Here is a 57,671-nt window from a genome sequence, read left to right on the forward strand (position 1 = left end):
GCACGCCACGGCAGCACGCCACGGCAGCACGCCACGGCAGCACGCCACGGCAGCACGCCACGGCAGCACGCCACGGCAGCACGCCACGGCAGCACAAAAAACCAGCATAGCCTTCCGGCTGCTGGTTTTTTTGCCTTTCTCGGCGTTTGTAGGGAGAAGCTTCTTCCAAGAATCAGTGGATATCCTTCTTCTTGAATTGGCCGCCCTTCACATCGTGAATATTGCCGACGGCAATAAACGCGTTTTCGTCCCATTCTTCGACGATGGATTTCAGCTTCGCTTCTTCCAGACGCGTAATGACGGTGAAAATCACCTTCTTGTCGTCGCCGGTATAGGCGCCCTCCCCATGAAGGTAAGTCACGCCACGGCCCAGACGCTGAGTGAGCGCATCGCCGATTTCTTTATATTTTTCACTGATGATCCATACGGATTTCGACTGATCGAGACCCTCGATCGTCACATCAATCATTTTCATCGCAATGTAATAAGCAATCAGGGAATACATCGCATGATCCCAACCAAACACGAATCCGGCGCTGCCGAGAATGAACAGGTTGACGAACAAGACGATTTCACCGACGGAAAACGGTGACTTTTTGTTGATCAGAATAGCTACGATCTCCGTACCGTCAAGGGAACCTCCCGAACGGATAACGAGCCCGATCCCGACACCGAGGATAACCCCGCCGAAAACGGCCGCCAGCAGCGGATCAATGGTGAAAGCCGGTACCGGATGAAGAAAGGAAGTGCCGACTGACATGGCGATAACACCGAACAACGTCGAGAAGGCGAACGTTTTACCGATTTGTTTGTAACCCAGAAACAGAAAAGGAAGATTTAAAAGGGTCAAGAAAATACCGAGAGGGAGATGGAAGAAGTGGGACAGCATAATCGAAATACCGGTTATACCGCCGTCGATAATATTATTGGGAACGAGGAAAACTTCCAACCCGACTGAAAACAAAGCCGCACCCAACGAAATAAACACGATTCTTTGCAGAAGCTTTACCGCAGTAGCCGTACGTTTGCCTGTTTTTTCTCCTTGAAAAGTCGATTTTTCCACACTCAATGGCCGACACCCCTTTTATTTGTATTTATCTAAAGTTTGCCTTAACCCGAAAAAGGAGTCTGTTTGCGGCAGACTCCGGAAATGCGATCGGCAAACAAACATCGAATACATGTATTATACCATATTATTCGCCTAGGATCACTGAATTTACCGAAATACGGTCAAAAACGGGGATCGGTATTCTTGACAAGCCTTACGGAAGTCTATCCGAAGCTTTTTTTCATGTTTTCCTCCGCAATGGAAAACCCGGCAAGCGGCGCCTCTCTTCAAGCCCGCGGACGTCTGCAAATTCCCGCCGCAGGCGCCTATTTATCGGCCCTAAAGGCGCTTAAGCTTCGCTTAGTTTTCCCAAGGTTTCAGCTTTCATTCCAATCCGCACCGCCGTACTGCAGGATATGCTGCTGCATTTTTTTGCTTAAACTGCCGCGGACGAGCATATAGGAAACGTCCACCATATCCCTAATCTCCTGCGGATCCAGGCTTCCGTCCAGCAGCACGGTATTCCAGTGGCGCTTGTTCATATGATAGCCGGGCTTAACGGCATCGGGATACTGCATGCGCAGCAGCTCCGCTTCCTCCGGCGGGCATTTCAGCGTCACGGTCCCTTCGCCCCGGGCGGCACCTTCGGAAGGCAGCAGGGCGAACATTTTCCCTCCTACCCGCAGCACATCGGTTTCATTGTCGAAGGGACGGTCTACAGCCGCACCCGGCTTGGACAGAGCGTATTCCTTAACCTCTTTTGTATTCATATCTTTGGTGACCCCTTTCATCGCAAAAGTTTTATTTTAAACGGGATTCGCTTTGTAAGGTGCAATTTCCTTTCACGACAAAAAAAGAACACCCCACCGGTTCGCTTAGGCTGCTGCCTTCCGACTCCTTTGGGGTGTTCCTGTTCTTAACTCCAGCTAACTCCGGCAGCTTGCGATCTGCCGGATTAACTTCGGGCCTTTATGCTTGCGGCTGATGGCCGTTTACGAGCGCCACGACTTCCTCGGCCGTCGACAGCTCGATCGCGCGGGCGGCGAGCTGCCGCATCTCCGCCAGAGAGAGCTTCACAATCTGGCTGCGTGCAGGCAGAATGGAAGTGGCGCTCATGCTGAACTCGTCGAGACCGAGTCCGAGCAGAAGCGGAATAGCGGTCGTATCTCCCGCCATCTCTCCGCACATGCCGGCCCATTTGCCTTCGCGGTGAGCCGCGTCGATCACCATCTTAACGAGGCGCAGAATGGCCGGATTGTAAGGCTGATACAGATAAGAGACGCGCTCGTTCATCCGGTCGGCCGCCATCGTATATTGAATGAGGTCATTAGTGCCGATGCTGAAGAAATCCACTTCTTTGGCAAACTGGTCGGCCATGACAGCCGTCGACGGGATTTCCACCATAATACCGAGCTGAATCTCGTCGGAAGCCGGAGTTCCCTCCGCCGCCAGTTTCTCCTTCTCTTCGAGAAGAAGAGCCTTCGCCTGACGGAACTCGTCCAGCGTAGCGATCATCGGGAACATGATCCGCAGAGAACCGTGCACGCTGGCGCGCAGCAGGGCGCGAAGCTGGGTGCGGAAAATATCTTCGCGTTCCAGACACAAGCGGATGGCACGGAAGCCGAGGAACGGGTTCATCTCCTTCGGAAGCTGCAGATAAGGCAGCTCCTTGTCGCCGCCGATATCCAGCGTACGGACTACGACCGGCTTGCCCTCCATCTTCTCAAGGACTGCCTTGTAGGCCTTGTACTGCTCTTCCTCGGTCGGAAGCTGATCTCTTCCCATGTACAGGAACTCCGTCCGGTACAGGCCGACAGCTTCGCCGCCGTTCTCCAGCACGCCGGCCACGTCGGCGGGCGTGCCGATGTTCGCCGCAAGCTCGACATGATGACCGTCCGGGGTCACCGTCGGCTCGTTGCGCAGCTTGGCCCATTCCGCGCGCTGCTCGGCGTAGCGCTGCTGCTTCGCGCGGTATTCTTCGACCACTGCGGGCACCGGATTGATAAGGATATCGCCGTCCAATCCGTCCACGATCAGCAGGTCTCCGTCTTTGACAAGATCCAGCACGTTCTTCGTCCCGACGACAGCCGGGATTTCAAGCGAGCGCGCCATGATCGCGGAATGAGACGTGCGTCCGCCGATATTGGTCGTAAAGCCTTTCACGTAGGTGCGGTTAAGCTGAGCCGTATCCGACGGAGTCAGATCCTCCGCCACGACAACCGTCTCCTCGGAGATCGACGACGGGCTCACGAATTTAACGCCGAGAAGATGAGCGAGCACCCGCTTCGTCACATCGCGCATATCCGCCGCACGTTCCTTCAGATAATCGCTGTTCATGTTCTCGAACATTTCGACGAACGTCATCGCTACTTCGTTCATCGCAAATTCCGCGTTGACCTTCTCGTCGCGGATTTTCGCTTTCACCGGATCGACAAGCTCGGGATCACCGAGCACAAGCAGGTGAGATTCGAAAATCTCCGCTTTCTCTTCTCCCATCTCCCGAAACGTCTGTTCCTTGATAGCCTCAAGCTCGGCGCTGGATTTCTCCAGAGCATGCTCGAATTTGGCAACCTCGGCTTCCGTATCCTCCACGGTTTTGCGGATGACGGTCAAGTCGGGGTGTTCCAGACGGAACGCCCGGGCGATGGCAATTCCCGCCGAAGCGGCAATGCCACGGATATTAGCCATTAAGCTCGCCCAGCCCTTCTTTGGTCATGATTTCTTCCAAAGCGGCGATCGCTTCCGCTGCGTCTTCACCTTCCGCGGAGAAAGTAATGACGTCGTTTTCTTCCAGACCCAGGGAAAGCACGCCCAGGATGGATTTCATAGTTACTTTCTTGCCTTTGCTTTCGGCGAATACGTCGGCTTTGAATTTGTTGGATGTGTTCACAAGCGCTGTGGCCGGACGTGCGTGAATTCCTGTATCGCTGGTTACTTTAAATGTTTTTTGCATAGTTGGTCATCTCCACTCGTTAATTTAGTTGCTTCCTCTATCTTAACCGAAAAGGAGGGGGTTAGAAAAACAACGCTCTTCTCCCCCGTTTCTCTTTACTTGATCGTAATAATATTTTTATCGCCGGATTTAACGTCGCCCTGCTTATTCAGGCGAATTTCGGTGCCTTCCGGCAAGTTCGTGAAAATGACCGGCGAGATAATGGAAGGAGCGTGCTCTTTCACATAATCAAGGTCGACTTTCATGATCGGCTGGCCGGCTTCCACGATATCTCCTTCGGAGACAAGCACCTCAAAGCCTTGTCCTTTCAGTTTCACCGTGTTGACGCCGATGTGAACCAGCAGTTCTTTGCCCGCATCCGACTGAATGCCGATGGCATGCTTGCTCGGGAATACGTTGAAAATTTTGCCGTTTACCGGAGATACGATCGTTCCGTTTTTCGGCAGGATAGCAAATCCGTCCCCTGTCATTTTCTGCGAAAAGACTTCGTCCGGGACAAGCGTGATATCCATCAGTTCACCGTCTGCGGGAGCTACGATCGTTTCTTCCTTCATCAGCTCGCTGCCGCCCGTATCGGGAGATTCCACTACCGGCACGCTCGCCGTGGAAGGAATGCGGCCCGCCATAACGTCCTGGATCTGATTTTTCAACGAATCGGAACGGGTTCCGAAAATCGCTTGTACATTGTTGCCGACTTCGAGCACGCCGGAAGCGCCCAGTTTCTTCAGACGCTCTTTATCCACGGCGCCCTTGTCCTTCACCTGGACACGCAGACGCGTGATACATGCGTCAAGGTTGGAAATGTTCGGCGCGCCGCCAAGTGCTGCCAGAATGCTGCTCGGAAGGTCGCCCGTACCCGAGGCATTGCTTGCGCCGCTGACGGGAGCATCGTCCGTATCGGCTTCCGTTTGAACTTCTTCGCGTCCCGGCGTTCTCAAATTGAACTTGGTAATCGCGAAGCGGAACACCACATAGTAGATAACCGCGAAGACAAGGCCGACCAGAATCGCGAGCCACCACGGCGTACGGTTAGGCAGAACACCGAGCAGCAGGAAGTCGATCGAGCCGCCGGAGAATGTAAAGCCGAGCTTAACCTGCAGCAGCGTCATAATCGCGAAGGAAAGACCCGCCAGCAGGGCATGGAATACGTAGAGAAGCGGTGCAACGAACAGGAACGAGAACTCGATCGGCTCCGTAATCCCCGTAAGGAATGCCGTCAGAGCCGCGGAGCCCATAATACCGGCTACCAGCTTTTTGTTCTCGGGACGTGCTGTATGGTAAATGGCCAGACACGCGGCCGGCAGACCGAACATCATGAACGGGAAGTTACCGCTCATAAACGTACCCGCCGTAAGCGGCACGCCGTCTTTCAGCTGGGCGAAGAATATTTTCATATCCCCGCGTACCAGTACGCCCGACTTGTCGATGTACTCGCCGAACTCGTACCAGAACGGCGCATTCCAGATGTGATGCAGACCGAACGGAATGAGGGAACGGACGCCGACCCCGAACACGAAGGAAGCCAGAACCGGATTCGCATCAAGTACGGAACGGGAGAACGCGCTCAGTCCGTGTTGAACCGGAGGCCAGATAAAGATCAGGATAAAACCGGCCAGCAGCGCGGCAAGAGAGGTAATGATCGGAACGAACCGCTTGCCCGCAAAAAAGCCGAGGTACGACGGAAGTTCGATTTTATGATACCTCTTGTAGAGGAGCGCCGCTATGACCCCCATAATAATCCCTCCGAAAACGCCCGTTTGCAGGGTAGGTATACCGAGCACGCTCGCGTAAGAAGGATCTTTAAGCGTCAGCGAGAAAGGGGTTACACCCGCCAGAACGCCCATAGTCACGTTCATAATCAAGTAACCGATCGTGGCTGCGATACCGGCAACGCCGTCTCCGCCTGCCAGACCGATCGCTACCCCGATTGCGAAGAGCAATGCCAGGTTGGCGAAAATAATGTCGCCCGCACTCGACATAAGGTGAGCCGCAACCTGAAACCCGTTTCCGCTGAGGAAAGGCATAAGCTCGATGGTGTCCGGGTTTTGCATGGCCGAACCGAACGCCAGCAGGAGACCCGCGGCAGGAAGAATGGAAACCGGAAGCATGAGCGCCTTACCTACTTGCTGGAGAGCGCCGAAAACGCCTTTTAACATGTGCTTCACTTCCTTTATCTGGTCATAGTGTCTATGGATTATTCAACCCCACAGGCAAGGCCGAAACAGCAAAAAAGGCATAAGCAGTCAAGGAATGCCGGAGATAGCTGCCGGATAAGGGTTAATATAACCCGAACCGGACCATTTCCATTCATTCTCTTTCTTGCTCATGCCTGATCGTATCAGTCACACGCGCATATCGCCTGTTCAGTTGTATAATTCCTAAGCACCGTCATTATAGCATGACAAATCTCAACAGACAATACCATTTTTCGCACTCCGGGCTCGTTAAAAAGGAGACCTCCCAAACGGGAAATCTCCGGTTAAAAAACGGAAGTGGGCGCGTTCCGGCAAAGGAACGTCGCCCCTTCCAAAAGGGATATCGTTCCTTAAAACACCTGCCGGATATCTGTCAGACAATTACTTGAGACATCTATGGAAGATGACCCTCCTTAGCAAAAGCGGGAATCCTTCCGGTTCAAGCGGTCCTGCCGGGGCGGTTGGTCCGATAACTCACTTAAGGCGCTTGGGCCGGAATGCCCAGCCTGGGCGATCTCCTAAGGCAGCTCGGCGCATCCGGGCGGCATGATGTTACCCGGCCGGTTTCCGGGGATAATCCGGCGTCAGAATAAACGCCGTCTCCTCCTTATCCAGTGGGGGCTGCTTCGGGAGAACACGGTCGATAAACGGAGTCGTATCCAGCTTGGCAAGCTTGACGCGCCCCGGTCCCCAGCCGATCTTCTCTCTCCAGCTGCCCAGAACGCCGGATTCCGCAAGCGACCGCTCATCGACGCTGACCGCCTCGTCGCCGTACGGAGAGACGTAAAGCGCGTCGACCGGACAGTAAACCTCGCAGATAAAACAGGTCTGACAATCGTCCTGCCGGGCGATAACCGGTATCCGGTCCGGTCCTTCGTCGAACACGTTCGTGGGGCAAACCTTGACGCACATGCCGCAGCCTACGCAGCGGGAGGAACTGACCAGCTCGATCATGCCGGCGTCACCTCCTTCCGCACGGCATCTCCGACGGCCGGCTGAAGCCGCTCATGCAGGGACTGCGCGGAATGTGCCGCCGGGGCCGCCGCCGTCAGGGGCGGGACTTCCCCGCCGCCCTCGAACTCGACGCGGATGTCGTCCAGCCCCGACACGAGCAGACGGCGCTGGTAGGCCGGATCGCTGTGCGGGTATTCCGCGAGCGTGTGCATCCCGCGCGTTTCCCGCCTCGCCAGTCCGGCGGTATGAATCCAGCGGGCCGCCGCCGTCATGGCGGCCGCTTCCCTGGCACGGACCCGCTCCCTCGCATCCCCGCCGGGGATACCGCCCTGAACGAGCGGCCACAGTCCGTGCAGTCTTTGAAGAGACTCCCGGAGCACAGGCTCGCTCCGGAAGTAGTTGATCTCCAGCGGGAACACTTCCCGCTGGACGGCCCTTACAATCCCGGGCACATCCGTCATCGCGGATGCCCCCGCTGCCCCTGCCAGCCCGGCGCCGCCTGCCGGGCGGAGATTGCGCCGGTCTGCCCGGCCGCCCAGCGCAAGCGAATACGCGGCGGCGGCTCTGCCGGACCAGGTCCCGGACGAGATCGCCCACGAGGCGTTAAAAGCGCCGCCGCCGGATTGAGCGCCCGTGACCCGCTCCCGGGTAGCCGCGTCGCCGGCGGCATAGAGCCCGGCCACGGTCGTCGAGCAGTCTTCGCCGACGAGCCGGATGCCGCCCGTTCCCCGCACGGTTCCCTCGTACCGGAGGGTCAGCGGGAACGGCTGCGTGAACGGATCAATGCCCGCGCGGTCAAGCGGCAGGAAGAAAATCGCGTGCGAGCTGCGCAGAATCGCCCGCTTCTCCGGGGTGTCCGCCTTGTCCATGACGGCGTACACGGGCCCTTTGCTCAGCATCTTCGGCAGAAAATCGTGCGGCCGGGGCCCCTCGGAATGCAGAGGCGTGCCGTCCTCGGCATAGAAGGTCGCCCAGTTCAGCAGCCGTCCGCGTGTGTTCGTGGCGAAGGCCGCGCTCGGCGCATACTGACGGCTGAACTCCATGCCGGAGAGCTCCACGCCCAGCTCGGCGGCCATAAGCAGACCGTCGCCGGTCAGGACGTTGCAGCCGAGACCCTTGCTCAGGAAGGCACAGCCTCCCGTAGCGATCACGACGGCGCCTGCCCGCACTTCCCAATCCCGGTCATCGAGCCGGGATACGCCTCTGGCTCCGCCGACACCGTGCTCGTCGACGAGAAGCTCCAGGGCCGGAGACTGGTCCAGGATGCGCGCGCCTGCCTTGATCACGGCCCGGCGCATAAGCTTCATGTACTCCGGCCCCTGCAGGTGATCCCTCATGGGAACTCCGTTCTCGTCTCTGCGGAACGGATACCCCCAGGATTCCACCAGCTCCAGGCTTTCGTACACCTGATCGAGCACGCCGTGAATCCAGGAAGGTTCGGACAGGAAGCCGCCTCCCTTCATCCGCTTCCTGACCGCTTCCTCCCTCAAAACGGGATCGGGAGGCAGGTAAAGCAAATTCGTTCCTCCGGGCGCCGTCGCCCCGCTGGAACCGAGAAAGCCCTTGTCGGCCACGACTACCCTGGCACCGCGGGAAGCCGCGCTCCATGCCGCCCAGGCGCCTGCGGGTCCGCCGCCGATCACCAGGACATCGGCCGTTAATTGAAGCGGCTGTTTCTGACTCATGGTTCTTCCCCCTGTTCTGCCGCTTATTTGGCTGCAATCTGTTTTGTGACCCGTTTTGATGCCGGTTTTGACGACCGGTTTTGAGGCAGGCTTATTTCACCAGCCATTCATCGACGTTGAAATCCGTATCGGCCAATTTATCCCCGACAAGAAAATCTTTAGTCGCCTTTAAAGCCGCAATACCGCTGTCCGTGAATGACTCTCTTTGAATGCGGGAGACGGCGCTCGTTTTTTTAACCAAATCCGTCGGTGTTCCGGTATTCTCGACCACAAACGCATAATAAGCGTCTTCCTGCGTTTTCAGACTGTCCAGCGCTTTGATTCTCAGATCGTTCCACACTTTTGCGATATCCGGCACCTTCTTCAAATAGCTCTCCGATACGACCGTTACCCCCGCGCCTACGAGAGCGGGATGATCCTTGGCCGCTTCGTCCAGAACGGGAAAGCCTTGGGGAATCAGCTTGAGCCCGCGCACTTCCGTGGTGGCTATAGCGTCCACTTCTCCTCTGACCAGAGCGGCATCCGCATCTTCATCCAGCAGATGAATCAGCTGTACGTCTTTAATGCCCTGTTCTTTGAGCAGTCCCGCCAGATAACGGTGCATGTACGAGCCTTTCTTCACGGACACTTTCTTGCCTTTCAATTCGGCCAGCGTTGCGGGGCCGTTCTTCTTCCCGAGAATAAACGCGTTGCTCCCGGAGGAATTCAAAGTGATGACTTTGGACGGCGCCCCTGCGGAACGGGCCAATATAGCCGGCGTGTCCCCGAGAGAGCCGATGTCGATCCGCCCGCTGATCAGCGATTCGCTCAAGTCCGGGCCGTTGGGAAAACCGACGAACTGCACGTCCGTGATCCCCAGCTTTTTCAGTTCCTCCTTAGTCCCGCCTTTATAAAATCCCCAGCCTTCGGCACCGCTCGGAAGATTCAGCTTGTTCGCGCCGATATAGCCGATGCGCAGCACGGAAGGCGCTTTGCCGCCCGGGTCGGCTGCTCCGGAAGGATCGGCTTCCGCCCGGCCGCAGGCCGAAGCCAGCAGGACCAGCGCGACTAGAACGAGCAGCAATCCGATAGGATGAGTATGTTTTTGGATGAATGGCGAACGTGTCATGCTAATCCCCCTCTTTATGTAGAAAATTTTCTCCGCAAAGTTTTCGTTTCCGTCTTTGTATCCGTCTCTGTATCCATCTCTGTATCCGTCTCTGTTCCCATTCCCGTTCCAGGCGCAAACTTCATTTCTCAGCCTTCAAAACTGTCCCTCCACTGCAGCAGCTTCGTCTCCAGCAGCCTGACGAACGTATCCACAAGCTTGCCGACGACCGCAAAAAGGATGACTCCGACAAAAATAATTTCCGTTACCGAATTCTGCTTCGCGAAGTTGATCAAAAATCCGATGCCCGACTGGGAGCCGATCAGCTCCGCAACGACGAGCCCCAGCCACGAAACGGCCAGCGAAAGCCGCAGCCCGAGCAGAATGTTGGGCAGGGAAGCGGGAATGATCAGCCGGAGCAGCTGTTTGTGCGGACTGAACTGCAGCACCTTGGCCACGTCGAACAGTTTGTTATCCACACTCCGGATGCCGAGGTAAGTGTGGACATAGAGCGGAAAGAAAGCTCCGTTTGCGATAATGAGCGTTTTGGACGTTTCTCCGAACCCGAGCCAGAGGATAATGAGCGGAGCCGCCGCCAGATGAGGCACGAGGCGGATCATCTGCAGCGTCGGGTCCAGCAGCTGCTCGGCTTTGCGGAAGTACCCGGTCAACAGGCCGAAGAGCAGGCCGAGACTGCCGCCGAGCAGGAAGCCCGTTAAAGCCCGCCACAGCGAAATTCCCACATGTTCCGTCAGCTCGCCGCTCACGGTCAGTTCTTTGAATGCGGCGCCGATCATGAGCGGAGTCGGCAGAAAAAACGTCGAGATCCAGCCGAAGTCGCCTGCCGCCTGCCACATCACGAGCACAAGCACCGGAAGAACGGCACCCAGGGCAAAATCGCCCGTCTTCGCTTTCAGGAACGTCTGCCGGTATTTGCGCAAACTTCCGGACCGTTCATGTGTTCCGGTGAGCCGCCGGAGCGCTTCCCCGCCACCGTTCATAGCTGTCCCCTCCTTTTACTTGCCACCGTAGCTGTCCTGCCACTGCAAAAACCGCCTTTCCAGCAGCCGGACCCCTGAATCCGCCGCCTTGCCGATCACGGCAAACAGGATAATGCCCACGTAAACCACCGCGGTTTTGTTAAACTGCCGGGCTTCCGACATCAGATAACCGAGCCCTGACGAAGCCCCCATCAGTTCGGCCACGACCAGCCCGAGCCAGGCGATGCCGAGCGAAACTCTTATGCCGAGGAAAATGTTCGGGAGCGCCGACGGCAGAATAAGCCGCACCAGCTGTTTGTATGTGCTGAAACCCAGCACTTTCGTCACTTCAAACAATTTTTTGTCTGCGCCCCTTATTCCCAGGAAGGTATTGATATAAAGCGGGAAAAAAGCCCCTTTGGCAATCAGCAGCACTTTCGAAGGTTCGCCGAAACCGAACCAGAGAATAAACAGGGGCGCAATCGCCAGATGGGGAACCATACGGATCATCTGCACGGAAGGATCGAGCACTTTCTCCGTTCTGCGGAAAAAGCCGACCAGCATGCCCAGCAGTAGACCTAGTCCGCCTCCGAGTGCAAAACCTGCGGCTGCCCGCAGCATGCTTATGCCCACATTCTCCGCAAGCGCGCCGGACTCCAGCAGGCTGCGAAGCGACTTCAAGATAGTCCAGGGAGTCGGAAAAAGCAGCCGGGAGATATAGCCCGCGTCACCGAGCACCTGCCACAAAATGATCGCGGACGCCGGTACGATCGCTCCCAGCCAGAACGACTCCAGCCGCCGGCTCCTGGATGAGCCGGAAGACGCTGGTTCTGCCGGGACAGAATCAGCCGCAGCGGCCAATAAGGCCGGGCTTGTGCCCGGCAGCGGGTTTGACGGCTTGCTCACAAGCGGCACCTCCTTCGTCAGATTCCTGCGCTTTCAACGAGCTCCAGCTCATCCAGCTTTTCGAATTCGTTTAAAATTTTGTAGCGTATTTCCTGAAACGACGTACTCGTTTTCTTCCTCGGAAAAGGCAGGTCCACAGGAACGATATTCCGGATCGCGCCCGGGCGCGGTTTAAGGATGACGACCCGGTTCGCCAGGAAAATGGCTTCATCGATATCGTGGGTGACGAACACCATGGTCGTCCGGTTGGCCTGCCAAATATCCAGCAGCACCTCCTGCATATGCGCTCGCGTAAAAGCATCCAGCGCCCCGAAAGGCTCATCCAGCAGCAAAATTTTCGGATTACGGAGCAAAGCACGGGCAATGGATACACGCTGGGCCATCCCGCCCGAGAGCTCCCTCGGATAAGACTTCTCGAAGCCTTGAAGCTTAACCAGCTCGATCAGATTATCCACCTTGGCACGTACCTGCGGGTCTTTGAGCGAAAGATCGGCCGCGATATTCTTCTCGACCGTCAGCCACGGGAACAGGCGAGGTTCCTGAAAAATGAACCCTTTATCGATACCCGGCCCCGTCACTTCCTCGCCTTCCAGCCGGACGTTCCCGTCGTGATCGGTATCCAGACCCGCCACGATCTTCAGCAGCGTGCTTTTTCCGCATCCGCTCGGGCCGATGACCGTGATGAACTCGCCCTCTTTTATATCCAGATTGATATCGTGCAGCGCATGGACATGCCCCTTCTTCGTCTCAAAAGCTTTGTTCAGCCTTCCGATTTCAAGCAGCAGTTTTCCCATCGTGATCCCCCTTCGTTTTAGGACAAAAATAAAAAAAAAGCGCATGCCGAACGGACGATTTTTCACATCCGGATCGCAGGCGCTTCTAGTTAACTAGTCAGCAAATTCAAATTTTCAATTATGGATATTCATTTTAGGCAGGGAACCGATCAGCGGGACAAAAAAGCCCTGCTCATTTTATTTCATACTATTCTTATAGGATTAGACAAATATTATCACCATCGCCCGGATCGGTCAAGACCGTTTTACAAATAAAATGGACGCAAAAAAACGAACCTTGCGCAGCGGCGCCGGCCCGTTTTAATCATACAATTTCGAAAAAAAGCAATCTTGCCGGGAATGCGGGCATTCTCGAATCAACGCTCTTCTCCAGGCTTCCCCTTCTCCAGGGAATCGTCTTTCTCCATAAGGCGGATCAGGTGCATGGTCAAATAAACCGCCTCCGCTTCGTAAACCGGCTGCCGCAGACGACGCTGCATAACTTTCATCAGGGTCCAGGCGATGGAGTAAATCTCCGGGTACTGCTGCTTAAGCAGTTCGCCGAGCTTGTCCGGCTCGTGGACCGCTTCTTTCCGCTTTACCCGTTCGATGGCAAAACGGAGATGGCGCAGAAGCCGCGAATACGCGATGGTGCTGCGGTCAATCGTAATATGCATCTGCCGCTCGATCAGGCCGATAAGCTCTCCGATGAGGCGGGAATGTTCATTGACCTCCGATACCGGTCGGTTCGTAATCGCGCCGTGAATATGAAGCGTAACGAATCCCACCTCAGCCGGGGGCAGATGCACGTTCATTTTATTATTAATGGTCTTGATGACATAATCGGCTATGGCGTATTCCCGGGGGTAAAGCTCACGGGTTTCGAGTAAAAACGGATTCTGCAGCACGATGCCCTGCTCCAGCCGTTTGATCGCAAACGCGATATGGTCCGTCAAGGCAATATGAATATGTTCATTCAGCGGCGCCCCGGCATGCTCCGAGATATACAAAATCACCTCGTTCATGACCTCGATCAGCTTCTCGTCGATTTGGGGAATCAGCTGCTGATATTGTTCTTTTTCTTTTTCATTGGTCAAAATAAACAGCTTCTCGACCGCTTCCGAAGGAATGAGATCCTTGGCTTTCCGGTTAAACCCGATGCCCTTGCCGATCACCACGACTTCGCGATGGACGGGATGTGCCGCAATGATCACATTGTTGTTCAGCACCTTGACCACTTCTATGCTGCTGTTCTTCACTTCCGCACCTCTTCCGTGCACCCTGTTGATTCCTCCAGATTACTAGAAAAAGGCGCTTACATCAAGTTGATGGGGCAAAAGCGGGCAGGCAATCCCCTAGCTTTCGGAATTACCCCCGTTTTCCCGCCATTCCTTCCGGAAGCTCTTGAAGAACCCCGCCGTAAGCTTCTTCCGGATAGTAGGCGCCGGAGGCTGGCTCCGCCGCTCCCAAACCGGGGGCGTAGCGCCTTTTCATCTGCTGGACCGACATCGCGATAATACGCGGAGTGAGCCGGTCCTTGTTCTCCTGAAGGCGTCCGAATCCTCCCGGATGAAGCATTCCCAGCAGAATGCGCAGGTACATCGTCGAGGTCCAGCGCCACAACCGGTTATGCAGCGGAAGTACGGTAAATCCGAACTGCTTTGTACCGCGGTGGATCATGGAGATTCCGTACACGCCCTTAAGATCGGCAAGGGCCGGGTCCGTCAGAAGGCGGTGCGCCAGCCTGGGCATGGAATAGCCCATGGCCCGGATCATCTGCACGGCCAGCTTCATCATGGAGGAGCTTTGCGATCCGGCCTGGCGGAGCCATTCGTTGTCGAGATGAAGCTCCGCCACTTTGTCGCCGGGGCGGATAATCTCCCCGTCGTCGAGAGCCAGCTCCTGCCCGTGATACGTCCGGATGCGGTAGTGGAGGAAGCGGTGCTCGGGATCTCCGGGCTGTACGCGGTACAGCCGGTGGAACAACCGCTCCCACAGCATCCATGCGCGCAGGGCCGGACCTCGCCTCTCCGGTGTCGGAGACGGCGGGTTGTTCGGCGCTTCGTGGGCGGCTGCCGCTTCTTGCGCGGGCCGGGGAAGCGGCGCATTCGCGGCCTCAGCCGCGGCCTGCGGGCTGTTCGCAGCCGCCGGGCCTTGCTCAGCCACGGCCCCCTGGTCCGCGCCCTGCGGATGCTGAGCGGACGCCGACGCTTCCTGCGCGATCTGTGCGTACTGCACGGTTGCAGCCGCCTGGATTGCCGCTGTCGGATGCTGCACAGTCACAGCTGCTTCCTCCGCGGTCTGCGCGTGCTGCACGGTCGCGCCCGCCTGGCCTGCCGCCGTCGGATGCCGCACAGTCACCGCCGCTTCCTGCACCGTCTGCGCATGCTGCGAAATCACCGCCGGCACAACGGTCATCTTCTCCGCGCGGCGGCGGACGAGCCGGTCCGGAAGCCTCCGGCCCGGGAGATGCTCGTCAATACGCGCAAAACGGATGCCCCGCCTGCGGGCATCCTCCAGCACATCCGCGAGTGCCTCGATCATATAGCCCGGCGCATCCGGATTCGCCCCCAGCGTATCTCCGCTGTCATGAAGAAGAATGACGGCGCCGTCCTTCACCTTCCCGATCAGCTTCCGCTTGATCTTGTCGGTTCCCCCTCTGCTGCGCCAGTCAAAAGCGGCCATGGACCATAAGACGATACGGAATTTGCGGATCAGCAGAAAGTCGAACACGTTGAAAACGCCCCACGGGGGACGGTAATGAACCGGGCGTATCCCCGTAATGCGTTCGATCACGTCGGCGGAGTGCTCCAGCGTGCGGCGTACCTTCCAGGGTGTCATGAGAGCGTTGGAGTGGTGCATATAGTTATGCAGCCCGACCAGATGCCCTTCCTCGTGCATACGGCGGATCAGATCCGGGTAATGCTCCGCCTTGGCGCCCAGCACGAAAAAAGTCGCTCTCGTGCCTTTCCGGGCAAGCAGATCCAGAAGCTGCGGCGTATACTGCGGATCGGGGCCGTCGTCAAAAGTCAGCGCGGCGCACGGGCTGCCGCTTCTGCTTTTGAACACGCCGTATCCGAGCCGCCGGATCAGGAAGGTAGGCACAAGGGTGTAGATAAGATAGAAAATAAAGACCATCCATATAATTCCTTCAACCACGGTACGTCACCCCCTTTACGGCGGCTTTGCCGTCTGTCTTACCCGAAGGCTGAAGCGGTACCAGTATGTACCACAGCGCGATGGCTCCCAGCAGAACCGCGCTTGCCGCAATCACGAAAACTTCGCCGTACCGGTCGGCCAGCCAGCCCCCGAGAACCGGGCCTATAAAGGCGCCTAGCCCCTCGACACTGGATAGCGTCCCCCATCCCATCTCCTGATGCCCTTTGGGAACGTAGAGAGCCATCAGGGCGTTCCAGGCCGGCAGCACGCAGGCATAGGAAACGCCAAGCAAAGCGGCTGTCAGCAGGGCAAGCTCCAATTCTTTTATAAACGTCATCACATACAGGGCCGCCGCAAGAAACGCAAACCCGATAATGAGAAATCCCCGGAGCCCGAAGCGGTCGGATAGTTTTCCCATCGGCATTAAACAAAGGACCGTGCACAGCCCCCCGGCCAGCAGTACCATGGAGTATTCCGCATACTGCAAGCCCATGACTCCCGATGCGAAACCCGGAAGAACAGGGACAAGCAGACCCGCCGCAAGCGTCTGCAGCATCATCGGAGGCAGAAGCGGTTTCGCAGCGCCGAGCTGTTTTTTGAGTACGCCGGCCTGCACTTTCCACGTGACGGTTTTCTTCCGCGTCCCTGCGGCCCTGCCCCCCATTCCCAGAGAAAGCAGGCAGCCCAGCCCCCACAAGCCGAGCAGGATAAAATAAGTGACGGACAGGCTGTAGTCCAGCACAAAATTTATTACGACGGGGCCCGCACCGAGCCCGGTGAGCCAGACGGTATACAGGACGCCCATTTGAAAAGCGCGCTGTTCGGCCGTTACCCGGCTCAGGCAAACGAGCCAGATCGGGGAAATTCCGACCCCGAATAAAGCCGCCGACAGGAGAAAAATAAACACGTTCTGCGGTCCTTGCAGCAGAATGAGCCCGATCAGAGAGAAGAGCATCCCTCCGCCGACGATAACCCGGGCGGGAAACCGGTCGAGAAGAAACCCCGCCAGCCCTTTTACAATCATATCGACTACATAGTGAATGGAAATCGCCAGACCGACAACCGTCACGGGGTAATGAAGAATTTTCTCCGCATATACCGGCAAATAGGACAGCAGGTAAGCGCCCCGGACGAATTCCACGACAAAAAGAATGAGTGCGTACCCGATTAATCGGGCGGTAAGCCGGCGCTGCTTGTTCTCATCCATCGTTCTCACCTCGCTCGTTCGCTGCTGCGGGCAGGATGATGCCCGATCTCTTCTAGAATATGCGAGACAATGGTCTGGCCCGCATTTTTTTTATGCAGTCTGCGGGCTGACGCGCGGGCCGACTCCGGCGGCCATTCGCCGCGGATCACCCTTCCGACCTGCCGGACAAGCTCATCCGGATTAAAAGCGGCCAGCGCCGCGCCCTTTTTCACGAAATAATCGGCATTTTCTTTCTCCTGGCCCAAAAAGGGCCTGTATACGACAACGGGTACTTCCAGGGCAAGCGCCTCTGACAAGGTAACGCCGCCCGCTTTCGTAATCATGCAGGCGGAGTCAGCCATCAGCCGGTGGATGTCCTCCACAAAACCGTGAACACACACGCGTTCCTGTCCCGCGAAAGCCGTTTCAAAATACCGCTTCAGGCGTTCGCTGCGGCCGCATACGAGTACTATTCTCACGTCCGGAATTTCCTTGAGGAGCTTGGCGCATAGACCGCGTAGCCCCTTCAGCACGCCGTACGCACCGGCCATCAGAAGCACAAAGGGAGGCGCCTGGCCGGCCTCTCCGCTTATTGACGCGGCGTTCCCGGTTTCCGCGGCTTGAAACGAGGGCCGCAGCGGGATGCCGCTGACTTTGATGTTATCCGCCGGTACGCCTTTCGCGACCAGCAGGGTTTTCAGCTCTTCCGAAGGAACGAAATAATGCCTTACGTCCGGGTGAACCCACCGGGAATGAAGATCGTAATCCGTCACGATCGAGAATGTCGGAATCGTTTCCCCGCAGTGCGTTCCCGTATCGGGCATCCCCTTCAGGGGGAATGTGTTCACCACCGCCGCCGGCTGATGTTCGCGGATCATTTGGCGGAGCTTGCGGTCTCCCAGGGAGTGGAGCCATCTGGAGAGCAGGGCATCCGCCCGCATATCTTGCGTCAGGTAATAGCTAAGGCCGTACAGGCCGATGGAAGATGTTTTTAGATACACGAAGCGGGTGAAGGAATTGAACCAGGGATGCGCCTGCGCGAACAAGTCCACAAGCTCTACGTTGCTGATGCCTTGATTTTCAAAGCTCTGCCGCAGTGCCCGGGATACTTGCAGATGGCCGTCTCCGTAACTGGCATAGAGGATGAGTATTTTGGCATCGGGGTTCATGGGCATAACCACGCTTCCTGTTATGGAATAGGGTTATTATACGAAGTTCGCGTAAATATTATTGTCGCTTTTACCAAATTTCTTGTAAAGCCGCCGCATAGCGACGTTCGCTGCGGGTTTCCAGCACGATGCGGACCGCTTCGGCCGATGCGTTGGACCGGCGTGTCCGGCCCAGATTCTCCCGCATGGTATAAAGCAGCGACGGACTTCTCAGCAGAACGCCCAACTGTACGATCAAGTCGTTCATGTTCTTCGCTTTTACGGCGATTCCCGCCTGCAGAAGGAAACGGGCGTTATCCTCTTCCTGTCCCGGAAGGGACTTGTAGATCACGATCGGCAGCTTCATGGCCATCGCTTCCGAGATGGTAAGCCCTCCCGGCTTCGTGACGAGCAAGTCCGCCGCAGCCATCCACTCGTGCACGTTGTTCACGTATCCGGTAGCGAGAATACGGTGGCGGGAATGAGCCGCCAGCTCCGTAATCTGCGCGCGGAGCTTCTCGTTGTTCCCGCACACGACGACCAGCTGCGTCCGGACCGGCAGCGCCTCGAAGGCTTCGAGCCTGTTCGCCAGCTCGCCGCCCATCATCCCGCAGCCTCCTCCCATGAACAGGATCGTCGGCAGTTCGGGATCAAGCCCGAGCTGCCGGCGCGTCTGGGCGCTCTCGTAGGTGCCCTGGAATTCCGGCCGGATCGGAATGCCCGTCACTTCGATGCGCCCTGCGGGCACGCCCGCCTGGATGAGGCCGTCGCGGACGGTGTCGGAACCGACCAGATACTTGTCGGTCTCCGGGTAAACCCAATAGCTGTGGTCCGTATGGTCCGTAATGACCGTGGCCGTAGGCACGTCGTACAGCCCGTAAGCCCGTACGGCGGACATGGCTCCGGCAGCCGGCGGGAAGGTGGAAACGACCACCGTCGGCTCCACTTCATGAAGCAGCTTCATCATGCGGCCGAGGCCGAACCGGTTGAACTGCTTGAGTATATACGAGAAAAAGTTCGCTTCTCTCGTTTTGTTGTATACATATCCGTACGCAGACGGGAACGTCTGGAGTCCTTTCAAAAACATGTACCGCCCGATGGAATTCATGAAGGGATGCGTCCACTCCATAAAATCGAGCAGGACCGTCTCCGCTCCCGGATACCTCTGAGCGATCTCGCGGCGGATCGCTTCCGCCGCCTGTTTGTGCCCGTCTCCATAGCTTCCCGAGAGAATCAATACTTTGTGTCCGTTCTTTTTCATGGTCCGCAGCCCTTTCCGTTAACCTTGTTCTTGTCACTATTCTACTCGGTCCGGAGGGTGAATCAGAACCGACTCACGACGGTTTTTATACCTGGTCTTAGGTCCAGGTAGCCCGATTCCCTCCCGCCCGCCGAGACATCCGTCAAGCCGGAACCACAAAAAGCCTTCCGGCCGGCAGGCTGCAGAAGGCTTCTGTTCTAAGATGCTTCGCTTGGTTGAGTGAGCTTCTGTGCCGTTCACGGTTATCCGTCCCGTACCGGGGATAACACGGATGCTTCCAGTCAAACCGACTCGGCTTGTTCCGCCAGACGCGAGATAACGGGCTCGCCGTCCCATACAATCGCGGACGGTGCTTCTCTTTGACGCATATGCGGTTTATCCAGCAGGGTAAAAAAGTTTTCCGAAGGCAGTTCGCCCAGACCGTGCTTTGCGCATAGTCTGCCGAGGTACGGATTTCCTTCCTGCCGGTTTCCCGAAATATTGTCCCCTTTCAGCGAGAAAGCGTAGAGAACGCTCGCGACGGGAACTCTCGTAATTTTATAAACATTAGCGGTCCGAAGGAAAAAATCCCAGTCCCAGTAATGATGAACCTCGGGATCGTAAGGACCGAGTGTATCGTGGATCGCCCTGCGGTACAGGGTGCCGGACGGAACATACGTGGAAAACGCACGCATCTCCGCGAGGTCGAATCCGTATGCGAACAACCGCCGGCTGACGGGGATACGCGTGCGTCCTTCCACCCGGTAATCGAACAGCTCCGCATCGGAATAAGCGAAGTCCGCTCCCGTCTCTTCGAGGGCGGCAAGCATGCGCCTGATATGTCCGGGCGCCAGAAGATCGTCGTCGTCGCAAAGCAAAATCAGCTCCCCGCGTGCACGGCTGAGCGCCTCGTTGCGGGCATGCACATGCTTCAAATTGACCGGCTGGTTAATAATCGTGACAGCCAGCTCCGGATAGGCTTCCGCCACAAAATCCACGGACACGCCGGCATCGTTCACCACCAGCACTTCCATGTTCGGGTAATTCTGCGCCGCCAGCGTCTCCAGCAGCTCGCCCAATACGTAAGGCCGGTTATATGTAGGGATAACAGCCGATATAAACGGCTCTCGGGATATTATCGGTTCTTGCGGTTCTCTCACTTGGCGATCCGTTCCTTTCCTTGTGCAGCAGGAGTCATCAAATCGTTTCCTCTATACTATACATGATGATGCCCGTCCGCGTCTGTATGATCATAAGCCTGTTGATAAGTATGCCGTTCTATGTCATTATGAATAAAGATTTTCGAAAAATAGGACTTAGTGCCTACACATAATACCTAGTCATTTGCGAAATCAAGGATTTTTCCTTTCATTTTAGGCAAAAAAAGGATAGAATGTAGGGTATAAACCTTTTTTGTTAGGAAAAAAGTAACGGCTTGTCAAGTTCCACTTGGAGTTTTTTTCCTTTTTTAAAGCACGGGCAGCAGCTAGGAGGTTTCTTCATGCAGGCAAGTAAAATTCTTGTTGTCGACGATGATCACCATATCTTGGAGATCGTCTCCCTGTATTTACGGCGCGAAGGCTTCGAGGTCGTCACCGCCGATCATGGGGATCATGTGCTTCAACTGGTCACCGAACAACGTCCCGATCTTATTCTTTTGGACATTCTGCTTCCCGGCATGGACGGTATAGAACTCTGCCGCCAACTGCGGAAAACAAGCGACACCCCGGTTATTTTCCTGTCTGCGAAGAGCGAAGACATCGACATCATTCTCGGTCTGAGCATAGGAGGAGACGACTACGTCACGAAGCCGTTCAGCCCCGCACAGCTTGTGGCCCGCGTGAAAGCGCTGCTACGCCGGTGCTCTCCGTCCCGCAATATGGCGGACCAGCATGTGCTGAAATTTCCCGATCTGGAGATTGATCTGCACAGTCACATCGTCAAGGTTCAGGAGCGGCCTATCGCCCTGTCCGCCAAAGAATTCGATCTGCTCAGCCTGCTGGCGCAAAATCCGAACCGCGTTTACCGGATTGAGCAGCTTTTCGAGCAGGTCTGGAGCCTGGAGAGCTTCGGCGATCCCCGGACACTCATCGTTCACATCAGCAATCTCCGCAAAAAAATCGAACCGAACCCGTCGGACCCCCGGTATATCATTACCGTGCGCGGAGTCGGTTACAAATTTAACGGAAATCCCGTCTGATCGGAAGCCGGTACGTTAAAGCAGCGCACGGCACGGCGGTACGGTGCTCCACGGCGTAACTCCGAAGCGGTATGGCACGCACGTTGAACCGCGGCATCCGGTTTGGAAGCCGGCACGATACGTTAAGCGTTACGGCAGACTGTACGGCATGACAGTAGGGTATGGCACTGCGCCGGAGCGTAAGCGATGCGACAAAAGGTACGACATGGCACTACAGTTCGGCACGACGGAAGGCACGAAAAAAACGGCGTAACCATACGGTTACGCCGTTTTGATATGAACGGGCAGTATAATATCGATGGTCGTCCCTAGGCCCGGACGGCTGGATACCCGCAGGGTACCGGCATGGTTCTCGATAATTTTGTTGCTCACCATGAGACCAAGCCCCGTCCCGTTTGCTTTCGTCGTGAAGAACGGTTCGCCGATCCTTTCAAGGTGGCCGGGCTCGATTCCTTTTCCCTGATCGGCGAAACGGATTCTCACCTTGTTCTTGGGCAGAGCGGCCGCCGTAATATGCAGCAGCCCTCCTTCCGGCATCGCTTCGATCGCATTTTTCACCATATTGATAAAGACCTGCTTAAGCTGGTTAGGATCACAGTCTATCTTCGGGATCGCGCCCTCTTCCTCAAGAATGGCGCTCACCCCCGCCTCTTTGCGCTGGTTATCGAAAAGCTGCAGCGTTTCCCTGAGCAGAGGCAGCACTTCGTGCCGGTCGAACCGGCTGTTCACGGGCTTCGACAGCAGCAAAAAATCTTCAATGATTTCGTTCATCCGGTGTACTTCCGAACTCATCATGCCGAGATAGGGCGCATCGGGCGCCTGCTTCCGCGAGAGCTGCAGAAAGCCCGAGATGATCGTCAGCGGATTACGAAGCTCGTGAGCCATACCCGCGGCCATCTGACCGACGAGAGAAAGCTTCTCGGAGCGTTTGAGCTGGAGCATGATGTCCGCAAACTGACGGATGAGCAGTACGATCAGCAGCAGGATAAAGACCGAGATGCCCAGATACGTCATAGGCGAGAACCGGATTATGATGTTCAACCGGTTCTGGAAAATATCGATCAGGCCGGTCAGACAGATAACTCCGATTCCGATGAGCAGCAGCTTCGCTCCCCTGTTTCCTTTCATTGCGCAGGCCGCCGCGCGCACGATCACAAGCGGCATACTGACAATCAGCAGCAGCTGGTACCAATCGACGATCTCCACGACGGAAATTGCGCGGCACGCGTGCAAAAGCAGAACACCCGCACTGTAGGCAAGATGCAGCTGCCAGGTTCTTCGTACATAGGCATACCTGCCGGAGCCTAGCAGATGCTCCACAAACATCAGAATGCCGATTACGCCTCCGAAAAGAGCGATCAGCTCCGCATAGGTAAGTATGGCCGGATGATCGAACACGAGATAAACGACCGAGGACCGGCAGATGCTGTAGATGCCGAAACAGACGGAAAACAAAGTGAAATCGAGAAAAACTTTATGGCTTCGCAGCCCGAGAAAAACACAAAAAGCCACGATTCCGGCCAATATGTAGCTGATTCCAAGCACGGCCCGGAAAAATTCCTGCCGGACCATCTGCTTGATAAAGCCGCTCTCGGAACCGTACATGGCTCCGTCTTCTATTCCGATATTCCGCGACTCCGACTGGAGATGAATATACAGCATCCCCTGTGTATTATCCGGAAGCGGGACTATTCTTCTCGGCGTTCCGTAATAGCGGTGTTTCCGCCCTTCCTGCCAATCCCCGAAACGGTAGGCGAGTCCTTGCTCCGTGTACACTTCCACGTTGTCGAAAGCGCGTATAAGCAGGCTCGGATCGGCCGCTTTATGGGAAGGAAGCGGCACCCGCAGCCACAAATGGCTGCGGCCCATCCGGTCCTGCGGATTGAGCAGCCGACCGGCGCTTTTCCAATCCTCCAGGCCGCCCAGTGGCACTCCCGTTCGTCCGGTTCCCTCTTCCTCCGTCCAGCAGTACTCCCAGTTATCCAGAAGGACAGGGGGCGCATTCACACGCGTGAGAGAAGCAGTTTCAGCCCGGACATCTTCCACCCCGGCGAATAAGAAAAGAGCCGCAAATACGAGCCCTAATGCAATAGCTTGAATGAACTTAGTCATGTTCTACCCTCTTGCCAACCTCAATCGCCGAATTTTCGACAATTCTTGGTTTTTCTGTAAGTAGATGTGGTTCTTTACCTACTTTTCGATTCGGAAGGACAGTCTTCCTGTCCCTCTATCAAATTTTTATGATTTTCAACAATTATCGACATTTTATGCGAAAAAGATTAGAAAACTTCCGAATTTTTTTGTCGAAATAAAGACCATATTATATGAAGAGAAAGGAGTGTGAGTCATGTCCAAAGACAAAACCATGGACCCTATGAGCCACGAAACGGTCGAAACGGACGGCGTTTATGCGGACGAAGCCGGGCGGGAAGTCACGTTAAAACGGGGCGATAAGTTTCCCGCCGATCTTGTGCTGGGAGAAACCACCTGGGAGATGAAAGGCTTCTCCCTGAACGAAGCGGAAATCGATCATCAGCAAAAAGAAAATACTCCGCCGCGCCTTCATGTGAAAACTGGCGACCGGTAATTGCCGGACAGCGGGCCTCCGGGCCCGTTTTTTTACATACCTCTTCCCAGTACGCGATACGCGCCAATAAACAATAGATCGCAAGCGTTAAGGTCCCGTTTACTTCCAGGAATGCGCCATCGCCCATACGCCCCGGCCGCTGCTCCGTTCGGCTCCAGGTCCTGGGGAGCCGCAGGCGCCCGTTCTGCTCTGCGGGCACGCATGTGCCAGGGAATGCGCTGCCGGGTGTCCACATGACGGGATCAGCACGTCCCTTAGTATTCTTGCCGCCCAGCCAGCCGTATCCTGCATGTTCAGCATGTTCTTCACGTTCCCGGTTATCCGCCGCTGTGGTATAATAAAAGCTTCCATTTCAATGAACGGAAGGAGCCGTTGGGCCGTTATGACGCTTACGCAGCAGCGGATTTTTATAGTAACCGGAGGGGCTTTCGGCCCTTGGGCGGACGAGCATCTTAAAACACTGAACCCCGGAACGGATCTCCTAGTCGGAGCCGACCGCGGCGCTCTCCATCTGGTCCGCAGCGGGTACCGTCCCCGGCTCTCGCTCGGGGATTTCGATTCCGTCACGCCGGAGGAACTCGGCGAAATCCGCCGCGGCAGCGAGGAATTTATCGCCTGCGATCCCGTGGACAAGAACTGGACGGATACGGAGCTGGCTTACACCTGGGCGCTTGAGCGCAGCCCGTCGGAAATCATTCTTCTCGGCGCACTGGGCACCCGCCTCGATCATACTCTGGCGAATATTCATCTGCTCCGCAAAGGGACGGAGGCCGGAATCCGCTCCCGGATCATCGATGATCATAACGATATCGAACTGGTACAGGAGAAGATTGAGATTACCGCCGGTCCATACGCGCAGGTATCTCTGCTCCCATTAACGACCGAAGTAACCGGCATTACGCTGACCGGCTTTCAGTATCCGCTGCAAAATGCGACTCTTGAGATCGGACAGTCCCTCGGAATCAGCAATGTGCTTCAAGACGGGCGGGGATCGATCTCCGTCCGCTCGGGGCTTCTTCTCGTGATCAGAAGCAGGGATTAACGGGCTGATCGGACCGGCTCCGTCTTCTGGGATCTTATGTAAGTAAGTCGGGTGCATCCTATTCCCGAAAGGCTTATAAAACAAGCTTTCCGGCACGATCCCAATTGGAACATTTTAGTACGTACCGGATTAAAAATCAAACAAGCCCCGGAGCGGCAAAGAGTTTCTTGCCGTTACCGGGGCTTGTTTTTGCGGGCTGCGTCAGGGTTTGAGGAAGTTCCCGATGATGGTTCCGTTATTCTTGAACGTGCGGAGACCCGCAATTATTTTTCCTATTTTTAAGAAAAAAAGCCGACCTGTAATTAACGCCGCGCCGTCACGTCAGCGCCAGTTCATCCGCTCTCTGAGAGAGGCGATATGAGCGGTATGATGCTTGCCGTGCCACACATACAGGCCGAGACCCCGCGCCAGTGTAGTCGGCCCGTTCACCGGATGCAGGAACGTCCGGGCCCAGCCCGCTTCATCCACGGTGTACAGCCATCTCACCCAGCGGTCGTGCAGCGCGTCCAGCAGCGCCAGCGAAATCTCCGGCGGAGCCGTCTTCCCGTCTTCAAGTTCCGCCCACAACTGCTCTTCGTAGGGCTTTATGACGGGCTCATGCTCCGTCGCGCCCAGCTTGAAGCGGACATAGCTGTTCACATGGCTGTCCGCCACATGGTGGATAACCTGACGCACGGTCCAGCCGCCGGGACGGTACGGCGTATCGAGCTGTTCATCAGTCAGACCGGAAGCGGCCCCGCGCAGCAGGGAAGGAGCGGCCGCAAGTTCTCCGAGCCAGTCCCGGATTTGTTCCGGGGAAATCTCTCCCTCGTGCGTAAAAGTTCCGATCGGATAACGCAAATCTTCTCCCATGTCGTTAACGCCTCCTCCGCTTTTGGGCCATTATAGCACAGGCCCCTGCCGCCTTTGAAAGACTTTTTCCCTTTCCCTGGACATTACAAGGGTCAATTCTCTCCTCGTCTGCCATGAACTGGCATATAAACGAACAAATAAATCGCGTTCCCACCAAAAAGTTCGGGTTTTCGACATTTTCTTCTTTTCAAGCGCCTGCTCTCTGAAGTATAATGAAGCCATCATTCAACAGCCAACCGAAAACAGCCAGCTCGTATAAAGGCAGGAATAGGCCTGCCAGTCTCTACCCGGTCACCGTAAATGACCGGACTACGGGTGATGACAAATTCCGGATCCACGGACGGTTTTTACCGCAGGAAGACCTTAGCGTCCTCTCTGTGGAAATACCCGATACCGCGGCATTTGCGGTTATTTGCCTTTGTCACTCGATGAACACGGCCCTCAGGGGGTCCGGTGCAGATTCGGGTTTTTTGCGTTTTTCGATTCAACTCATTATTTCATTTATGGGGGATGCCAGCATGGAACTTTTACAAAGAAAAATCGAAGATGAAGGAACGGTCCTGTCCGGACAAGTTCTGAAAGTGGATGCTTTCCTGAATCACCAGATCGACCCGGTTCTGATGTTTGAAATCGGCAAAGAATTCAGCCGCCTCTTCGCCGGCGAAGGCGTAACGAAGGTCCTGACGCTGGAATCCTCCGGCATTGCCCCGTCCGTAATGGCGGCGCTTGAAATGAAGGTGCCCGTCGTGTTCGCCCGCAAGCAGAAATCGCTGACGCTGACCGACAACCTGTACGTGGAGCGCGTCTACTCTTTTACCAAACAGCAAACGAACGAAGTCACCGTGGCCAAAAAGTTCCTGTCCGCCGATGACCGCGTCCTCATTATCGACGACTTCCTCGCCAACGGCGAAGCCGCTCTCGGTCTGGCCAACATCGTCAAAGCGGCCGGCGCTAAAGTAGCAGGAATCGGCATCGTGATCGAAAAGTCGTTCCAGCCGGGCGCGGACAAGCTCAAGGCCGCCGGCTACCGCGTCGAGTCGCTCGCCCGCATAGCTTCGCTGGATAACGGGAAAGTCACCTTTATGGACAACAACGTCTCCGAGGAGGATACTCATGCTCAACTGGTTTAAGACCGGCTCTCTGGGACTCCAGCACGTTCTCGCCATGTACGCGGGCGCCGTGATCGTACCGATCATTGTCGCCACCCAGCTTAAACTGCCTCCCGAGCAGCTCTCCTACCTGATCTCGATCGACCTGCTCACCTGCGGAATCGCGACTCTCCTCCAGGTGTGGGGCAACCGCATCTTCGGCATCAAGCTGCCGGTCATGCTCGGCTGCGCGTTCCAGGCCGTCGCTCCGATGATCGCCATCGGCGGCCAGCACGGCATGACGGCGATTTACGGCTCCATCATCGCCTCGGGGCTGATCATCTTCGTGTTCGGCGGCCTGCTCGGCAAGCTTGCCCGCTTCTTCCCGCCGGTCGTTACGGGATCAGTCGTCACCATCATCGGACTGACGCTTATTCCCGTCGCCATTCAAGACATGGGCGGCGGCCAGGGCAGCGCCGATTTCGGCAGTCTGCAAAATCTTGCCCTGTCTTTCGGAGTCCTGCTCTTCATCTTGGTCATGAACCGTTTCTTCGGCGGCTTCATCCGGGCCGTATCCATTCTGCTCGGTCTGATCTTCGGCACGATTGCCGCCGCCTTCATGGGCAAAGTGAGCTTCCAGGGCGTGCTTGACGCTTCGTGGTTCCACATGGTCCAGCCGTTTTACTTCGGCGTTCCGACTTTCCATCTCACATCCATTCTGACCATGACGCTCGTGGCCATCGTATCCGTTATGGAATCGACCGGCGTGTTCATGGCGCTCAGCAAAATTTGCGACAAAGACCTGACGGACCGCGACCTCGCAAGAGGCTACCGCGCGGAAGGACTCGCAAGCATCATCGGGGGTCTGTTCAACTCCTTCCCTTACACGACTTATTCGCAAAACGTCGGGCTTGTCCAGCTGACGAAAGTCAAAAAAAGAAGCGTGATCGCTTCTGCCGGCGTTATTCTCATCCTGCTCGGCTCCGTGCCTAAAATCGCGGCGCTCACGATGCTGATCCCGACTGCCGTACTCGGCGGCGCAACGATCGCCATGTTCGGAATGGTCGTGTCCTCCGGCATCAAAATGCTGGGCTCGGTAGACCTGAACCAGCATGAAAATCTGCTGGTCGTCGCCTGCTCCGTAGGCATGGGCCTCGGCGTAACGGTAGCGCCGACTCTGTTCAGCCACCTTCCCGAGAGCGTACAGATTCTGACCGGCAACGGCATCGTGGCCGGAAGCTTTACGGCGATTGTGCTGAACCTGATTTTTTCCATCGGCAAATCCCGCTCCAAAGCTCCGGATGCCCACAGCGCTCCGGGCCAGGAAAAGCATGATTTCAGCCTGAAAGCATCCGGCTGATCCGAATAGACTTGCCCGATCAGCAGAGTCTCAGTCCCCAAACGTGATCGGTTCCGAAACCGCTTCGCTCTACAGAGCCGAAGCGGTTTTTTTGCGTCTGGTACGGCGTTTGATGCAGCGATTGGTCCGGTATTTATCCGGCGGTTGCACCGACATTAGTTGCGGCGTTTGACCGACATTGATACGGCGTTCGAGCCGACATTCATTCTGCGTCCGCTCCTCTGCCGGGCTTTAACGCCCCGGTCCCGGATGCGGTTTACTTGGCGCCAGCTCCCGGCCCATCTTCGGTTATCAGCTCCGGCTCCGCGGGTCCCGGAAGGAGTTGAAATCCCGCCTTCCGTTCCCTCTTCTAATAATCGCGGATGCTCCCGCCGATATAAACGATAAGCGAATCCGGTCCGCCTTGACCGGCGTTTGTACGCATTCATACGTATCCCAAAACTCGAAACAGAAGAGGAACCCGATATGAAAACGAAGCTTTTATCTATGAAAATCATTCTGGCGGTTTTACTTCTCCTGCCCTTGTTTCCGGCAGGGCCCGCACGCGCGGGCCTGACCTCCACTCCGTTTCCCGATGTGGACAGCGCCAAATACAGCTGGGCCGTCCAGTCCATCACCTTTATGGCCCAGAGCGGTATTTTGCAAGGGTATCCCGACGGCACCTTCCAGCCCGGCCGCTACGTAAGCAAAGCGGAATGGTCGGTGATGGTTTACCGGCTGTTCGACAAATACCGGCCGAGCTTAAGAACGGACGTATTAAATTACAGCAGGGCCTCGTACGGGGACGTCCCCGCTTCCCACTGGGCTTACCGGGAAATCAGCGATACGTTCGTAGGAGTCGCGGATACGACGGTCACGTCCCGCAGCGGCACTCCCCTTTTCAATCCCGAGTACGCGTTTACCCGCTGGGATTTGGCTCTGATGCTGTACGGGCTCTACGGCATAAACGGAGGTCCGGAATCCACCAACGTATGCGGCGACATGAACCGGTTCAAGGATATTACGACCCGTCTGTTCAATACCGAGAATGAGCTGGAATCTTTCCGCAAAACGGACTCCCGCTACAATTCCGAGCTGCCCCCGGGCGGCATTTATCCGATTCTTTTCTTGAAAGAGGCGGACGGCACGTGCGGTGCCAATTACGACGACTACAGCGCACTGGCCGCCAACTCGCTGCTTGAAGTCCATAAAACGGGGATTCTTACGGCGGACGCGAACGGGAAGTTTTATCCTTCGTCCAAGCTGACCCGCGCCGAGGCGGTAACGGTGCTCCACCGGATTCTCGACCACTTGAAGACGCAGGGGGTTCTCGGCAATTATTCCAGCATCAACCCTTCCGGCATTCTCCGTCCGGTTCCCATGCCGGCGCCTAAACCCGGCGAAGCCGCGGAAGGACCGGGACCGTTCGACCGCGATCTCCAGCGGGACGGCGAGTTCAACACGATCGTTTACCCGAACGGGAAGAAATACATGCGGCTCGAGCTGACTTCCAAAGATGCCGTGGACCTGTACTTGTACATGAACGGGGACATCGCCTTCCTCCGTCAGGAAGAGCTGCCCCGGTACGTTCAGGTAGACCGCGTCAGCCAGATCGGCATCAAGTCCCAGAGCCGCAATCCGGAGAAACGTTCGCCGCTGGCCGCTTACCCGGCTACGCTAAAGGTGACGTTCCACGACGAGATTCCCGCGACGGGAACGGGGAACGGAACCGGTACGGGCAAGCCCGGCAAAGACAACGGAGGACAAACCGGCGGCGTGACGGCACCGCCCGGAGCGGCGGCCGTGCAGGACTTGAAGAGCCAGGGCGAGATCAACCGGACTTTTGCCCCGAACGGCTCCAAGTACATGAATGTTAACCTGGTCTCCCAGGATAAAGTCGACGTTTATGTCCAGCTCGGGACAGGCACCGCTTTCCTTAAGCAGGAGGAGCTGCCGGCCAAGATCAACGTCCTGGGCATGTCTTCCGTAACGGTCAGAACCCAGAGCCGCAATCCGGAGAAACGCACCAGCCAGCAGACCTATAACGCTTACCTGTATGTAACCTTCTCCAACTGACAGGGCCGGTAACGACATATGCCGAAATGGAAAAGCCTGCGCAGGAACGGTAAAAGCATTTTTGATAGTATGGAAATGCCGATTTATGCCTGACAGAAGACACTCAACAGAAAATTAAAAAGCCGGACAATAAAAAAACGCAAGGTTCTCTTTTCGAGAACCTTGCGTTTTTGCATAGGCGACTTTGCGGCCGGTACGGAGCGGTGGCGGATTAATGCCGCTTCGTTCCCGTTATGGCGCGCATGTTCGACAGAAAATTGCTGTGCGTCAGCACGCCCAGGGACTGCGGATTAGCCCGGCGCCGGGTTTTTATCCGCCTACTCTTCGCTGTTGCGGTTAGCCTGGTTCACCGCCGCAAGCAGCCGCTTCACTTGCTCCAACAGCTCGCCGGCCTGCTCCTCGGTTCCGCCCGCGCGGGTCATCAGACGGGCCGGAATGCACGTGCTGGGCTGCTCCAGCGCGCGTCCTTTGTCCGTCAGCGTGATAACGACACTCCGCTCGTCGCGGCTGGATCGGGTACGCTTCAGGAGGCCGGAAGCTTCCATTCTTTTGAGCATCGGAGTCAGGGTGCCGGAATCGAGAAAGAGCCGTTCGCCGAGCTCTTTTACGGTCGATTCGTCTTTTTCCCACAGCACGAGCAGCACCAGATACTGAGGATACGTCAAGCCCAGCTCTTCAAGCATGGGGTGGTACATCCGCGTGATTTCACGCGAACAGGCATATAACGCAAAGCAAAGCTGATTCTCAAGCCTAGGCTTGGATGGTGAATTCATAGGGCCTCAATCCTTATTCTGCTTATTCCGCCAGCAGCTTCTCGATATCTCCGGAAATTTTGGACGGAGCGGTCGTAGGCGCATACCGGCTGACCACGTCACCCGAACGGTTGACGAGAAACTTCGAGAAATTCCATTTGACCTCTTTGGACAAAATTCCGGCCGTATGGCGGGTTAAATATTGGAACAGCGGATGCGCGCCGCTTCCTTTGACATCGATTTTGGAGAACATCGGAAACGTAACGCCGTAATTCACCTGGCAGAACTGCTCGATCTCCTCATCGGAACCCGGCTCCTGCTCCATAAACTGGTTGCTCGGGAATCCGAGTACAACAAGACCTTGATCCTTGTAGGCGTCATACAGCTCCTGCAATCCTTGATACTGCGGGGTAAAGCCGCATTTGCTCGCCGTGTTGACGATGAGCAGCACTTTGCCCTTATAGTCTTCGAGCGGTTGTTCTTCTCCGTTAATCCGTTGAGCCGTAAACTCATACACACCCATCTTCATAACCTCCCGGGTTTATTCGACTGTTTCCATTAAATTGTGCAAAATTAAAACATCTAAAATCAATATACGTCTGCGGGAAGAAAAAGTCAAATCACCTTAGGAATGGATGTGCCTGACGCTGGCGCTGCCGCTTCCTGCCTCCTGCCTCGTGCGGGGTATTTTCGCCGGAACCGGTACCCGTTCATTCAAAGTCCGGGCCGGCGTGTCCATGCGGCGATGTCTCCCCTCTGCGGCTTTTACACGCTGAAAGTCAGCTTCGCCGCTTCATGGATCGTGGTGCCCGAATGAATGCCGGTCAGAATCCTTTTCATGGAACCCGGCTTGTCGAAGTTAAACACGTGAATGGGCATTCCGTAATCCCGTGCCAAAATAAAAGCGGACTGGTCCATCACCCGCAGATCGCGCTGAAGCACGTCGTTGTAATGCAGCGTTTCGTACATGCGGGCATCTTCGTGCACGTTGGGATCTTTGTCGTAAACGCCGTCCGCCCCCTGCTTCGCGACCAGGATGGCGTCGCAGTTCACTTCGATGGCCCTCTGAACGGATGGATAATCCGTCGTGACGAAGGGCTGGCCGTTGCCTCCCGCGAAGATGACGATATAGCCTTTTTCCAGATGGTGGATCGCTCTCAGCCGTATATACGGCTCCGCCAATGACGAAACGGGAATCGCGGTCATGACGCGTATCTCGGCATTCGTTCTCGCTTTCAGCACACCGCGCAGCATCAGGCTGTTAATGACCGTAGCCAGCGTGCCGATGTTATCGGCCTCCGCCCGCTCGATGCCCCAGTTCTCTCCCATATTGCCGCGGAAAATGTTGCCGCCGCCGATCACCAGCGACACTTCGACGCCCAGCTCCAGCACCGACAAAATTTCACGGGCGATATGCTCCAGCCTCTCCGGGTCGAACCCGAAATCGCCGCTCCCGGCTACCGCTCCTCCGCTCAGCTTGATCAATACGCGTTTGTACTTCATCCCTTCACCTCCGGAAAAAATAAAAAACACCAAAGCCTGAACGGCCTCAGTGTTCCAAACAGGAAATAAGAAACGATGTGAACTTCTGGACGTTCCGGTTACACCGCTTCATATCCCCACACCTTTCCCAATGTCTCAATAAACTATTATAAGCGTATGAGCAAAGATAGCAAACATGAACGCGGCCCGCCGGATTTCATCATGAAAAATTTACAAAACGGATTCCTTCAAAGGCAGAATCGGGGCCTGAGCGAGCGGCGAGGACAAGACAACGAGCGTGGATGGCTTGCCGAATTCCATAGACGCGTCGATAAAAGTCTCCAGCTCGCGGACGGAGCTTGTCACCAGTTTGGTCAAATAGCTGTAAGGCCCCGCGATACGGTGACATTCGGCAACCTCCGGAACCTGACGGACAAATTCCACATACCTGCGGCAGTGCTCCGTTTCCATGAGGATATAGGCGATGACCGCCTTGCCTACGGCTTCGGGAGAAACGACGGCGCGGTACCCCGTCAAAACTCCCTTATCCTCCAGGCGCCGGACCCGCTCGGCCGCCGCCGGCGACGTAAGCCCCACCAGCTTGCCGAGCTCCGTCATACTCATTCTCCCGTTCTCCTGAAGCAGCGCGAGTATGCTGCGGTCTGTATGATCCAACTCTCACTCCCCCTGTTCTTTCTTTTTTAAAACAGAGCCGTCCTAAAGCTTTCAAAGTCAAAGTGAACGGATTCTTTTCCTTTCAGTATAACCTGTAATTCCGGCGCTCGGGCAAGTAAAATGAATACCAATCACGAAGGGAGCTGTTTAACGATGCACCTGACTCATAAAGCGGTCCTGCTTGTTATCGATGTCCAGAAGGCGTTTGACGATCCGCGCTGGGGCAGGCGGAACAACCCGGAAGCGGAGAGCAATATCGCTCTTCTGCTGAAAGCCTGGAGAGAGACCGGGCGGCCGATTATTCATGTTCACCATATCGGGGCAACGCCGCAGTCCCTGTTCCGGGCCGGAAGCGCTTCGGTAGACCCCAAGCCGGAGGCGGTGCCTCTGCCTTACGAAGCCGTTATCCGCAAGTCGGTGAACAGCGCCTTCATCGGCACGGATCTGGAGGCCCGGCTCCGCCTGCTCGGCTGCACCGAGGTGGTCGTCACCGGCCTCACGACCAACCACTGCGTGGAGACGACCTGCCGCATGGCCGGGAACCTCGGGTTCCGTACGATTCTCGCAGCCGACGCTGCGGCGACTTTTGACCGTACGGGCCCCGACGGACGCCTGCATGCGGCCGAGGACATCCACGCGATAACGCTGGCGAACCTGCACGGCGAGTTCGCCGAGTTCGCGGACACCCGCACCCTGCTGGATGCGGTGAAGTGATCGTGCCAGCCGCCTGCCTCTCAGCGCTTAGGTATGCGTGCACGCCCTGGATCTTTTCTTCTTTTAGATGATAAAAAGTCCATGGCGTGTATGATTAAAGCAGCGAATGTTTTACGGGGCGGATGACTCTCATCTTTAATTGTTTACAGGGAGAGATATAAACGCACGATACCCGGATAAGCACCCTGATGCTTACAACCGAAGACATCCTTATTGCAGAGAAGGTGAACGTATGAAAAGAGGGATCAGCTTTCTGCTGCCCAATCTTTATGGAGCTCCGCTTGCCGACTTGCTGTCCCCCGTTGATCTTACCGCATACAATTGGCTGGTTGATGGCGTAGAATCCTATATCATTGAAGAAGATACGCTAGGGGGGCCGCTTTTCCCGAATTCCATCGAAACGATAGACGGCGGCCGTTTCAAGGAACGGATCGGCACCGGCAGGCATTACCTGATTTTCGTGGATATCAAAGCGTTTCCGGCAGGCTCAAAGGTGCACGAGGTTGAAGATTACGGGCAGTTTACGAGCTCCGGCTGCGAGCTTGCCCTGATTATCGTGGATTCGGTTTATGCCGCTCTCTACTGCAAGGATCAAGAGCTTCTGGCCCGTCTTAAGGAAAATGCCGTCCGGCAGGGCTACGAAGATGTCGCCTACATCACGGACGACAACGATTTCCGAACAAGATTGGCGGCGTTTTAGCTCCGGCGACCAAAGTACTTTCCCTCAGGCAGATGTTCCCGAAGGGAAACGGCGGAACGAAACAACGGAAAATATGCGCGGAGCGGCAGAGTTCCAACTCTTCAGTGGCTCCAAGGGCAGACTCCATGCACAAAAAAGCGGTCCCGGTCATCCGGAACCGCTTTTCCTTTTATAAACGCCGTTTACCGGCATCACGCCGTATGAACGGTCTTGGCCGCTTTGCTGTCCAGCGCCTGAAGGACGTGGAGGCCGACAAATCCGCAAAGCCCGATCAGCCCGTAAATCATCCACGGCCAAATTGTGCCGCCGTACTCCCCGATCAGCCACGTGCCCAGGTAGTTGCCGATCGTCCCGCCCACCGCGTAAGAGAGCCCGAAAGCGCCGTAGAAGGCACCCGTATCCTCGTTCATGCTGTACTCCGCGATCGCAATGTCCACTCCCGGCAGCACAAACGTCTCGCCCGAGGTAAACACCAGTACGCAAAGCAGGACCCAGAGTACCGAAGGAACCCACGGAACCGCGAGCAGGCCCAGCCCGATAATCAGCATGCCGTATTTGACGATCACGGCCGCCGGCTTCCGCTGAAAAACACCCCGCAGCAGAAACATAAACAGAACCGCGTACAGTCCGTTGAAAATTACGACACTGCTGACGAGTCGTTCGTTTTCACTCAGCCGGTAAACTTCGAGCGGCAGCGAGACGGACAACTGCGTAAACATGATCCAGAACATCGCCATTGCACCTGAAAACGCGAGAAACGGTCTGTTGCGAAGTACTTTTTTGTAGCTGTCGAGCATTTTGGCCGAGTGCCGGCCTCTCGGAAAGCTTTTGGCTTGTCCCAGAAGCAGCACCGAAACCAGGAGAAATAAAACGCTTCCGAAAAGCATCGGATACGACGTATGGAAACTGACGAGAATCCCTCCCGTTACGGCTCCCAGAACCGCGCCCGCGTTCAGCGCCTGATTGAAGTAAGTGAACGCACGCCTTCTCAGAACATGCGGCAGGTTGCCGAACAGCGATTTGATGGACGGTTCGTACATGGCCGGGCCTATACCGATAAAGCAAGCGGCGAGCACAAGTCCGCCGAAGCTGTCCAGCGCGTAAATCCCCAGGTACCCGAGCGCAGCCAGAAAAGTCCCCGCTACCAGCATCGTGCTGTAGCCGATGCGGTCTCCGATCATGCCGGAAAAGAGCGGCACCACCTGGTTGATCAGCAGAGCAACCGTCAAAACGGTTCCGGACTGCCACGCGGGAAACTGCAGCGTATGAGTCAGATAGACGGCCAGAAACGTAAACACGGAAAACCGGCCCATGTTAATGCAGACGGTGGCGGCTATGATTTTCCGGGCGAATGAGGGCAGAGTGAGGCTGTTTGTGTCGTGCATGGCGATAACGTCTCCTTCCGGCTGATGGGAATCTGGCTGACTGCGGCCGTACGGCTCGTGGAATCGGAAACAATCCGGACAATATAAAAACGCGACCCCTCGAAAGCGAGAAACCGCGTTATTCCAATGGTTGTATAAAGATGCTGGTGAAGGGAATTGAACCCCCGGCCTACGCATTACGAGTGCGTTGCTCTACCCCTGAGCTACACCAGCATATTCCGAAGCGAATCGTGCCGGGCAAAACCGACATGTATAAGAATATACCCGCCTGCAAAAATTGTCAAGACTCTTTCCGACCTCTTTCGGCTGACAAAAACAGGATCCGACAAACTTGTCCCGATCCCCTTCTTTTCAGGAAAAAACAGCCATGTTCCTCCCCGTTTGAAGTCCGTATCCGATGTGATATACTAAATACAAACACATGTTCTGTTTTCTATTCTGAAACGGGAAGGTAACCGGTTATGAATCCTGTCCGCTATGAAAAAGTGACGGCCAAACAAGTGCTGAACCCGGTCAAAACACCGGCGATGCCTTTCGAGCATTCCATCAACCCGTACCGCGGCTGCCAGCACGGGTGCAGCTTCTGCTACGCCCGTGCGATGCATGCCTTCCTCGGGCTGAACGGCGACGATACGTTCCAGACGAACATTCTGATAAAAGAGAACGCCCCCGAGGCGCTGCGGGAACAGCTCCGCAAAGCCGCGCGTTCCCGCAAAGGGCTGGCCGGGATCGGCCGCATCGCCATCGGCACGGCCACCGATCCGTATCAGCAGGCGGAGGGCCGCGCCAAGCTGACGCGCGGCTGCCTGGAGGTGCTTACGGAGTACCCCGTGCCCCTGACGATCACAACCCGGTCCCCGCTGATTCTGCGGGATCTGGACCTGCTCCGGAAGCTGCCCGTCTACGCCGTGAACATCAGCCTGAACACGCTGAATCGGACGACCTGGCGCAACTTTGAGCCTGGAGCCCCTTCCCCCGCGAAGCGGCTGGAGACGGTGCGCGCACTGACCGATGCCGGGATACCGGCCGGCATCTTCATGGCCCCCATGCTCCCCTACATTACCGACGGCCGGGACGAGCTTGAAGAGCTGTTCGAGGCCGCCTCGGAGCATGGCGCGCAGTTCGTTATGGCGTCGTACCTGCGCCTGAGCGCTTCGGACGTCAAGGTGTGGTTTTTCGAGACGATCCGGCGGCATTATCCGCAGCTCGTCGGCAAATACGCCAGGCTGTATGCCGCCTCCGCCTATGCACCCCGGGAATACCGCGATCCCGTCCGCATGTACATCGACGGGCTGCTGGAGCGGTACGGGCTGCGCGACATGGACGAGGAGGAAGAGGCGCCTCGTCCGCAGGAGCGGGCGGCAGCCGGCCTCCAGGGCCGGTCAAGCGGGAAACCGCTTGAAGTCGCCTGGGAGCCGCCCCCGGCTGTTCCCGGCTGCGCCGGCAGCGGCTGTGCCGCGGCGAACGCGGATGCCGCCGGGAACGGCTGTGCGGCGGCAAGTGCAGATGCGTCCGGGAACGGCGGCTTCGCCGGAGCGGCCGGAGACAGCGCAAGCCGCGGGGAATTCGCCTGCGGCCCGGACGCGGCACGGCAGAGCGCCGGGCCCCCCGGCGACGCTCGGGCGGTGGCGGCCGGCACGAAAGCCGGAGCGGGAACGCCTCCGGCGCCGGGGCCCGACTCGCCTCCGGCGCAGCTCGTGTTTTCCTTTTAAACACGGCGCCTTGAGGACGCTTTACCTTTGTCGGCGCCTGTTAGAGTCCGGGTTGATCCGGGCTCTTTTTTCGTTTACGCTTCAAGATAGATAAGGGCTGGAGACGCGTTCCGGTAAAGCGGGAGCTAAACTCCTCCCCAAACGCGGAGCCTATTTTACTGCCAAACGGGGCCGATCCGCCCGACTGCCTCCCACATCCTGACGTGATCTGCCGAATCTTCCAGACATCTTGAGCCTAGCGGCGGATAACGCAATTATGCGCAGCGATTGTGCACAACAATTGTTCGCAGCGTTGTTCGCAGCGTTGTTCACAGCGTTGTTCACAGCAGTTGTACACAGAGGCTCTAGCCCGCCTACTTTTTTATAGAAAGAAGGAATTTCATGACGCCCGAAATGTTCGATATTTACGACGAAGACGCCAACCGGATCGGGACCGCTTCACGCGAGGAGGTCCATACGGCCGGGTACTGGCATCAGACCTTTCACTGCTGGCTTGTCCGCCCGGAGGGGGAGGGACGCATGGTGCTGTTTCAGCTCCGTTCGTCTTCCAAGGATACGTTCCCGGACAAGTTCGATATTACGGCGGCGGGCCATCTGACCTCGGGTGAGACGATCCAGGGAGCGTCCCGCGAGCTTCAGGAGGAGCTGGGCCTCAGCGTTCCGTTCGACAGGCTTTCTCTTCTGTTTACCGTGCGCACCGATGAGAGGGGAACCGTGCGCGGCAGAACGTTTATCGACCGCGAAATCAGCCATGTCTTCGGTTATGCCAGCGATTGGCCCCTGGAGGCGTACACGCTTCAGGAGGAAGAAGTCTCCGGGCTGTACGAGGCCGAGCTTCACCGGCTGGCCGCTCTTTTCGAGGGCACGGCGGACTCCCTGGAAGTCCGCGGCGTATTGGCACAGTCTGCGAACGGCGAAGGGGACGGCGGCCTGTCTCAAGCCGATTCGGGCGCCGCATCGGTCCGGACCGTCACCAAGGAGGATTTCGTCCCCCATCCGGACGACTACTATCTTCGCGTGTTTGAACTGCTCGCGAAGATCTAGGCACTCATACGGGCGTGGAGGAATACGATGGAGCATGATATTCGCCTATCCTTATCATTCAGGAGGTTCAGCATGTATCCTATCTACCCTTACACAGGAAAAGAAACGAAATGCGAGGAGCAGCCGGTTCCGTTTCCCGCGCAGCATCAGCCCCGCCAGCCCGGCATCGAATCCGAAATGGTTCCCCGGCCGATCGCCGAAAATCCTTATTACACCGGCAGCGGCAAGCTGCTGGACCGCGTAGCCCTCATTACGGGCGGAGACAGCGGCATCGGACGCGCAACGGCTATTTCTTTCGCCAAGGAAGGCGCTGCGGTGGCTATCGTATTCCTGTACGAATGGAGTGACGCCGAAGAAACCCGCGCCCGGATCGAGCAGCTCGGCGGACGCTGTCTCCTGATCCAAGCGGATCTGCGGGCGAAAGCCGCCAGCTGCGAGGTCGTCGCCAAAACGTTATCGGCGTTCGGCAGACTGGATATTCTGGTGAACAACCATGCCGTTCAATTCCCGCAGCAAAGCATTCTGGATATTTCCGAGGAGCAGCTTTACGATACGTACCGGACGAATATTTTTCCATTCTTCTTCCTGACCCAGGCGGCTCTGCCCCATCTGTGCTGCGGATCTTCCATCATCAATACCGCCTCCATCACGGCGTACAGAGGCCAGAAGGACCTGATCGACTATTCGTCCACCAAAGGCGCCATCGTCTCCTTCACGCGTTCTCTGGCACTGTCGCTCGTGGACGAAGGCATCCGGGTAAACGCGGTCGCTCCGGGTCCTATCTGGACACCTCTTATTCCTTCCAGCTTCTCGGCGGAAAAAGTCCGTATCTTCGGGGCGGAAGTTCCGATGAAGCGGGCCGGTCAGCCTTTCGAGCTGGCTCCCGCCTACGTGTACCTGGCGAGCGACGACTCCAGCTACGTGACCGGACAGACCATTCACGTTAACGGCGGGGGCATGGTCACGTCCTAATCCGACCGGTAAAGCCGCCTTATGCTCCGGTGAGGCGGCCGGTCATCCGTTACCCAGCAATCCTTTATTGCTTTATCAGAGTAAAAGATCTATAATACTTCCCTACACTAAATTTCATGCACATAAGCAATAAAGGAGTCCTTATTTATGTCTAACGAGCCGCGCAAACTCGGTTTGCTCCCTCTCATTTCCCTTGTCGTAGGTTCCATGATCGGCGGAGGGATTTTCAGCATGCCTGCCGATATGGCGCAGGATGCGGGAAGCGGCGCCGCCTTGATCGGCTGGGCGCTTACCGGCGTCGGAGTCATCATGCTTGCCTTAACCTTCCAAAGTCTCGCCAACCGGCTGCCAAGCCTGGATAACGGCATCGTCCGTTACGCCGAAACCGGCTTCGGCCGCTTCGTCGGCTTTATAAGCGCCTGGGGCTACTGGCTCGCCAATATGATCACGATCGTGGCAAGCTCGGTGCTGCTGTTCGGCGCTCTGGATTATTTCATTCCCGTATTCGACGGCGGCAATAACGTCCTGGCCATCGTGTGCGCTTCGCTGCTCGTATGGCTGCTCCACAGTTTACAGCTCTCGGGAATCCGGGAAGCGACTCTCGTCCATATCGTAACGACGATGGCCAAGCTTATCCCGATCCTGGTCTTTATAGCGGCGCTGGCGACCGTCTTTCATTCGCCGACTTTTATCGCGGACCTGTGGAAAACCGCCGCCGAAGCCGCCGGGTCTCCCATCCGGTTCACGGATATAGGGAGTCAGGTGAAGCAGGCGATGTTTATTACCGTCTGGGCGTTCCTCGGCGTAGAAGGCGCCGTGGTGCTGTCCGGCCGCGCCAAGCGCAAATCAGACGTCGGCAAAGCGACAGTCATCGGCCTCATCGGCACGCTCGTCCTGTATATGCTCGTGTCGCTGCTTTCTTACGGAGCCATGAGCAGAGCGGCTCTCGCCTCGCTTCCTACGCCGTCGGCCGCCTATGTGCTGGAAGCGGCAGTCGGCAAGTGGGGCGCCGTGCTGATCAACGCCGGCCTCATCGTCTCTCTGCTCGGGCTCCTGCTCGGCATGTCTCTGCTTTCCGCGGAGACGCTCTACGTAGCAGGGAAGCAGAAGCTCATGCCGGCCTGGTTGTCCGGCGAAAACAAAAACGGCGCCCCCAAAGGCGCGCTCTGGATGACGACGGGGTCCGTCCAGCTTTTCCTGATCCTGGTCGTAACCGCCTCGTCCACCTACCATGCGCTGTACCTTGTCGCGACGACGGCGGCGCTTATGCCTTACCTGCTGTCTTCACTCTTTCTCGTCAAAACGGCGATCGGGGGAAAAGCCTACGCCACGCAGAATTCTCCCGGGGAATCCCCCCTCTGGAGCGGACCGCGCAAGCGCGAGCTGGCTTATGGAGCCGCCGCTACGCTCTACTCGCTGTTTCTTCTCTATGCGGCAGGGCTGACAAATCTGCTCTATGTATGTATGCTTTACACCCTCGGTCTTGCCTTCTACTCCTTCTCGGGAAGGGAAAAAGGCATCCGGGCGATGTACGAGCCCGCTGAAGCTTTCGCCGCCTCGGCAATCATCGTGCTGGGACTCTACTCGGCTATCCAGTTCATTTCCGGACATGCCGGGTAAGCTAGGCAAGCCTTTACGGCGTACATCCGGAAAAGCGAGGCCCGAATCGTGGCACGCTAACCGGCTAAACAACGCAGGCCCCTTAATCGGGGCCTTTTTTTGAACCGCAGCTTACGGAAAGGATCGCGGCATACCCTCACGTTGCAGCAAACCCCCGGAGGTTTGCGCGGGCTTCGACCAGCCTCCGCGCAGCGCTTCACGCGTGCGTCGGGATCGCGTAGCAAGCGACGGTGTTGCGGCAGCGTATACGGATCGCGCAGCTCTCTGGCGTAATATACCGGCCCCGTGACATCCGTTAATCACATGCAAAAAACCGCACGGCTTCCATAGAAGCACGCGCGGTTTTCCCGGCAAGCCGATGCGGCCCGCCTTTTTTGTATATGACTACTTGATCGTAAAAGCGGAAGCCAGCTTCTGCATCTCTTCCGCCATGGAGCTGAGCGACTCGGCCGACGAGGAAATGTCGTTCATCGAATGAAGCTGCCCGTTCATGCTTTGGGCGACCTGCTGCATCTGATTCAGCGTCTGCTTCGAAATATCGACCATTTCCTGCGAAGAAGCGGACACTTCTTCCGTCCCTGCCGAGATTTCCTGGGTGGCTGCGGACACTTCTTCAATCTGGGCGGACACATCCAGGATAGCCGTCTGGATGGAACGGAACGACTGCGCCATCGCGTTCATCAAGTCTTCGCCCTGGGCGACTTCCTCTAGACTGCTCTCGATAGACTCCGTGCTTTTGCCCGTGGCGGCGACGATTTCATCCAAAATCTCCTGGATCTCCACGGTCGATTGACTTGTCTGCTCCGCAAGCTTCTTGACCTCACCCGCCACGACGGCAAAACCCCGGCCGTGTTCGCCGGCTCTAGCCGCTTCAATGGACGCGTTAAGGGACAGCAGGTTCGTCTGGCGGGCGATATCGGAAATCGTACTGGCGATCTTCTGGATTTCCGCGGATTTCTCCTGCAGCGAATAAATCGTGCCCGCCGAATCCCGTACGTTACTTCCCACGACCTTCATCTGGTTCAGCGTCCGATCGACCGTTTCACTGCCCCGGTTTACCTCGGAGCGCACGCTGTCCGTCGTTTCGGCCACCTGTGTGGAGGAAGCCGCGATTTTCTGAATGCCGATCGCCATCTCCTCCATAGCCTGCGCGGTCTGCTGGGCCGCGTCATGCTGGGTTTCGGCTCCCACGGCCGTGGAATTGGCCGTTTCGGACGTGCGGGAAGCGACGCCGGCCGATTCGGCGGAAATAGCCGTCAGCTCTTCGCTGGACGACGCCATATGATCGATCGCGTTTTTCATCCGGTCCAGGATGGAGCCGAACGAGTCCATCATGCCGTTGATATCCGCATTGAGCAGACCCATTTCGTCTTTTCCCTTCACGTCCAGCCTTCCGGTCAAATCGCCGCCGGCGGCTTTGCGCATCATCCCCGAAATGTTCATCAGCGGGCGCAGGATAGCTCGGGAAGCGAGGATCGAAATCAGAATAACGAGAAGGACGGATATCGCGATTATGACGCCGGCCAGCGTTTTCGCTTTGGCCACCGTACTGTACACCTCGGTTTTCGGGGCGCTTATAAACAGCTTCCAGCCGGTTTTCTGCACTTCGGAGTAAGCCAGAGCAGCCTCTCCCACCGTCCCGTCGTCGGCGTATATATAACCGGTTTTGTCCGCGGAGGCCGCGAGCTTATTGTCCAGATCCGGCGCGATATCCTTCGCGGGCTTGCCGATATCAGCCGGGTCCGGATGGAGCAGAATATTGCGGTTTCCGGACAGCAGGAAGGCGTAGCCTTTTTCCCCGAAATGAATCCGCGACACAAGCGAAACGATTTGTTTCGGACTTACGATCGCTTGAATAATTCCGGCATATTCGCCGTTCTTGTCCAGAATCGGCTGGTCGATAATGATAATATCTTCTTTGGAGCTGACATCTTTCAAAATATCCGTGACGGCCAGCTTTTTGGACGCCTTCGCGTTTTTAACGTTCTGAAAAGCCGATACGTCCGTAACTCCGCCTTCCGTACCGTAAGAAACGTCTTTGCGGTCGATGTAGGCAAAATAGAACATTTCAGGATCGCTGTCCTGCAGAATGTCGAGATAAGGCAGCACTTCTTTCTCGGAAGCCGCCGCCGCAAATTCAGGATGCGCTTTTACGAGCCCCTCCACCGCGTTTATTTTCTGCTCCATCCACAAGTCGATATCGGCCGCGCCCATTTCTGCCCGTATTCTCAAGTTTTCTTGGGTTTGCTTAGAAATGTAGCCATTGGAATTCGACGTTAGGATAAGAGTGGCCGCAATTAATGGAACCGACGTCATCACAAGCAAAAGCAGGGAAATTTTGATCCGCAAAGACAAATCACGGAATTTGAAGGTTAAACCGGGTTTCATCAATTTCACTCCTTGACAGGTTTCAATTTCTATGTCATCTCTCCATTTTCGACAACTTTCTACATGCCTCCTTTGCAATAAGTTCCATTCCTTAAATTTCGGTAAAGTTTTCCGCGCCCCAAATGACACGAGGCACGCAAAAAACGGAAAGCCGTGGGCCATCCGTTTTCATCGTTTCAGTAATCCATGTTATATGCCCCGGTTCAGGCATGTCCTTTGTTAGTCAGATTCAGCAGCGCAACGCCGGCAATAATGAGAATAATTCCGATCACTCCGGCAACGCTCAGCTTCTCTTTCCAGACCAGAAAACCGAGGATAGCGGTAAAAGCGGTCCCCACTCCCGACCATATCGCGTAGCTGAGACCCAGCGGCAATGTTTTGAGCGCCATGGACAAGCAGTAGAACGCCGTTCCGTAACCGAGGATGACGCCCGCGCTTGGCAGCCATTTTGTAAAGCCTTCCGAAGATTTCAGCAGGCTGGTCGCAATAATTTCACCTATAATGGCAACGGCCAAATACACATATCCCATTCCCGTTAAACTCCTCTGTAAAATTTATGTAGCTACCTATCTGTTCATTATACCGCAAATTCACGCAAAAAATAAAAACGGCACCGGCCGTATAGGCCGATGCCGGTTCATATCGGTAAACTCCGGTGTCTCTTCCGTTAATTCCCGACGGGAATTTTAAACTGGGCTTCCGGGATCCACTTCTTGGCGTAAAAATCCCGCCCTTGAATCGATACCCGGTCCTCGTACACTTCTACGTACAAGCCTTCGCTTTCCTTGGCGTCCTTAAGCTTCTCTCCGCCTTGACCGTCGGAAGTCCACGGACGTTCCACGGAGGAGGAATTGACCATCGTGAACTTGTCCTTCACAAGAGTGTTCGGCTGCCGGAGCTCCCAGTGCGTATGGCCGCTGAAAAAGATCACCTGCGGATACTTCGACAAAATGCTTTTCAGCTCCTTATGCTGGACGACCGGTCGCTTGTTGGAGGCTACCGACGTTCCGGCAACCGTTCCGGGAAGCGGCTGATGCAGGAAAACGAAAATCGGCTTCCCCGATTCCTGGCCGTGCTTGGCGAGCGATTGTTCCAGCCAGTTCAGCTGCTCCTTGGAAAGATAGGCGTCTTCCATATTGTCGGGGTTGGTCTGACGGTACTGCTCCGAACCCAGGAATATAAACGGGTAACCTTTGATTTCCTCTTCATAGTAGACCTTCTTCTCTCCGGTAAAAGACAAAAATCTGCCGATGGAAGCCGCTTCGGTCTCTTTATTGGGAAAGCTGTTCGGACTCCAGTTTCCTTTCGCGTTCAGCCAGGCGGAATAAAATTCATGATTGCCGATAGTGGCGAAAGTTTTTGCGGGATGCGGGGCGCTTTTCATCAGCTCGTTAAGCCTCGTGTAATCACGGGCGGAGCCGCCGGTCAAATCCCCGTTGATCACGAGAGCGTCGGCATTCGGATTAACCCGGTTAAGGTCTTCGAGAGCTTCCGTAAATTTACGCTGGGATTCTTTCTTGGAGGCGTCGACATGCACATCGCTGATTACCGGAAAAGTCAGCACCGGCTTGTCCGCCCTCTCTTGTACCGCACCCGCGGGAACGGTGGAAAGTACGAGCAAACTCGCCGACAAAAGAAGCGTCAAACCTGCTTTATTCTTCATACACATTCCCTCCATTTCATCTTAGGACGGGGAGAAAAGGTCAAGTCAGGAGGGGCTGAAACGTTTTACGGCGGAAAAGAAAGAAGCACGTTCAAAAGAGACCGTGCCCCCATCCGGTTTGTGCCGACGGCGTCTGGACAGCCCTGTAAGAACAGTCCGCGCCGTTTCTATATATGATGAGACAATCGTTGTGTCTGACTCTGGTCCCATTCGTTTCTCTATATCATTCTCTCCGCTCTATCCGATTTCTCCAATTACCGCAGGTCTCTCTCCTCCTACGAAAAAGCAGCGGCACAGATCCGCTGAACTTGTGTCAGGCTTGACCTTTTCTCCCTTATAATTGGAAAATCATAACTTCTAATACCCGTTCCGCAAAAAAGGTAAACCCTTATGTTCCGCGGGATACGAACTTTCGCGGCATCCAAAATGTGCCTTTTCTGATTATATAGATTCCAGGCAAAAAAAGACACCCTTGCGGGTGCCTTTCGGAAAAGATTCTTTCCGACAATCGATTGTTGGCGGTAATAGTCTCCATAGAGGCCGTCCGGATTCCGGTTAAAAGAGGCCGGAGTTCATACATCCCCTGCTGCGCAGGGAGAGTTTTGTTCATGCTCTGGCTGATCAGCGGCAGACAGCCCTGCTCGAAGACTGCGGACCGGCACACCGTGTACGGAGCCGCCGCTCTTCGCTCGTCACGAGACAGCGACTGCGTGTTCAGCGGCACGGCAATTTTTTAGCCAAAAAAACCCGGCTTCCGAGTAAGTAAACCGGCGACCGCCAGTCGTTAACCGCCAAATATCCGGTTCAAAATCCAGGATTTGGGCGCCCCTAAAGTTGCTATAGCGGAAAATATATGGTAAAATGAGTTATACGTATATTTTTAGTTCTAAGTTCACATATTACAAAGGATATCACGGAATGGGTGCACTTTGTAATGTGTGGACTTTTTTCCTAAAAGGATATGGGTAAATCTTTAAATTTCCGGGAGGTTTTACAAGCATGGAAACAGGTACAGTTAAGTGGTTTAACGCTGAGAAAGGCTTCGGTTTTATCGAAGTTGAAGGCGGCAAAGACGTTTTCGTTCATTTCTCCGCGATTCAAGGCGATGGCTTCAAGTCCCTTGACGAAGGCCAACGCGTTCAATTCGACATCGCTCAAGGCAACCGTGGTCCACAAGCCGAGAACGTTGTAAAACTGTAAGCAACTACACAAACTTATAGAAGGAACTGCCTTTCCTAGGATTAGGCAGTTCTTTTTCATGAACTTCTATAACCTATACGGTCTTGCGTAGACTATAGAGAAGGCCGACTATCTGAAGGAGGGTCACTATGCATTATTCCAAAAAGAACATGGAACCTGTTCCAGAAGAAGAGATCACCGTTTGGGCGTGCAGCCAAGAAAGCTGCGTATGCTGGATGCGGGAAAATTTCTCGTTTAATCAAGTCCCTCTCTGTCCGATTTGCAAATCCGAAATGGTTAAGCAAGTCAAGATGCTTCCTGTGCTTACAAACCATAACCATAACGCCCTGGGTTAACACCGTCCCGTTTCACTAAATGTCAGCAAAAAAAGCCGAGACCTTCAGGTCTGGGCTTTTTTTGCGTTATTTGGATCGGTGCGGTCCGGCGGTGACGCTTGCCGGGTAAGCCGGGCGGCAGCCGCCCGGACAAACGCGAAAACGTCATTCGGGTTTAAACCGAAGGGACCGGCACGGCAGGCCGGGTATAGGCGGTCCCGGCTTACCGACCGCCGCGCAGGGCCGCAACGCATCCTGGGAAGCGTCCGAAACCGGCAGGCCGGCATCAATACGGCCATCGGCTGGACTAGCCGAGCCGCTTCGTCGGCGTAAACGTCAGCGGCAGGCTGCTCACGCCGTGGACGATAAACCCGCGGGCGGGCGTCAGCGGCTCCCGGTCCGCCCGGGCCAGATCCGGCAGGCGCTCCAGGATCGCCTGAAGCGCTACACGCGCTTCCAGGCGGGCCAGCGGAGCGCCGAGGCAGAAGTGCATGCCGTGGCCGAAGGCGATGTGCGGGTTCGATTCGCGTGCGATATCGAACTTGTCGGCATCGGCGAATTTGCCGGCGTCGCGGTTCGCCGAGCCCATCCAGGCCACGACACGGCTGCCGGCCGGGATCACCTGGCCGCCGATCTCCACGTCCTGCGCGGCGGTGCGGAACATCGCCTGCAGCGGCGACCGGAAGCGGAGCACCTCCTCGATCGCGGACGGCAGAAGTTCCGGCTGTTCACGCAGCTTCGCGAGCTGGTCCGGGTTTTCCAGCAGCGACAGCACGGCGTTGCCGATCAGGTTCGTCGTCGTTTCGTTGCCGGCCACCAGCAGAAGCGCGCAGAAGGAGAGAATATCGCCTTCGGAGAGATGCGTGTTGGATTCTTCGGCGGCAAGCAGCGCACTGATGAGATCGTCCCGGGGTTCTTCGCGCCGGAGGGCGATGATTTTGCGGAAATAATCGTTCATTTCCTCATGCGCTCTCTGCGATTCGCTGTTGGTCGCTCCGACGACGGAATCTGCCGACGCCACAACTTCATCGGACCAATGCTTGAACTGCTCGCGGTCTTCGCTCGGAATTCCGAGCATCTCCGCAATGACGATGACGGGCAGCGGGTACGAGAAATCGCGGATCAGATCGATGCGGCCCGTCTCCGATACCTCGTCGAGCAGCTCGTGAGTAATCGCCGCAATACGCGATTCCAGCGCGGCGACCGCTTTAGGCGTGAACGCCTTGCTCACCAGGGTCCGCAGCTGAGTATGCCGGGGAGGATCCATCGTAATGAGGCTGAATCCGCCTTCTTCCCGGTTGTCCTGCTCCGCCCCTTCCTCAAATTTGGGGCGATGCTCGGAAGAAAACCGTGCATGGTCGAACAGCACTTGTTTGACGTGCTCATAGTCGAAAACCGACCAGATTCCGAGCGGTTCCATGAACATGACAGGCTGATTTTGACGAAGCTGTGCATACAACGGATAAGGGTTTCTCAAAAAGTCCGGCGAAAAGAGCGTAGTCATTTTATACCGCCTCCAAAATAAGATGTACGAGCGCTGTCCGTTCTCGGGCCATGCTTGTTGTTATGTCATCTATGTCGCTGTATAGGGCTGCCGTTTACCGTTTTTTTTACCGTTTATCCGTGCCCAAGGCCAGCCGAAGCTGCGAGGCCATCTCATCCAGCGCCTCCTGTGCGGCAGGGACGAACTTGTGGAAGTTGGCAAAGCCGTGAATCAGAGTTTCGTAATTCTTGTACACCACTTCGACTCCCGCCTGGACAAGCTTGTCCGCATAAGCCTTGCCGCTGTCTCTGAGCGGGTCGTATTGAGCGGTCACAATCATCGCGGGCGGCAGTCCGCCGAGATCTTTATGGTGAATGGGGTAAGCATACGGATTCTTCACTTCTTCCTCCGTGTTCAAATACTGCTTCGAAAACCATTCCATCATCCCCGCCGACAGCAGGTAGCCTTCCTTATTCTCGCGCAGCGAAGCCGGGTCCTCTTCGAGGAAGCCCGCGGCAGGATAACAAAGCAGCTGGTACACGATTTCCGGGCCGCCCGCTTCTTTCGCCTTGATGCAGGTAACGGCCGCAAGCGTTCCTCCCGCGCTGTCCCCGCCGACGGCAATTCGCGTAGGATCGATGCCGAACTCTTCCGGGCGGGAAGCGATCCACTGAACAGTCTCGTACGCGTCGTCCACCGCCGCCGGAAATTTGTGTTCCGGTGCAAGACGGTAATCCACGGAAATCACCCGGGCATGAACCGAGTTCGCCAAGTTCCGGCAGATGGAGTCATGCGACTCCAAATCCCCGACTACAAAGCCGCCGCCGTGAAAAAAGACAAACACCGGCCAAGGCCCCCGGCCTTCAGGCGTGTAAATCCGGACGGGAATATCCCGCCCCTTCAGCGGAAGCTTCCGGTCCTCTACTTGCTTGACCTCCTCCACCCCGAAGGTGAAGGCGGCATTTCCCGTCCCTTTGCGGAGGTCCTCCGGCTTCAGTTCCTCCCAAGACGGCAGCGGATGTGAATTCATCTGTTTAAGCATCATGGCAATACGCGGATCCACCGGCATAACGTTTCTTCCTTTCGAATTAAGCGTTCCCCCTAAGGAAAATGAAGCGCAATAAGGGGACAAAAAAGGACCAGGATACAATCGCACGATCGGATATGGAGTTCAACATTTGGTTTCATAGTGAAATATTTAAACACGGAACATTTCACTTATCTAAATGTTAATTGCCGGGGAACCGAAAGTCAAATTTAGGGTGTTCCCCTAATTTTCACAGGATTTTGTCAGCTTGATTCCAAACGAAAACAGCCCGCCTCGGCTTGTCCGGAACGGGCTGTGTATGTTTCGGTGCGTATACGGGGGAGGATGCTTACGCTTGCCGGGCTGATCCGCAGCAATGGATTTTGCCGTGAGAATCTCTTGCTGCGGAACAGAAATAGCTTCCCCGGCCCTCTCCGGCCCCTGGCGCCAGGCCGCTCACTCCGCCACAAAACGCCATGGATAGTCCACCGCCTTGGTAATACCGATCCGCGGTGTGACGAGAACCGGGCCCGCAGGCGGGGTTCCACTCTCCAGCGCTAATCCTTCCGGCGGCACCGCAAGAAGATTGCAGCCGTTCAGATTGCGTGTGATCCCGAGACCCTGGGCCAGTTTGCCGGGACCGTTCAGCAGGTTCCGGTCCGGGGCACCCCCGCGGTTGCCGCGGATCAGCTCCAGCCCCTCCAGGGGCCTGGCCGCACGCAGCAGCACAGCACCCACCCCGCCCGGTTCATGGGCGACGACGTTGATGCACAGATGCATCCCGTAAATGAGGTACACGTACAGACGTCCCGCCTCGCCGAACATAAGGCGGTTTCGCGGGGTAACCGCCCGGCTGGCGTGACTGGCCGGATCGTCGGAGCCTCTGTAGGCTTCCGTTTCCGTAATCGCGACGCGGATCAGTCCCTCCTCCGTCTGCCGGACAAGCTCGCATCCGAGCAGTTCCTTCGCTACCGTTACGGTATCGCGTTCCAGAAATGACGCGTCCATTTTTTCCGCCCCCCTTTAACTCCCGTATTTCTCCTGCCATGCTTCGCGCCAATCCGGAAAAGAAACGGAATGGACTTCTTCCAGCGTTTTACCGTCCAGCGACCAGCCGCTGCCGGCCGAGCCGTATTGATCCTGAGGAAACGAGGTCCCGCCGAAAGGCTCCCCCTCATTTTCATACACATAAACGTCGACCTTTCCTTTGGAAAGCGGATGGCCTTTGACGACAAATTTTTGGACGCGGATCATTTTGCCCAAATAGCGATCCGGGTCTACGGACTGGAGACCCCAAACTATTTTACCCGGTAATTTCTTAAGCACATCCTTCGTCAGTTCGTAGCTTTGGACTTCACCCTCGTAAGACAAAACGCGATAGCCTTTGTCCTCCAGATAGCTTTTGGCCAAACTGTGCTCCCGGGGAACTTGAACTTCCCCGCTGCCGTTACATGCTGCCAGCAAAAGAAAAATGAGGAGCGCGGCCCGTCCCGTTTTCATGAAAATCCCTCCTTTTCGGCGCTTGAAGCGGCTTACCGGCATTCTTTTTAACGCTGCAAAAAAACAGGCCCGCCGCACAGGTTACGATCGGGTCCCGGCAGACGCCCGGTTTACGGCGGCCTCTCTTTTGCATATATAAACAGAAAGAAGAGTGAGAGCTCCGCTGCGGAAGGAGGCAGGTGCGGTGCGGCTTAACCGGAAGAAACGAAAACGAATCCGCAGAACGTCCCACTCAGGCTCCCTGCGTGTCCTCCAGGCAAAAACGGCCGTATTTGTCACGTTTTCCGATGGAATCCGGCGCAATTACGGCAACCGCGACCAGGACCCTTCCTACGGCCATATACGAATACCCGACCCCCGCACCGTGTCCTACATCAATCTGTTCGTCAACGCGGTGCTACAGCCGTCGGGCCTGTACCGGGCCAAGCAGTACGGCGGCTTCCTTGGATGGGGGAATTTTTTTAAAGGACCGCCCTCTGTAATCTTTGCAGCTCCGACCAGCCGATGAGACTTATTCCTTCGGCGGCAAGGAGATCTTTTATGACGGGATCGCGAAAAAGGCGGAATTCCCACTCGCGCTTCTGCCAATGAGGGTTGATCGCTTTCAATTCCTCGGCGGGCAGAGCCGGATGCAGAATGAACTCCGAGACCCCGGGCTTAAGAGCCCTCAATAGCTCCATGACGGTTTCCCGGAAGCTTTCGTAGGTTTCCCCTTGTTCCGTATGAAAAGGAAGGCCCAGCAAATAATCCAGAATCACCACGCCTTTGGCATCGGCTTGAGCGGCGCGCAGCCCGGCCAGCTTGGCCGCTTCGGCCGGCACCTCCAGTCCCATGTCCACGTAACGGGGAATGCGGAAAGGAAGACCATAGGACGCGCAGATATCAAAGACGATACCGAGGAAATCCCGCCCGGTGCCCAGGCCGTACAAGCTTCCCATGTGATTGTCCAGATGAGTCGGCATAACGCCCATCCTCATCGCCAGCTCGATCTGGCTCACGATCTCCGTCCGCACCTCATCGGGGTCGGCTCTCCGCTCGAATGACGCGGAATCCGCGGGAAAGTAACCTTCCCGCGTAACGAGCGACGCGACGCTCCCATGCCGGGTTACCGGTCCCCATTTGTACGGCGCCCATTCGCTCGTAAATGTCAAGTGGACGCCCACATCCGCCTGAGGATGGACGGCCGCCCACTCCGCGGCTTCTTTGGCCCAGCCGCACGGCATCATGACGGTCGCCGACGAGACCGCTCCTTCGGCCAGAAGCTGCGCGATTCCTTCGTTCGCGGCATGACACATGCCGTAATCGTCCGCGTTGACGATCAGCAGTTTTTCAGCCGGGCGGTAGCCCAGCGCTTCCGCAAGACTCATCTTCTCCCCTTCTTTCCGAAAGTAAAGATTGACGAAACCCCTTTTAGTACTATACAGTAGTAATATGAAAACAACCAAACGACCTTCCAACCGGGACAAAACCCTGGATACCGCCGAACACCTTTTTCTGACAAAAGGGTTTCTCCTTACCAGTATGGACGAAATCGTAACCGAGAGCAAAGTCTCCAAAACGAATATTTATTATCATTTTAAAAGCAAGGAGGAGCTGCTCGGAGCCGTTGCGGAAAGACTCGTCGGGCGTTACGAGGAGCTTATCCGTGAAGCCGGTTCCCGGAGCGGACTGGCTGTCCCGCAGAAAATAGCGGCGATCGGCGAGCTGCTGATGCAGAAAGAGGACGATTTCCTCGGAGGCTGCCCTTTTCTGACGCTGTACGTCCAGACCTCCAGAGAGGCCGGATTCGTAAGGGAGCGGATCGGGCGTTTTTTCCGGGAACAAACGGTGTACCTCGAAGGGCTTCTCGCGGAAGGCGTACGCAGCGGAGAGCTGAGAGCAAGTCTGGAACCGGGTCCTGCGGCCGCCCTGATCATTTCCGGTATAGAAGGCGCGCTTTTCCTCCAGCATGCCAGCCCTGATTCCACTTATATGCAACAAGTGCTTCCCGCTTTAGCCCAGCTGCTAAAGTAATTTTTTTACGCTATTTTAGTACTGCATAGTAGTATATTATAAATTCAGAGGTGTTCGTTCATGGCTCATATCTTTATCACCGGCGGAACCGGCTTTATCGGCCGGCACGTGCTCCGGGCTTTATCCCTTCCGGGGGAGGGTCAGCCCCATCAGCTTACCGTCCTTGTCCGGTCTCTCACCCGCTTCGATGCTATTCTGCAAAAAGAAGGGCTGGAGCGTTCCCCGTACATCCGTCCCGTGAAAGGCGACCTGTCGCTGCCTTCGCTCGGGCTGGACGATACCGGACTGGAGCTTGCCGGCCAGGCGGATATTCTCCTGCACATGGGCGGCCCCATGGACATCGGGCTGGGACCAGAGGAAGCCGAGAGCGTGTTTTTCCGTTCCAGCGGAGAGATGGTGTCTCTGGCGAAACGCATCCGCAAAAGCCGGGGACTGAAGCATTTTATTCATCTGGTAGGCTTCAAGAGCCCTTATCACGAAAATAACGCCGATCTTCCCGAACATATCGGGCATCCCGGCGAGCCTCCTTACGAGAACCGCAAGCTGGCCGCAGACCTGTATATCCGCAAGGAGCTGTACCGCGAAGGAATTCCGCTCTCCGTCGTGAATCCCAGCGTCGTGATCGGGGATTCCGTCACCGGCGTCACGGAGCAGACGGGGGGCCTCGGCATCCTTGTCGACTCGGTCCGGCGCGGTCTGATGCCCCTTTCGCCCGGAGGCTCCGGACACTGGCTGCCCATGGTGCACGCCGATCATGCGGCCGCATTCATCGCCGCGCTGGTCCGGGAGGAAAAGCCCGGGAACGGTACGTATTTTCTGCTGGATGAAAAAAGCGGCAGCCCTGATATGCGCGAGCTGGCGGCTATGATCGCCAAAGAAATGCGAGTCCGAAAGCCCGTCGGCACGATGCCTCTTCCCCTGCTGGCCAAGGCCCTGGGGACAAAATGGGGCCGTAAAACCGGCATTCCCGCGGAATCCATGAATTTTATCGCGGATGCCGATTTTCCTCTCGCCTCCAAACAAGCTTTGGAGCGGAAATACGGGCTGGAGATGGGGCTTAAGAAGGAAATTCTTCCCCATACCGTCGCCGACCTGGATTACCGGCTCTCTCACGGGGAGGCGGGCCTGCCGGATGCAGGATTTAAACCCGGCAGGCTGGGCAAGCTCGCCGTGTGGTTCCGCCCGGAGGGCACCGGTATCCCGATCGTGCTCCTGCACGGGACTTTCAGCGGGGCTTTCCCGCTGCTCCCGGCCGCTTCCCGGCTGAACGGCCATCCCGTATACGCCGCTGATTTGCCGGGCTTCGGGCGGTCGCCCTATCATCATGGCCGGGATGCGGTCGCCGGGTATATCGAGGCGGTCGCCGAGGCCTTGAAGGAGCTGGGACAGCCGGTGGTGCTGGCCGGCCACTCCTTCGGAGGGCTGATCGCCGCCAAGGTGATGGAGCGGCTGCCCGGCCATGTCCGCAGGGCGGTACTTCTGCAGCCGGCCCTGCATCCGGTCCTTGCGGCTCCCGGGGCGGCGCTTCCCCCGCTTGCAGGAGCCTGGCTGAAGCGGATGACGGAGCGGTCGCTGGTCCGGAAGCTGCTGAAATCCGGCAGCTTTGCGGACAGGGAGGACATCCCGCAGGAATACGTGCGCTACGTGCTCCGGGATTTGGCTTCGCCGCGTGTCCGCAAAACGAACGCGGATCTGTTGGCCGCGCTCGGTAACGCGGGGACGTTCGGCCTGAGCCCCGGGAAGTGGGACTCGGACAAGGTCCGCCTCGTCTGGGGAGGACTCGACCGGCAGTACCGTCTGCCGCCCGCTTTCCGGCACCTGCCCGTAACGGAAATCCGCGCCGGGCATCAGTTTCCGATCTCTCATCCTGACATGACGGCCAGGCTGATTTTGGAGGCGGCCCGGGTCTGACGGGAAAAGGATCACAGCTTACCCGCGGGCTGTGATTCTTTGGTTTCATTTAACCGCCTGCGGTCCGCCGGGCAGCAAAGCTTCCGTGAGCCTGAATTGTGTCGCGGCCTCAATCTTTCCAAGATAAGGTGCGTTCGCAGCCGTATAGATCGTACTCGTTCCCCTGCCCAGCTCCTGCAGGGAAAGCGTACGGCGGAGAACGAGGCCCGGCGGCCTCCCCGGAATCCCGCCGTTCTCGTCCCATACGGTTTGGAAGGTATGAAGCGGCAGCTGACGGTTATTCAAAACGACCGAAATCTCAGGGTACGTTCCGATAATGCCCGTTACGGGCTCCTTTAGGCCCGGAAAGTGCACAAGAAGCTCAAACAAGGAGGAATCCCGATGGTTCCTTACGGGACGAAGCAGAATGAGAGCATCCGTATAAACGAGACCCGGCTTTCTTCCGGAAGAGCGGTTTACTTGAAATTCGGCGATAATGCGCGGAATGGCCGCTTGAAATTCGGCTATCTGCCGCAATTTTTGAAGAAGTGGGGCGGCGTCTGAAAACAAAGTCCGGTAGAATGCCTGCAAATTCCCTATAGGCACGGCTTCCCGGATGGCACTCACGATAAGCTCCGGTGTCAGGATAATGTCGAGCGGAATGAGGGGATTGCCGCCCGGGACCGGAATGAGTCCGCCGCCGATGCCGGCGTTTTTCAGAATTTTATCCAGCGCTTCGCCGAGGCTTTCATTCCCTGTCAAAATTCCTCCCAGGCCGCCTCCGAGCACATCCCCTAGACCGCCTCCGATGGCACCCCCTAACCCTCCTCCGATCGCATCCCCTATTCCGCCGCCTATATTCCCCAAACCGCCGTACCCGGCAGGTCCGCCGGAGAAAAACGGTCCGCCGAGCGGTCCCGGCAGCTTGATCGGCACCTTGATGCTCAGATTCAGGTTCAGATTCGAACGCTTGAACTGCTGCAAAATCTCTTGAAACACATAATCCGTGAAGGCGGGGAAGTTCCCTTGATCCTTCATCGTATCGGCTACCTTCTGAGGGTCCAGGGTAACCTTGCCCAGTTCGTTCATGATCGGGTTCAATACGGCGTCGGGAAGCAGACTGTTGATGGCCGCGTCTACACCGTCCGCGACAAGCGATCGGATTTGTGAAGGCAATCGTTTTATGACCTCATCGGCCTGCCCCCGGATAGTACGCCTGAGAGGCTCCGTCAGAACAGACCGGATGAAGGTTTGGAATCTTTTCCAGGTATCACTGAGAATACGGCCGAAAATTCCGAACAGCGCCAGGAGTTCCTCCCCAAGAACTTTAAGAAATGCCTCAAGCACCGCTCCGATGATTCGTGAAGTAAATGTAGTGGATCTCGTCAGCAGGATTTCAAGCAGCGTACCGGCCAGCTTCTCCAAATTACCGCCTCTCGGTGTCCAGTCCGTTTGCCGTAAATTTTGAAGAAACGAAGAAGTAGAATCGGCATCTATCGGAGTGAAGATAACAAGCATTTCATCGAATGCATGCTGCGGTACAAAATTAGTCAATTGAGCGGCCGCTTCTCTAAACCCTGCCTGTAAAGGCGGGATGAGGAAATGGTTGACAGGCCCCGTCAAATCGAGCAGCCTGACGATATTGGGATTCGACAGCTGATTGGCCGCTTCATTCAACAGCCCGCCGAGCTGCCCTTGTATATGCATGGTAATCCCTTTGAATATGCGGACCAGGGTCCTTCCGGCAACCGCGAGCAGCGCGGAGGAAAGCGCCTCCCGGACGAAGGTCCGATCATAGCCTCCCTGATTCAAGACATAAGGAAGCCCGACACCGGCCGCTATTTCAAGCGCGGGAATCAGACCATTTTGTAAAATGACCCCCATTTCCCCAATCCCGGCAGCGGTTTGCTGGATGGCTTGCTTAAAAGCCGGCGACTTCAGCTGCTGTTCCGCAAAAGCTTGGAGCCCGGAGGTCAGTCCGGCCAAAAGAGCCGCCTGGTTAGAGCCGCCGTTATAGCCGAAGATCGCAGCAGCGCTCGCTTGAGGATCGCCCGGAAAGGCGTTTTGGAAAATATTCAGCACAAGGCGGGTTTCTTCTGAGCGGGAAAGGAGGGTCTGAAGCGGCTTTGCGGTTAAATAGGCTGTCAAATCCGATTGAGAAAGAGCCGTGCCCGGACTCCGGCCCAGTGCGGTATTGATCTCATTCGCTATGTTCTCAGGCGCCTGAACTTCCAAAGGCCCGGTGAACGGATAGAGCGTGAGCTTGCTCCCCATATGTTTGTTTAATGCCGTTAACAGATTGGCGGCCGCCCACTGCTCCGTGCCGTTCGCGCCTGTCTCCGCAAATCTTTTCAGCAGCCATCGCTGCCCTTCCGTGATTATGACCGCGATGCTTCGTTCACCGGCCTGCTCCTTCGGCAGCTCTCCGATTTCATAAGCAAGCCGTGAGCCGATGATTAGGGGTGCTTCAAGAGAGCGGATCATGCCGGACGCCCCCGAACCTGCGGAAGCGATTATTCGGGTGATGGCGGCTTCCGCATAACGGGTGATCAGTCTCCGCGGATTGTCGAAATTAACTTCTACGAATGCACGGTACCCGCCGCCGACCTTAAAACCGTACCCGGCCTCGAAAATATACT

General features: G+C 56.4%; 51 protein-coding genes, 1 tRNA gene and 1 riboswitch (1 of these 53 running past the window's edge). Of the genes, 18 read left to right on the forward strand and 34 right to left on the reverse strand.

All coding sequences use genetic code 11. From position 1 onward, the window contains the following. Window positions 1-172: 172 nt before the first annotated feature. From C4S74_RS17180 to C4S74_RS17260, 17 genes are all read right to left on the reverse strand, one after another. Window positions 173-1,063 (reverse strand): YitT family protein, encoded by an 891-nt coding sequence (locus C4S74_RS17180; protein ID WP_181024466.1) that lies wholly within the window; start codon window positions 1,061-1,063, stop codon window positions 173-175. Window positions 1,064-1,425: 362 nt separating this feature from the next. Next, a complete protein-coding gene (locus tag C4S74_RS17185) occupies window positions 1,426-1,818 on the reverse strand; it encodes an MmcQ/YjbR family DNA-binding protein (protein ID WP_103996528.1) in 393 nt (130 codons plus the stop codon). A gap of 199 nt (window positions 1,819-2,017) precedes the next feature. Continuing rightward, window positions 2,018-3,736 (reverse strand): phosphoenolpyruvate--protein phosphotransferase, encoded by a 1,719-nt coding sequence (gene ptsP / locus C4S74_RS17190; protein ID WP_103996529.1) that lies wholly within the window; start codon window positions 3,734-3,736, stop codon window positions 2,018-2,020. Beyond that, window positions 3,729-4,001, reverse strand: a complete 273-nt coding sequence (locus tag C4S74_RS17195) for a phosphocarrier protein HPr (RefSeq protein ID WP_103996530.1) — start codon at window positions 3,999-4,001, stop codon at window positions 3,729-3,731. The genes ptsP and C4S74_RS17195 overlap by 8 nt, the downstream gene beginning before the upstream one ends. Before the next feature lie 95 nt (window positions 4,002-4,096). After that, on the reverse strand, window positions 4,097-6,157 hold the full coding sequence (gene ptsG / locus C4S74_RS17200) for a glucose-specific PTS transporter subunit IIBC (RefSeq protein ID WP_103996531.1): 2,061 nt from the start codon (window positions 6,155-6,157) through the stop codon (window positions 4,097-4,099). Window positions 6,158-6,748: 591 nt separating this feature from the next. After that, a complete protein-coding gene (locus tag C4S74_RS17205) occupies window positions 6,749-7,150 on the reverse strand; it encodes a ferredoxin family protein (protein WP_103996532.1) in 402 nt (133 codons plus the stop codon). After that, window positions 7,147-8,835 (reverse strand): FAD-dependent oxidoreductase, encoded by a 1,689-nt coding sequence (locus tag C4S74_RS17210; RefSeq protein WP_103996533.1) that lies wholly within the window; start codon window positions 8,833-8,835, stop codon window positions 7,147-7,149. The genes C4S74_RS17205 and C4S74_RS17210 overlap by 4 nt, the downstream gene beginning before the upstream one ends. Before the next feature lie 91 nt (window positions 8,836-8,926). Then, a complete protein-coding gene (locus tag C4S74_RS17215) occupies window positions 8,927-9,943 on the reverse strand; it encodes an ABC transporter substrate-binding protein (protein WP_103996534.1) in 1,017 nt (338 codons plus the stop codon). A gap of 128 nt (window positions 9,944-10,071) precedes the next feature. Further along, on the reverse strand, window positions 10,072-10,923 hold the full coding sequence (locus C4S74_RS17220) for an ABC transporter permease (RefSeq protein WP_103996535.1): 852 nt from the start codon (window positions 10,921-10,923) through the stop codon (window positions 10,072-10,074). A gap of 15 nt (window positions 10,924-10,938) precedes the next feature. Further along, window positions 10,939-11,808, reverse strand: a complete 870-nt coding sequence (locus C4S74_RS17225) for an ABC transporter permease (protein ID WP_103996536.1) — start codon at window positions 11,806-11,808, stop codon at window positions 10,939-10,941. Window positions 11,809-11,825: 17 nt separating this feature from the next. Continuing rightward, window positions 11,826-12,602 (reverse strand): ABC transporter ATP-binding protein, encoded by a 777-nt coding sequence (locus C4S74_RS17230; RefSeq protein ID WP_103996537.1) that lies wholly within the window; start codon window positions 12,600-12,602, stop codon window positions 11,826-11,828. Window positions 12,603-12,958: 356 nt separating this feature from the next. Beyond that, window positions 12,959-13,861: a glucose PTS transporter transcription antiterminator GlcT gene (glcT, locus tag C4S74_RS17235; protein ID WP_103996538.1), complete on the reverse strand. Its 903-nt coding sequence runs from the start codon at window positions 13,859-13,861 to the stop codon at window positions 12,959-12,961. A gap of 88 nt (window positions 13,862-13,949) precedes the next feature. Continuing rightward, window positions 13,950-15,740, reverse strand: coding sequence for a polysaccharide deacetylase family protein (locus tag C4S74_RS27205; RefSeq protein ID WP_308458025.1), 1,791 nt, complete (start codon window positions 15,738-15,740; stop codon window positions 13,950-13,952). Beyond that, a complete protein-coding gene (locus C4S74_RS17245) occupies window positions 15,733-16,947 on the reverse strand; it encodes an MFS transporter (RefSeq protein ID WP_103996539.1) in 1,215 nt (404 codons plus the stop codon). Before C4S74_RS17245 ends, C4S74_RS27205 begins: the two co-directional genes overlap by 8 nt. A 5-nt stretch (window positions 16,948-16,952) precedes the next feature. Next, complete coding sequence (locus C4S74_RS17250) at window positions 16,953-18,101, reverse strand: glycosyltransferase (protein WP_103996540.1); 1,149 nt, start codon at window positions 18,099-18,101, stop codon at window positions 16,953-16,955. 64 nt (window positions 18,102-18,165) lie between these two features. Continuing rightward, the gene (locus C4S74_RS17255) at window positions 18,166-19,335 is read right to left on the reverse strand and encodes a glycosyltransferase (protein ID WP_103996541.1); all 1,170 of its coding nucleotides are present in this window, start codon (window positions 19,333-19,335) and stop codon (window positions 18,166-18,168) included. A gap of 281 nt (window positions 19,336-19,616) precedes the next feature. Then, entirely contained in the window at window positions 19,617-20,474 is an 858-nt protein-coding gene (locus C4S74_RS17260) for a glycosyltransferase family 2 protein (RefSeq protein WP_103996542.1), read from the reverse strand. Between the two features lie 341 nt (window positions 20,475-20,815). On the opposite strand from C4S74_RS17260, the gene C4S74_RS17265 reads away from it, so the two are divergent. Next, on the forward strand, window positions 20,816-21,514 hold the full coding sequence (locus C4S74_RS17265) for a response regulator transcription factor (protein WP_103996543.1): 699 nt from the start codon (window positions 20,816-20,818) through the stop codon (window positions 21,512-21,514). Between the two features lie 261 nt (window positions 21,515-21,775). Here the strand turns inward: C4S74_RS17265 and C4S74_RS17270 are convergent, their stop codons facing one another. Beyond that, window positions 21,776-23,626: an ATP-binding protein gene (locus C4S74_RS17270; protein WP_103996544.1), complete on the reverse strand. Its 1,851-nt coding sequence runs from the start codon at window positions 23,624-23,626 to the stop codon at window positions 21,776-21,778. Window positions 23,627-23,861: 235 nt separating this feature from the next. Here C4S74_RS17270 and C4S74_RS17275 point away from each other — a divergent pair, with 235 nt between their 5' ends. Next, window positions 23,862-24,101, forward strand: coding sequence for a hypothetical protein (locus C4S74_RS17275; RefSeq protein WP_103996545.1), 240 nt, complete (start codon window positions 23,862-23,864; stop codon window positions 24,099-24,101). Window positions 24,102-24,483: 382 nt separating this feature from the next. Beyond that, entirely contained in the window at window positions 24,484-25,143 is a 660-nt protein-coding gene (locus C4S74_RS17280) for a thiamine diphosphokinase (RefSeq protein ID WP_103996546.1), read from the forward strand. A gap of 321 nt (window positions 25,144-25,464) precedes the next feature. Here C4S74_RS17280 and C4S74_RS17285 read toward each other — a convergent pair whose 3' ends face one another. Beyond that, window positions 25,465-25,995, reverse strand: a complete 531-nt coding sequence (locus C4S74_RS17285; RefSeq protein ID WP_103996547.1) for a YfiT family bacillithiol transferase — start codon at window positions 25,993-25,995, stop codon at window positions 25,465-25,467. Between the two features lie 231 nt (window positions 25,996-26,226). Further along, window positions 26,227-26,327, forward strand: a riboswitch (purine riboswitch). Window positions 26,328-26,513: 186 nt separating this feature from the next. On the opposite strand from C4S74_RS17285, the gene C4S74_RS17290 reads away from it, so the two are divergent. From C4S74_RS17290 to C4S74_RS17300, 3 genes are all read left to right on the forward strand, one after another. Continuing rightward, entirely contained in the window at window positions 26,514-27,125 is a 612-nt protein-coding gene (locus C4S74_RS17290; protein ID WP_103996548.1) for a xanthine phosphoribosyltransferase, read from the forward strand. Then, complete coding sequence (locus C4S74_RS17295) at window positions 27,109-28,443, forward strand: nucleobase:cation symporter-2 family protein (RefSeq protein ID WP_103996549.1); 1,335 nt, start codon at window positions 27,109-27,111, stop codon at window positions 28,441-28,443. Before C4S74_RS17290 ends, C4S74_RS17295 begins: the two co-directional genes overlap by 17 nt. A 465-nt stretch (window positions 28,444-28,908) precedes the next feature. Then, window positions 28,909-30,498, forward strand: a complete 1,590-nt coding sequence (locus C4S74_RS17300; protein WP_103996550.1) for an S-layer homology domain-containing protein — start codon at window positions 28,909-28,911, stop codon at window positions 30,496-30,498. Window positions 30,499-30,815: 317 nt separating this feature from the next. Here the strand turns inward: C4S74_RS17300 and C4S74_RS17305 are convergent, their stop codons facing one another. The 4 genes from C4S74_RS17305 to C4S74_RS17320 all read right to left on the reverse strand — a co-directional run bounded on the left by C4S74_RS17305 (window position 30,816) and on the right by C4S74_RS17320 (window position 33,407). After that, window positions 30,816-31,271 (reverse strand): MarR family winged helix-turn-helix transcriptional regulator, encoded by a 456-nt coding sequence (locus C4S74_RS17305; RefSeq protein WP_103996551.1) that lies wholly within the window; start codon window positions 31,269-31,271, stop codon window positions 30,816-30,818. A 22-nt stretch (window positions 31,272-31,293) separates the two neighbouring features. Then, window positions 31,294-31,773 (reverse strand): glutathione peroxidase, encoded by a 480-nt coding sequence (locus C4S74_RS17310; RefSeq protein ID WP_103996552.1) that lies wholly within the window; start codon window positions 31,771-31,773, stop codon window positions 31,294-31,296. A 242-nt stretch (window positions 31,774-32,015) separates the two neighbouring features. Next, a complete protein-coding gene (pyrH, locus tag C4S74_RS17315; RefSeq protein WP_103996553.1) occupies window positions 32,016-32,753 on the reverse strand; it encodes a UMP kinase in 738 nt (245 codons plus the stop codon). Between the two features lie 210 nt (window positions 32,754-32,963). Continuing rightward, a complete protein-coding gene (locus C4S74_RS17320; protein WP_103996554.1) occupies window positions 32,964-33,407 on the reverse strand; it encodes an Lrp/AsnC family transcriptional regulator in 444 nt (147 codons plus the stop codon). Between the two features lie 159 nt (window positions 33,408-33,566). Between C4S74_RS17320 and C4S74_RS17325 the strand changes: the two genes are divergently transcribed. Together C4S74_RS17325 and C4S74_RS17330 are read left to right on the forward strand one after the other, a co-directional pair. Further along, window positions 33,567-34,121, forward strand: a complete 555-nt coding sequence (locus C4S74_RS17325) for a cysteine hydrolase family protein (protein WP_219819061.1) — start codon at window positions 33,567-33,569, stop codon at window positions 34,119-34,121. Window positions 34,122-34,353: 232 nt separating this feature from the next. Further along, window positions 34,354-34,821: a DUF2691 family protein gene (locus C4S74_RS17330; RefSeq protein WP_103996556.1), complete on the forward strand. Its 468-nt coding sequence runs from the start codon at window positions 34,354-34,356 to the stop codon at window positions 34,819-34,821. A 191-nt stretch (window positions 34,822-35,012) separates the two neighbouring features. Here the strand turns inward: C4S74_RS17330 and C4S74_RS17335 are convergent, their stop codons facing one another. Next, entirely contained in the window at window positions 35,013-36,206 is a 1,194-nt protein-coding gene (locus C4S74_RS17335) for an MFS transporter (protein WP_103996557.1), read from the reverse strand. A gap of 141 nt (window positions 36,207-36,347) precedes the next feature. Beyond that, window positions 36,348-36,419: transfer RNA gene (locus C4S74_RS17340), tRNA-Thr, on the reverse strand. A gap of 248 nt (window positions 36,420-36,667) precedes the next feature. On the opposite strand from C4S74_RS17340, the gene C4S74_RS17345 reads away from it, so the two are divergent. The 4 genes from C4S74_RS17345 (at window position 36,668) to C4S74_RS17360 (ending at window position 41,554) form a co-directional block, all read left to right on the forward strand. Continuing rightward, complete coding sequence (locus C4S74_RS17345) at window positions 36,668-37,918, forward strand: radical SAM protein (protein WP_103996558.1); 1,251 nt, start codon at window positions 36,668-36,670, stop codon at window positions 37,916-37,918. A gap of 381 nt (window positions 37,919-38,299) precedes the next feature. Continuing rightward, window positions 38,300-38,962 carry an NUDIX domain-containing protein gene (locus C4S74_RS17350; protein WP_103996559.1) on the forward strand — a complete coding sequence of 221 codons (663 nt, stop codon included), beginning with the start codon at window positions 38,300-38,302 and terminating at the stop codon, window positions 38,960-38,962. Between the two features lie 72 nt (window positions 38,963-39,034). After that, window positions 39,035-39,934: an SDR family oxidoreductase gene (locus tag C4S74_RS17355; protein ID WP_103996560.1), complete on the forward strand. Its 900-nt coding sequence runs from the start codon at window positions 39,035-39,037 to the stop codon at window positions 39,932-39,934. 147 nt (window positions 39,935-40,081) lie between these two features. Beyond that, the gene (locus tag C4S74_RS17360) at window positions 40,082-41,554 is read left to right on the forward strand and encodes a basic amino acid/polyamine antiporter (RefSeq protein ID WP_103996561.1); all 1,473 of its coding nucleotides are present in this window, start codon (window positions 40,082-40,084) and stop codon (window positions 41,552-41,554) included. Window positions 41,555-41,938: 384 nt separating this feature from the next. On the opposite strand, the gene C4S74_RS17365 is transcribed toward C4S74_RS17360, so the two are convergent. The 3 genes from C4S74_RS17365 to C4S74_RS17375 all read right to left on the reverse strand — a co-directional run bounded on the left by C4S74_RS17365 (window position 41,939) and on the right by C4S74_RS17375 (window position 45,605). Next, entirely contained in the window at window positions 41,939-43,942 is a 2,004-nt protein-coding gene (locus C4S74_RS17365; RefSeq protein WP_103996562.1) for a methyl-accepting chemotaxis protein, read from the reverse strand. A gap of 203 nt (window positions 43,943-44,145) precedes the next feature. Beyond that, window positions 44,146-44,472 (reverse strand): multidrug efflux SMR transporter, encoded by a 327-nt coding sequence (locus C4S74_RS17370; protein ID WP_103996563.1) that lies wholly within the window; start codon window positions 44,470-44,472, stop codon window positions 44,146-44,148. Window positions 44,473-44,609: 137 nt separating this feature from the next. Next, window positions 44,610-45,605 carry a metallophosphoesterase gene (locus C4S74_RS17375; protein WP_103996564.1) on the reverse strand — a complete coding sequence of 332 codons (996 nt, stop codon included), beginning with the start codon at window positions 45,603-45,605 and terminating at the stop codon, window positions 44,610-44,612. A gap of 608 nt (window positions 45,606-46,213) precedes the next feature. Between C4S74_RS17375 and C4S74_RS27065 the strand changes: the two genes are divergently transcribed. The 3 genes from C4S74_RS27065 to C4S74_RS17385 all read left to right on the forward strand — a co-directional run bounded on the left by C4S74_RS27065 (window position 46,214) and on the right by C4S74_RS17385 (window position 47,140). Then, window positions 46,214-46,342 carry a hypothetical protein gene (locus C4S74_RS27065; protein ID WP_258042517.1) on the forward strand — a complete coding sequence of 43 codons (129 nt, stop codon included), beginning with the start codon at window positions 46,214-46,216 and terminating at the stop codon, window positions 46,340-46,342. A gap of 262 nt (window positions 46,343-46,604) precedes the next feature. Further along, the gene (locus C4S74_RS17380; RefSeq protein WP_016423801.1) at window positions 46,605-46,805 is read left to right on the forward strand and encodes a cold-shock protein; all 201 of its coding nucleotides are present in this window, start codon (window positions 46,605-46,607) and stop codon (window positions 46,803-46,805) included. Between the two features lie 128 nt (window positions 46,806-46,933). Beyond that, window positions 46,934-47,140, forward strand: a complete 207-nt coding sequence (locus C4S74_RS17385) for a cold-shock protein (RefSeq protein WP_009674668.1) — start codon at window positions 46,934-46,936, stop codon at window positions 47,138-47,140. 286 nt (window positions 47,141-47,426) lie between these two features. Here the strand turns inward: C4S74_RS17385 and C4S74_RS17390 are convergent, their stop codons facing one another. The 4 genes from C4S74_RS17390 to C4S74_RS17405 form a co-directional block, all read right to left on the reverse strand. Further along, window positions 47,427-48,623, reverse strand: coding sequence for a cytochrome P450 (locus tag C4S74_RS17390; RefSeq protein ID WP_103996565.1), 1,197 nt, complete (start codon window positions 48,621-48,623; stop codon window positions 47,427-47,429). Window positions 48,624-48,729: 106 nt separating this feature from the next. After that, a complete protein-coding gene (locus C4S74_RS17395) occupies window positions 48,730-49,671 on the reverse strand; it encodes an alpha/beta hydrolase (RefSeq protein ID WP_103996566.1) in 942 nt (313 codons plus the stop codon). A gap of 414 nt (window positions 49,672-50,085) precedes the next feature. After that, window positions 50,086-50,637: a DNA-3-methyladenine glycosylase gene (locus C4S74_RS17400; protein WP_103996567.1), complete on the reverse strand. Its 552-nt coding sequence runs from the start codon at window positions 50,635-50,637 to the stop codon at window positions 50,086-50,088. Window positions 50,638-50,652: 15 nt separating this feature from the next. Then, complete coding sequence (locus C4S74_RS17405; protein ID WP_103996568.1) at window positions 50,653-51,129, reverse strand: hypothetical protein; 477 nt, start codon at window positions 51,127-51,129, stop codon at window positions 50,653-50,655. Window positions 51,130-51,313: 184 nt separating this feature from the next. Between C4S74_RS17405 and C4S74_RS17410 the strand changes: the two genes are divergently transcribed. Further along, window positions 51,314-51,637 (forward strand): DUF4183 domain-containing protein, encoded by a 324-nt coding sequence (locus C4S74_RS17410; protein ID WP_146065511.1) that lies wholly within the window; start codon window positions 51,314-51,316, stop codon window positions 51,635-51,637. Here C4S74_RS17410 and C4S74_RS17415 read toward each other — a convergent pair. Then, the gene (locus tag C4S74_RS17415) at window positions 51,591-52,496 is read right to left on the reverse strand and encodes a polysaccharide deacetylase family protein (protein ID WP_103996569.1); all 906 of its coding nucleotides are present in this window, start codon (window positions 52,494-52,496) and stop codon (window positions 51,591-51,593) included. The genes C4S74_RS17410 and C4S74_RS17415 overlap by 47 nt on opposite strands. A 64-nt stretch (window positions 52,497-52,560) precedes the next feature. On the opposite strand from C4S74_RS17415, the gene C4S74_RS17420 reads away from it, so the two are divergent. Further along, on the forward strand, window positions 52,561-53,142 hold the full coding sequence (locus tag C4S74_RS17420; protein WP_103996570.1) for a TetR/AcrR family transcriptional regulator: 582 nt from the start codon (window positions 52,561-52,563) through the stop codon (window positions 53,140-53,142). Window positions 53,143-53,202: 60 nt separating this feature from the next. Further along, entirely contained in the window at window positions 53,203-55,053 is a 1,851-nt protein-coding gene (locus tag C4S74_RS17425; RefSeq protein ID WP_103996571.1) for an alpha/beta fold hydrolase, read from the forward strand. Between the two features lie 45 nt (window positions 55,054-55,098). On the opposite strand, the gene C4S74_RS17430 is transcribed toward C4S74_RS17425, so the two are convergent. After that, on the reverse strand, window positions 55,099-57,671 hold the 3' portion of the coding sequence (locus C4S74_RS17430; protein ID WP_103996572.1) for a hypothetical protein. The gene runs 517 nt beyond the window's last position; 2,573 of the gene's 3,090 nt are visible here — the last part of the coding sequence; its start codon lies off the right edge, out of view; its stop codon occupies window positions 55,099-55,101.

This window comes from Paenibacillus sp. UNC499MF (genome assembly GCF_900107975.1).
Classification (GTDB): Bacteria; Bacillota; Bacilli; order Paenibacillales; family NBRC-103111; genus Paenibacillus_F.

Excerpts from the sequence above, each read along its gene's own strand:
- C4S74_RS17185 (WP_103996528.1), bottom strand. The coding sequence starts at position 1,818 with ATGAATACAAAAGAGGTTAAGGAATACGCTCTGTCCAAGCCGGGTGCG.
- ptsP (WP_103996529.1), bottom strand. The coding sequence starts at position 3,736 with ATGGCTAATATCCGTGGCATTGCCGCTTCGGCGGGAATTGCCATCGCC.
- C4S74_RS17195 (WP_103996530.1), bottom strand. The coding sequence starts at position 4,001 with ATGCAAAAAACATTTAAAGTAACCAGCGATACAGGAATTCACGCACGT.
- ptsG (WP_103996531.1), bottom strand. The coding sequence starts at position 6,157 with ATGTTAAAAGGCGTTTTCGGCGCTCTCCAGCAAGTAGGTAAGGCGCTC.
- C4S74_RS17205 (WP_103996532.1), bottom strand. The coding sequence starts at position 7,150 with ATGATCGAGCTGGTCAGTTCCTCCCGCTGCGTAGGCTGCGGCATGTGC.
- C4S74_RS17210 (WP_103996533.1), bottom strand. The coding sequence starts at position 8,835 with ATGAGTCAGAAACAGCCGCTTCAATTAACGGCCGATGTCCTGGTGATC.
- C4S74_RS17215 (WP_103996534.1), bottom strand. The coding sequence starts at position 9,943 with ATGACACGTTCGCCATTCATCCAAAAACATACTCATCCTATCGGATTG.
- C4S74_RS17220 (WP_103996535.1), bottom strand. The coding sequence starts at position 10,923 with ATGAACGGTGGCGGGGAAGCGCTCCGGCGGCTCACCGGAACACATGAA.
- C4S74_RS17230 (WP_103996537.1), bottom strand. The coding sequence starts at position 12,602 with ATGGGAAAACTGCTGCTTGAAATCGGAAGGCTGAACAAAGCTTTTGAG.
- C4S74_RS17245 (WP_103996539.1), bottom strand. The coding sequence starts at position 16,947 with ATGGATGAGAACAAGCAGCGCCGGCTTACCGCCCGATTAATCGGGTAC.
- C4S74_RS17250 (WP_103996540.1), bottom strand. The coding sequence starts at position 18,101 with ATGCCCATGAACCCCGATGCCAAAATACTCATCCTCTATGCCAGTTAC.
- C4S74_RS17255 (WP_103996541.1), bottom strand. The coding sequence starts at position 19,335 with ATGAAAAAGAACGGACACAAAGTATTGATTCTCTCGGGAAGCTATGGA.
- C4S74_RS17265 (WP_103996543.1), top strand. The coding sequence starts at position 20,816 with ATGCAGGCAAGTAAAATTCTTGTTGTCGACGATGATCACCATATCTTG.
- C4S74_RS17270 (WP_103996544.1), bottom strand. The coding sequence starts at position 23,626 with ATGACTAAGTTCATTCAAGCTATTGCATTAGGGCTCGTATTTGCGGCT.
- C4S74_RS17275 (WP_103996545.1), top strand. The coding sequence starts at position 23,862 with ATGTCCAAAGACAAAACCATGGACCCTATGAGCCACGAAACGGTCGAA.
- C4S74_RS17280 (WP_103996546.1), top strand. The coding sequence starts at position 24,484 with ATGACGCTTACGCAGCAGCGGATTTTTATAGTAACCGGAGGGGCTTTC.
- C4S74_RS17285 (WP_103996547.1), bottom strand. The coding sequence starts at position 25,995 with ATGGGAGAAGATTTGCGTTATCCGATCGGAACTTTTACGCACGAGGGA.
- C4S74_RS17290 (WP_103996548.1), top strand. The coding sequence starts at position 26,514 with ATGGAACTTTTACAAAGAAAAATCGAAGATGAAGGAACGGTCCTGTCC.
- C4S74_RS17295 (WP_103996549.1), top strand. The coding sequence starts at position 27,109 with ATGCTCAACTGGTTTAAGACCGGCTCTCTGGGACTCCAGCACGTTCTC.
- C4S74_RS17300 (WP_103996550.1), top strand. The coding sequence starts at position 28,909 with ATGAAAACGAAGCTTTTATCTATGAAAATCATTCTGGCGGTTTTACTT.
- C4S74_RS17305 (WP_103996551.1), bottom strand. The coding sequence starts at position 31,271 with ATGAATTCACCATCCAAGCCTAGGCTTGAGAATCAGCTTTGCTTTGCG.
- C4S74_RS17310 (WP_103996552.1), bottom strand. The coding sequence starts at position 31,773 with ATGGGTGTGTATGAGTTTACGGCTCAACGGATTAACGGAGAAGAACAA.
- pyrH (WP_103996553.1), bottom strand. The coding sequence starts at position 32,753 with ATGAAGTACAAACGCGTATTGATCAAGCTGAGCGGAGGAGCGGTAGCC.
- C4S74_RS17330 (WP_103996556.1), top strand. The coding sequence starts at position 34,354 with ATGAAAAGAGGGATCAGCTTTCTGCTGCCCAATCTTTATGGAGCTCCG.
- C4S74_RS17335 (WP_103996557.1), bottom strand. The coding sequence starts at position 36,206 with ATGCACGACACAAACAGCCTCACTCTGCCCTCATTCGCCCGGAAAATC.
- C4S74_RS17345 (WP_103996558.1), top strand. The coding sequence starts at position 36,668 with ATGAATCCTGTCCGCTATGAAAAAGTGACGGCCAAACAAGTGCTGAAC.
- C4S74_RS17350 (WP_103996559.1), top strand. The coding sequence starts at position 38,300 with ATGACGCCCGAAATGTTCGATATTTACGACGAAGACGCCAACCGGATC.
- C4S74_RS17355 (WP_103996560.1), top strand. The coding sequence starts at position 39,035 with ATGTATCCTATCTACCCTTACACAGGAAAAGAAACGAAATGCGAGGAG.
- C4S74_RS17360 (WP_103996561.1), top strand. The coding sequence starts at position 40,082 with ATGTCTAACGAGCCGCGCAAACTCGGTTTGCTCCCTCTCATTTCCCTT.
- C4S74_RS17365 (WP_103996562.1), bottom strand. The coding sequence starts at position 43,942 with ATGAAACCCGGTTTAACCTTCAAATTCCGTGATTTGTCTTTGCGGATC.
- C4S74_RS17370 (WP_103996563.1), bottom strand. The coding sequence starts at position 44,472 with ATGGGATATGTGTATTTGGCCGTTGCCATTATAGGTGAAATTATTGCG.
- C4S74_RS17375 (WP_103996564.1), bottom strand. The coding sequence starts at position 45,605 with ATGAAGAATAAAGCAGGTTTGACGCTTCTTTTGTCGGCGAGTTTGCTC.
- C4S74_RS27065 (WP_258042517.1), top strand. The coding sequence starts at position 46,214 with ATGCTCTGGCTGATCAGCGGCAGACAGCCCTGCTCGAAGACTGCGGAC.
- C4S74_RS17380 (WP_016423801.1), top strand. The coding sequence starts at position 46,605 with ATGGAAACAGGTACAGTTAAGTGGTTTAACGCTGAGAAAGGCTTCGGT.
- C4S74_RS17385 (WP_009674668.1), top strand. The coding sequence starts at position 46,934 with ATGCATTATTCCAAAAAGAACATGGAACCTGTTCCAGAAGAAGAGATC.
- C4S74_RS17390 (WP_103996565.1), bottom strand. The coding sequence starts at position 48,623 with ATGACTACGCTCTTTTCGCCGGACTTTTTGAGAAACCCTTATCCGTTG.
- C4S74_RS17395 (WP_103996566.1), bottom strand. The coding sequence starts at position 49,671 with ATGCCGGTGGATCCGCGTATTGCCATGATGCTTAAACAGATGAATTCA.
- C4S74_RS17400 (WP_103996567.1), bottom strand. The coding sequence starts at position 50,637 with ATGGACGCGTCATTTCTGGAACGCGATACCGTAACGGTAGCGAAGGAA.
- C4S74_RS17405 (WP_103996568.1), bottom strand. The coding sequence starts at position 51,129 with ATGAAAACGGGACGGGCCGCGCTCCTCATTTTTCTTTTGCTGGCAGCA.
- C4S74_RS17415 (WP_103996569.1), bottom strand. The coding sequence starts at position 52,496 with ATGAGTCTTGCGGAAGCGCTGGGCTACCGCCCGGCTGAAAAACTGCTG.
- C4S74_RS17420 (WP_103996570.1), top strand. The coding sequence starts at position 52,561 with ATGAAAACAACCAAACGACCTTCCAACCGGGACAAAACCCTGGATACC.
- C4S74_RS17425 (WP_103996571.1), top strand. The coding sequence starts at position 53,203 with ATGGCTCATATCTTTATCACCGGCGGAACCGGCTTTATCGGCCGGCAC.